Genomic DNA, 43,390 nt, shown 5'->3' on the forward strand with positions numbered 1-43,390 from the left:
ATCGCACGGCGGTTTCGCCACGCCAGATTGTGAACGTGGCGGGTTGGTCGAGGACCTTGCTGAAATCGACAGCGGGATCGGTACTCGATAGCTCAACGGTCAGATTGAAGGGACTGCTGATGCCCTCGGTTAGTTGAAAACCAACGACATCGAACGCAATACTACCGGCTGCTTCAAAAGTAAAGCGCACATCACTCTGACGGGGCATGCGTTTGACCTCCTTGTTGCTGAATGCTGACTCGACTGAGAATTCTTGAAATAACGGACTGCTTATTAATCGATGTGGTCGATACGAAAATCGTAAGCTGCGCGAGATACTGAACCTAAGCGCCCCCGTAGGAGTTGCGCGACATCAATGCCTTTGCAGACCGACAGCGCAATCTCATCGTCCCCTCGGAAATATCTGAAACAGTTGGGGTGTATTGGCGAGCTGGAAGAATTTCGTAATTTTTGTTGGCAACTCTGTGCATAACCACCATCCCGCCCTCCGCCCGCGAACCCGCCAACACCCCGCCACACGGCGCTTGCAGCGCGTCACCCGAACCGCCTCACCGTCGCATTTCGCATCCACGACCCCGCACAAGCGATAATGCCGGGCGCGGGCCGCTGGCCCTTCCTCTTCTGGAGTCGAATCTGATGTTCCGTATGTCCCCGCTTTTCCGTGCGCTGTGCGCGTCGGCGCTGCTTGTCACCGCGTTGCCCACGTTCGCTCAGGCGCTGCCTACACCAGCCGCTTCGGCCACGCCGGCCGCTGGAGCGACCTCGGGCGCGCCGCAGACCTTGCCCGCCGGCGCGATGGCCGTGGTCAACGGCGTGCAGATTCCGCAATCGGCGCTCGATAGTGCCGTGCAGGCGGTGATCAGCCGCAACCAGGACGCCACCGACTCGCCCAAGCTGCGCAAGGCGCTCAAGGAGCAGTTGATCGTGCGCGAAGTGATGCGCCAGCAGGCCGTCAGCGCGCACTACGATCAGCGTCCGGAAATCGTCCAGGCATCCGGCACGGACAAGACCGATCTCGTGATTCGCGCGTGGATGCAGGACAACGTGCACGTACCGGCGCCGACGGAACGCGAAATCCGCGCGCGCTACGACACCACGAATGTGGAACTCGGCAAGTTCGAATTCAAACCGCAGGTGATCGTGGTCGCCGACCAGAAGCTTGCGCAGGATGTGATTTCGAAGGCCAAAGCGGGCCAGCCGTTCGACGCGCTGGCGCGCGATTACAGCATGGTGCCGTCGAAGGCGAACGGCGGCGAAATGCCGTGGGTCAGCTTCAGAACGCCGGTCAAGGAAGGCAACACGCATGGCGTGCCGGTGGAATTCGCGCGTGCGCTCGCTCAACTCAAGGTGGGCGCGGTCGCGCCGCAGCCGGTGCGTTCGGGCCAGGCCTGGGTCGTCGTGAAGCTCGAGGACAAGCGCGCGATGAAGGTGCAGCCGTACAGCGAAGTGAAGGAAGAGATCCGCCGCGAACTGACGGCCGAAGCGATGGACGCGGGCGCGGCCAAGCTCGTCAAATCGCTGGTGCAAAGCGCGACGATCGTCCAGTAACGCGCGACACGAAGTAAAAAGGGCGCTTGAGTGACCTCAAGCGCCCTTGTGCGTTTACCGACCGCGTTTCGTTTTACCGCTCGCCGCGCAGCTTGAACACGCTGACCAGTTGCGCGAGCGTGGCGGCCTGATCCGAAAGCGCCGCGGCGGCACGCTCGGCGTCGCCGACCAGCACGGCGCTCTGCTGCGTGGCCTCGCCGATCTGCGAGACCGCGATGTTGACCTGCTCGATGCCGCCCGATTGCTCGCGCGACGCCACGCTGATTTCGGCGATGATCGCGCGCACTTCCTCCACGCGCGTGACGATGTCGCGCATCGTCGTGCTCGCTTCGCCCGCGATGCGGTAACCCGTGTCGACCGTCGCCGACGATTCCGAAATCAGCGCCGCGATCTCGCGCGCCGCCGCCGCGCTGCGCTGAGCGAGCGCGCGCACTTCGCTCGCGACCACCGCGAAGCCCTTGCCGTGCTCGCCCGCACGCGCGGCTTCCACGGCCGCATTGAGCGCGAGGATGTTGGTCTGGAACGCGATGCCGTCGATCACGCTGGTGATATCGGTGATCTTCTGCGAGGCGCGGCTGATGTCCTGCATCGTCGCGACCACGCGTTCGACCGCGCGTCCGCCGTCGAGCGCCGCGTCCGCTGCGCCCGTCACCACGTTATTGGCGCGCTGGGCGTGATCGGCGTTCTGCTGCACCGTCGAGGTGATCTCTTCCATGCTCGCCGCCGTCTCTTCGAGGCTGCTGGCCTGGCTGGCGATACGCTCGGCGATCTCGCCGCTGCTTTCGGCGATGCGCGCGGTGTCGTCGCTCATCTGCGCACTCGCGCCGCGCACTTGCGAAACGATCTGCGCGAGACCCACGCCGATGCCGTCGATGGCCTGGGTCAGACGGCCGATTTCGTCGGCGCCTTGCGCGCTCGCCGGGCCTGCTGCGTGCGTCGCTTGCGCCGCGCCGATGCGCACCGTCAGGTCGCCCGCCGCGAGTTGCCCGGCGGCGTGCGCGGCGGCGTCGAGCGGCTGGCTCACCATGCGCCGCGCCGCGTAGATCGACAGCGCCGCGAACAGCACGACCAGCGCGAAGCCGATCGCCGCGAAGTCGTTACGCGTGGTGTTCACTTCGGCCATGATCTCGTCGCGCGGCACCACGCCGCCCACCAGCCACTGCCATTGCGGCACGCTCACGAACGAGACGAGCTTGGCGTGCGCGTCGCGCTCTCCGAGCGTGGCGTCGGCGCTGCTGTAATCGAAGGTGCCTTCGTGCGCGTCGAGCATGCGCGAGTAGGGCGCGTTGGCATCGTCGAAATGCTGGCCCACGGCGGCCGGATGCACGAGGAAATTGCCGCGCGCCGCGCCGTTCGAGGCGTCCATCACGAAGTAATAGCCGGTGTCGCCCAGCTTCAGTTTGCCGATCTCGCTCTTGATCGCGCCGATCTGCTTGTCCACGTCCACGCCCACGAAGAGCGCGCCGATCACCTTGCCGCTGGCATCGGTAATGGGCTTGTATTCGGTGATGTACTGCTTGCCGAACAACTGCGCGAGACCCGAGTAGCTGCGGCCGTCGAGAATCGGCGCGTAGGCCGGACCTTTGCGGTCGAGCAGCGTGCCGATCGCGCGCGAGCCGTCCTGCTTCTTGAGCGAGGTGGTCACGCGCACGAAGTCGTCGCCGGTGCGGGCGAACACGGTCGCGATGGCGCCGCTGCGCGCGAGGAATTGATCGGGAATCGAAAAATCGAGGTTCAGCACACGATCGCCCACTTTGAAAGTCGGCGTGGCCTTGCCGCCGATATCGACGGTCTGCGTCGGATCGAGCGCGAAGTCGCCGGGCAGGAAGCTGGCGAACAGCGTCATCGAGCGATCGACTTCGGCGTCGAGCGCACTATCGATCAGCGCGATGGTGGACGCGACCGAGCGATCCTTTTCGGCGATACGCGCGCGCACCTGTTCGCCGACCTGAGTGGCGGCGCTATGGGTGATGGCTAGCGTAAATGCGATAAAGATCGCCGCGACGATCACGCACGAAAGCAGCGCGAGACGCACACCCACACTGGTGCGTCGCTGGACGAATGAAATCATTGAAGCGGTTCCTGAAGAAATGATGCCGGGAACTGGCGCTTTCGAAGCGCTGGCATACGGATTACGGCCAGCTTTAGCGATCCTTGAGGGGTGCAGAAAAAAAAGCGCCAACGTTTGCGTATGAATACGCGCGAGCGCCGATATGGGGTGCGATCTGGGTGCGTTGATGCGTAAGGGATTGCGCTGGATCGATGCGTGAAAAGCGCTATAGCGTGTCGAATATTTCGCACGCTGAAATATTATTTTGTGGTGCGTGAAAATATAGGAAATGGCGCTGCATATGAAATGCCGCGCCATATAAAGGCGACGTTATGAACGATCGGGACGATCGCGCCAGGTGCGCAGCAGCAGCGCATTGGTCACGACGCTCACGCTCGAAAATGCCATCGCCGCGCCCGCGATCATCGGATTCAGCAGACCAAAGGCCGCGAGCGGAATACCGATCAGGTTGTAGATGAAGGCCCAGAACAGGTTCTGCTGGATCTTGCGCCACGTGCGCCGCGAGATGTCGATGGCGGCGGCCACGAGCGCCGGATCGCCGCGCATCAGCGTGATGCCGGCGGCGTGCATGGCAACGTCGGTGCCGGTGGCCATGGCGATGCCGATATCGGCGGCGGCGAGCGCGGGCGCGTCGTTGATGCCGTCGCCGGCCATCGCCACGATCGCGCCGGTGCGGATCTTCAGATCGCGCACGGTGCGCGCCTTGTCGTCGGGCAGCACCTGCGCGTGTACTTCGTCGATGCCGAGTTGCGCGGCCACGGCCTGCGCGCTGCCTGAGTTATCGCCGGTCACGAGCACGCTGCGGATGCCCATCGCCTTCAATCGCGCGATGGCGTCGCGCGCCGTGGGCTTCACGGTGTCGCCGAAGGCGAGCAGGGCGAGCACAGCGTTCGCGTGCGTGTCCATCAGCCACGAAACGGTGTTGCCTTGCGCTTCGAGCGCCTTCGCGCGATCGGCGAGTTCGGGCGCGACCGCGAGCTTCAGTTCCGCAAGCCAGCGCGCGCTGCCGATGGCGAGACGGCGGCCATCGACCTCGGCTTCCACGCCACGGCCGGGCACGGCGCGCGCCTCGGTTGCGGCGGGCAGTGCGGCGCCGTGCGCCTGCGCCTCGAACGCATTCACCACGGCTTTCGCGAGCGGATGATCGCTGTGCTGCTGGACGGCGGCGGCGAGTGCGAGCGCATCGGCGCGCGCGATGTCTTGCGCGGCTTCGAACGCGGCGAGCGACGGCTGGCCGAGCGTGAGCGTGCCGGTCTTGTCGAAGGCCACGACGCCTACGTCGTGCGCGGTTTCGAGTGCTTCGGCATCCTTGATGAGTACGCCGTGACGCGCGGCCACGCCGGTGCCCGCCATGATCGCGGCGGGCGTGGCGAGGCCGAGCGCGCACGGGCAGGCGATCACCAGCACGGCCACCGCGTTGAGAATCGCGGTTTCCGCCGACGCGCCCGCGAGCAGCCAGCCGCCCAGCGTGAGCGTCGCGATCACGAGGATCGTGGGTACGAACACGGCACTCACGCGATCGACGAGACGCTGGATCGGCGCTTTCTCCGCCTGCGCGTTTTCGACGAGGCGGATGATGCGCGCAAGCGTCGTTTCCGCGCCGATGGCGGTCGTGCGCACGGCCAGCAGCCCTTCGCCGTTGATCGAACCGGCGGTGACGGAGTCGTCGGGCGACTTCGGCACCGGCAGGCTTTCGCCGGTGATCAGCGATTCGTCGATATGGCTGCGGCCTTCGAGCACGATGCCGTCGGTCGGCAGACGCTCGCCGGGACGCACGACCACGATCGCGCCGACGCGCACCTGGGCAAGCGGCACATCGCGCTCGACGCCGTGTTCGCGAATGCGCGCGCGCTCGGGGCGCAAGGCGTTGAGGGCGCGGATGGCGTCGGTGGTCTGGCGCTTCGCGCGCGCTTCGAGCCACTTGCCGAAGCGCACCAGCGTGATGACGACCGCCGAAGCCTCGAAGTACAGATGCGCGCTCTCGCCGGGATGCGCGAGCATCGCGTAGACGCTCACGCCCCAGGCCGCCGAGGTGCCGAGCGCGACCAGCAGATCCATATTGCCCGCGAACGCGCGCACGGCCTTCCAGGCGGCGCGGTAGAAGCGCGCGCCAAAGCCGAACTGCACGATGGACGCGAGCACGAACTGCGCGGCGGCGGGCAGCATCCAGTGCAGGCCGAGCCAGTGACCGAACATCGGCACGACGAGCGGCGCGCTGAGCACGGCGGCGATCAGCACGGCGCGCAGTTCGCGGCGCGCGGTGGCTTCGGCGATTTCGGCGCGCGACGGGGCGGCGGCGTCCGGTTGATCGTCCGTGGCCGCGGGAGGCGCGTCCTTGACGATGGGCGTGGCTTCGTAGCCCGCTTTCTGGACGGCGGCGACGAGGCGCTCGCGGGTCTCGGCGTCGAGCGGCGCGTTCAGGCGCACCGACGCTTCTTCGGTCGCGAGGTTCACGCTGGCGCTCGCGACGCCCGGCACGCGCGAGAGCACCTTTTCGACGCGATTCGAGCAGGCCGAGCAGGTCATGCCGCCGATCGCGAAGTGCGCGGTGTCGGCGGGGTCGCTGGATGGCGATGCGGGTTCCGGCACTGCGACCGGGGTGGCTTCGTAGCCAGCCTTCTGAACGGCAGCGACGAGTTGAGACGTGAGCGCGGCGGCGCTGGCGGCATCGGCTGCGGCTTCGACGGTGGCTTTTTCCGTGGCGAGATTGACGCTCACGCGCGCGACGCCCGGCACCTTGGCCAGCGCCTTTTCAACGCGCATCGCGCACGACGCGCAGGTCATGCCGCCGATGTCGAGTTCCGCCACGCTGCGGGCCGCCTGGCCCACGCTTTCGGCGATAAGGGGTTCGTTCATGATGTGCAAACGCGATCTGATTCGATAGGAAGCAGTATCTACGTTCCCATCATGGGAAGGTCAAGGGGCTATTTGGGCTATTTGGGCTCTTTCGAGTCGAGCCAGCGATTCCCCCCCGCCCCCCGTAACGAACAATTGCCTCCGTCAGGCTTTTCTTAGTCTTTTGTGGGCGATACGATAGCGACCGGCGGCATTGGCCCCGCTGCGCGCATTGGACCAACAGCCCTTGGGGGGGCTGGCGCGTTTTGCCGGAGGCCGGTCGACGTCACCCATGGACCGCCCGCTTCGTACAGAACCAACAAATGACAACAAAACGTTGCACTATGCCCTTTTTACGCGCCTGCGCCGCTCTGGCGGGCGTGGCCCTCATCGCCGGATGCGCGTCCGCGCCCGAGGGTGCAGCACCCAAAAACAGCAACGGCTGGGTCAAGGACGAAGTGTCCGACTCCTACGTGTTCGCCTATCCGCTCGTGCTGATGGACGTCTCGCGCGAAGCCGCCACCGGCAACGCGCCCGGCCAGGCCGCGTCGAACACGCTGCGTAACGCGCAGTCGCTGCCGCCCGTCGGCGCGTCCAGCCCGCCCGAACCCAATCTCGATACGCTCGTTTCGACCGGCTGGCTCGATCTCGGCAACGAACCGGTGCTGATCTCGCTGCCCGATACGCATGGCCGCTACATGGATGCGCGCGCGCTCGACATGTGGACCAACGTGCTCTGGTCGACGGCAACGCCCGCCAACGAGCGCGTGAACGGTCTGAAGGCGCAAACGATTGCGTTCGTCCCGGCCGGCTGGAAGGGCACGCTGCCCGCGCGCGTGAAGCGCATCGACGTGAGCACGCGTTATGCGTGGTTCATCGCCCGTATCCAGACGCGCGGGGGCGCCGATCTGAACGCGGTGCGCCGTCTGCAGCGCGGTCTGCGCGTGGCGCCGCTGGCCGCGTGGGACGCGCACGGCAAGCGCGCGGCGCAGGCCGAGGCTCAATCCGGCGCGGGTCTGAGCGGCGATCCGGTCGAAACCGGCGCGCCCGCCGCGCGGGTTGCGGCGCTCGACGCCAATGGCTACTTCAACCGCCTCGCGCTGGCGCTGGAAGACAACGCGCCGGTGCCCGACGACCAGCACGCGCTGAAGATCCTCGGCGATATCGGCGTGCATCCGGGCGATGGCGCGCAACTGCCGTCGGGCAGCAAGGATATGGCGATGGTGAACGCGGGTCTCGCCGATGGCCGCACGCGCGTCGCCACGCCGCCGTCGAACCTGCTGGCGGGCAACGGCTGGCTCTGGATCGGCGACGATGCGGGCAACTACGGCCCTGACTATTCGCTGCGCGCCTACGCGGCGTGGGCGTCGCCGGGTCTGCCGACCAGCCGCGACGAAGTGCGCGCGCGCGTCGCGCAGGACAGCGACGGTCACGCGCTCAACGGCGCGAATCGCTATGTGATTCACTTCAGCGCCAAGCAGTTGCCGCCGGTGCGCGGCTTCTGGTCGATCACGGCCTACACGACCGATGGCGCGCTCGATGGCGATGCGCCCGTGCGTATCGCGTTTGGCGATCGCAACGGCGCGCGCCGCAATCGCGATGGTTCCATCGACGTGCATGTGAGCGCCGAGCGTGCGCGTGGCGGCAGCAACTGGGTGCCGGCGCCGAAGGGCGATTTCCGCCTCGTGCTGCGCATGTACGCGCCGAAGCCGCAGGCCACCGACGGCAGCTGGCAACCGGCCGCGGTCGAGCGTCAGTAAGTTGAATCGAAGTCGTAAAGTCTGAACGCAGCGGCGCATCCCGCCGCTGCGTTTCTTCCGCGCGCGGCGTTCTGCGGCGCGCTCCCATCTGACATTTCCTGTCGATTTCCCCGGCGTTTTACAGCCGCGTATCGCGCCATCGGGCCTATACTTCGGGGCAGTCGGGCCCATCTGTCTGTCGAATTCAGCAGGGCACAGCCCAAGCCGTTCCACCATCCGCGGCGAACCTGTCGCCGCGTCACTGGCCAGCAAGCATGGCAAGCCTCAACAAAGCAACGCTGACTACTTCATTGCAATCGGTGCGCGCCGCCGCGCGTGCGCCGCGTACCCGCAAGATCTTCACGGGTCTCGTCATCTTTCTCGTGGTGTTCGGCCTGCTCGGTTTCTTCGCCGCGCCGCCGCTCATTCGCCATATCGCCGAGCAGCAGTTGAGCCAGCAGCTCGACCGTCCCGTCACGATTGCGCGCATCGCGCTGAATCCCTACACCTTGCGGCTCGAAGCGGATCGCGTGCATATCGGCGAGCGCGGCGCTCAGGGCGAGTTCTTCGATGTCGAGCGGCTGGTGGTGAAGCCGTCGTGGTCGTCGCTCTTTCGCATGGCGCCGATCGTCGATGAAGTGCGGCTCGATTCGCCGCGCGTGACCATCGTGCGGCTCGACGCGCAGCGTTTCAATTTTTCGGATCTGATCGATAAATTCTCGAAGCCGTCCGCCCAGCCCAGCAGCAAGCCCGCGCAATTTTCGGTGTCGAATATCCGCATCGAAAACGGTCAGATCACGTTCGACGATCGCCTGCTCAACGAGAAGCACGTGATCGACCGCTGGACGCTGGGGATTCCGTTTATCGCCACGCTGGCGTCGAAAACCGACATCTTCGTCGAGCCGCTGCTGCGTGCGCGTATCGACGGCGCGAGCACGCTCGCGATCGACGGCAAGACCAAGCCGTTCGCGGCTTCGCGAGAGTCGGAAGTCGAGTTGCGTCTGACCGGTCTCGACGTGCCAAAGCTGCTGACCTATGCGCCGACGAAGCTGCCCATCGCGCTCAAGAGCGGCAAGCTGTCGACCAATCTGAAGCTCGATTTCGTGATGTCGGGCGAGAAGCCGACGCTGCGCGTTTCGGGCACGACGGACCTCGACGATATCGATGCAACCGACAACGCCAACGCGCCGCTCTTCGGTGCGCGCGGGCTGCATGTCGCGGCGGCGTCGCTCGAACCGTTTGGCAACGTCTATCGCTTCGACACGATTCGCCTGGATGCGCCAACCGTCTGGCTCGCGCGCGACAAGGCCGGCGTGCTGAGCGTCGAAAAACTCGTGGGCGCGCCGGCGGCGAAAGCAGAAACGCCCGCCGATGCCAAAGGCAAACCGGTGGTGAGCGCTTCGGCGGCTGCCGTGGCATCGGCGGCATCGGCGGTGAAGGCCGAAGTCGCGGAAAAGGCGCCGCCGCTCGATCTCTCGATCCGCCAGTTGGCGGTGACCGACGGCACGCTCCACGTGCACGACGAAGCCGCATCGAAGCCCGTCGATCAGACCTTGAGCAACGTAGCCGCGACGCTTGCAAACTTCTCGACCACGGCGAAAGCGCCGGCGCCTTACACGCTCGCCTTGAGCACGCAGGACGGCGGCGCGGCGCAGGTCTCGGGCAACTTCGGCATGGCCGCGAAGCACGCCGACGCGAAGATCGCCTTGCGTGCCTTGCCGCTGCCGCCGATGCAGCCGTATCTCGACAACGCGATGGCCGCGCAGATCGTCGACGGCAAGCTCACGCTCGATTCGACCGTGACGGCCGACTGGGCGAAGTCGCCGGCCGCCGTGCAGGTGGGCGCGAGCACGATCGGGCTCGACGCGATCAAGATCGCCGCGCGCGGCGCGAAAACGCCGGCCGTCGCGCTCGCGAAGGGCACGGTGCAGCTTACGCAGGTCGATCTGGCGGCGCGCACGGCGCAGATTGCATCGGTGGAAGCGAACGGCCTCGCGGTGAACGCCGAGCGTCTGAAAAACGGCGATATCGACTTGATGAAGCTGGCGGGCGGCCATGAAGCCGCGCCGCAGCGCTCGGCGATTCACGCGGCGCAGAAGTCGGTCAAGGAAGGCCCGGCGTGGCACTACAAGATCGATAGCGTCAGCGTGAACGGCGGTTCGGTCAACTTCACGGATAGCTCCACGCAGCGCCCGGTGAAACTGGCGATCGCGCCGCTCGACCTCAAGGTCCAGCAGATCAGCGACGATATGCGCCACGCGCTGCCCATCGAACTGAAGGCGACGGTCAACCGCAAAGGCACGCTGGCGCTCGACGGCGATGTGAACCCGACGCCGCTCAAGGCGCAACTGAAGATCGACGCGAACCGGCTCGACGCCGCGGCTTTCGAGCCGTATTTCGGCAATCAGTTGAATGCCGTGATCGCCAGCGCGCTGCTCAATATGAAGGGGCAACTGGCGGTTGAGCAGGGCAAGGCGCTCAAGGCGAACTATCGCGGCGACGTGGCGCTGGTGGATGTGCGCATGCTCGACAAGGCCACGTCCGACCCGTTCGCGGGCTGGCGCTCGCTCGCGCTGAGCAACCTCAAGGCCACCTACGACGACGCGCGCGGCACCGATGTCGACGCGAGCCGCGTGACCTTCGCGGGCTTCTACGGCCGCGTGTTGCTGGACGCGCAAGGCAAGCTCAACCTCAAGGACGTGGTGGCGCACCAGAGCGGCGAAGCGCAATCGCTCACGCGCGACACCAGCGCCGGGCAGCGCGGCGGCCGCGAGCCGGTGCCGCTCACGCCGCAGGCCGCGAGCGCGCCGGAAATGGCGTCGGCGCCGGTGCCGGCTTCGGGCGCGACCACTGTGACCGCGGCGCAGCCGCCGTCGAAACCGGTGCGCCTGCACTTCGGCCAACTGGTGTTGCAGGCCGGCCGCGTGAACTACACCGACAACTTCATCAAGCCGAATTACACCGCCGACCTCGTGCAGATCCAGGGCACGGTGGGCGCATTCGGCACGGAATCGACCACGCCCGCGCCGGTCGATGTGTCGGCGAAACTGTCGGCCAACGGACCGATCTCGATCAAGGGCACGGTGAATCCGCTGATCGCCAAGCCTTCGCTCGATCTCACCGCGAGCGCGCACGATATCGAGCTGACCAACCTCACGCCGTATTCGACCAAGTACGCGGGTTACCCGATCACCAAGGGCAAGCTCAACGTCGATCTGCACTATCAGCTCGCCGATGACCAGCTCACCGCGAACAACCACATCTTCATCGACCAGTTGACCTTCGGCGATCACGTCGATAACGACACCGCGACCAAACTGCCGGTGCGTCTCGCGATTTCGCTGCTGAAAAACCGGCGTGGCGAGATCGACGTGAATATTCCGGTTTCGGGTTCGCTCTCGAACCCGGAGTTCAGCCTCGGCGGCTTGATCTGGAAAGCGGTTTTGAATCTGGTCGCGAAGGCGGTGACGGCGCCGTTCTCGCTGCTCGCCAATGCGTTCGGCGGCGGCGGGCAGGAACTGGGTTACGTGGAGTTCGAACCGGGCCAGGCCAAACTCACCGACGCCGACGACAAGAAGCTCGACACCATCGCCAAGGCGCTCGACGACAAGCCGTCGATCAAGATCGATCTGATCGGCCGCGTCGATCCGGCTGTGGATACGCCCGCGCTGCGCGAGCAGTACGTCGATCATCTGGTGCGCATGCAGAAGGTCAAGGACACCGTGGGCAACGGCGAAAGCGTGGATACGTCCGAGGTGAAGGTCGATCAGAAGGAATACGAAAAGTATCTGACCAAGGCGTACAAGGACGGCGACTTCAAGAAGCCGCACAACATGATTGGCTTCACGAAGTCGATGCCAGTGGACGACATGAAGCAGGCGCTCGCCGAACACGCGCCTGTGGACGACGCCACGCTGCGCGATCTCGCGCAACAGCGCGCGCAGGCGGTGCAGCAGTATTTCGAAGGCAAGGTCGATCCGAGTCGCGTGTTCGTGGTGGCGCCCAAACTCGACGCGAAAGGCATCGACGACAAGGGCGCGACGACGCGCGTGGATTTCGGCCTGAAGTGAGGGCGTGACGGCGAGGCGCGTCGGTGTACGCGCCTCGCAGGAAATCGCGCTTGAGCGTTATGCGGCGAGCGCAGCGGGCACGCGCCGTTTGACCCACTGCGTTGCCTGATCGTAGGCATGCGCAATCTGCAGCACGGACAGATCGGCTTGCGGCTTCCCGATCACCTGCAGACCCATCGGCAAGCCTTGCGCATTGAAGCCGGCCGGCACGCTGACCACCGGCAAACCCGCCAGACTCGCGCCGATCACCACTTCCATCCAGCGGTGATACGTGTCCATTTCGCGGCCCGCGATCGACTTCGGCCAGGGCTGGCTGGCATCGAACGGGAACAGTTGGGCGCTCGGCAGCGCGAGATAGTCGTAGCGCTCGAACAGCGCGAGCAGCGCGTTGTACCACTGGCTGCGCGCGACCGACGCATTCCACACGTCTTCGCCCGAGAGGCTGAAGCCGCCTTCCACTTCCCACTGCGCTTCGGGCTTGAGCAAATCGCGCTTCACGGGATCGCGATACAGCGCGCCCAGCGAGCCCGCCACCGAAAAGTGACGCAGCGTGCGCCAGCAATCCCAGAGTTTTTCCATCGGATAGTCGGGCTGCGCGGCGTCGACCTGGCAGCCGATTGCGCCGAAATCCTTCAGCGCCGTTTCGCAGAGCGAGAGCACGCCGTCTTCCATCGGCAGATAGCCGTCGTAGTTGCCGAGCCAGCCGATCCGCGCGCCGCCGAAGTCGCGCGCGAGCGGTTGCGCGAACTGCGCGCCGTCCTCGGCGATGGAGAGCGGCGCGCGCGCGTCGTAGCCGGCTTGCGTCGACAGCAGCATGGCCATGTCGGGGACGCTGCGGCCCATCGGGCCTGCATAGCCGAGCTGGTTGTAGAACAGATCGGCGGCGGGCACCGAAGGCACACGCCCTTGCGACGGACGGAAGCCGAACACGTTGTTCCAGCCAGCCGGATTGCGCAGCGAGCCCATCATGTCGCTGCCGTCGGCCACGGGCAGCATGCGCAGCGCGAGCGCCACGGCCGTGCCGCCGCTGCTGCCGCCCGCGCTGCGCGTGGCGTCATAGGCGTTGAGCGTGGTCCCGAACACCGTGTTGTAGGTATGCGAGCCCAGACCGAATTCCGGCGAATTGGTCTTGCCGATAAAGATCGCGCCCTGCGCGCGCATGCGTGCGGCCATCAGGGCGTCGGCTTTCGGCACTTCGTCGCGGAAGAGCGGCGAACCTTGCGTCGAGGCGATGCCCGCGGTGGCCGTGAGGTCCTTCGGCGCCTGCGGCATGCCGTGCAGCCAGCCCTTGTATTCGCCGCGCGCGAGTTGCGCGTCGTGTTCATCGGCTTCCTTGAGCAGCGCCGCGCGCTCGCGCAGCGACACGATCGCATTGGCCGGCGTGTTGACGCGCGCGATGTGATCGAGGAAAGCGCTCATCACTTCGCGGCACGAGACCTTGCGCAGGCGAATCCATTGCGAAAGTTCGAGCGCGTCGGCGGCGACGATGTCCTGGGGTGTGGCGGGCGATGCCTGATTCATGTGCGACTCTCGTGAACGGTGGTTAAACGATGGATTGCGGATGGAACAGGGGCAGCTTTTATTGTCGCGCGTCAAACTCGCAAGCGAAAGGAAACGGCTGGTTGCCGCGTGAATCAGCGGTTGCCGCTTTGGGCGAGATTTAGCCGATGTGGATCGGTTTCGCCCCATTGATAACGCGATGCATCGGGTTAACCCCCGCGACTTGGGCTTCGTCGTTTCAGATTTTTCCTATGCAAAAAGGGGAGTGTGTCGTTCAGGCTGTAGTTTTCAAGCCGAAAGGCAATCCGAATTCACGCCCCCGAAAACATGGAACAAAAAATGAAGCGCATCGTGGTTATCGACGATCATCCGATCGTCCTCAAGATGCTCGCCAACGTCCTGCATACCGAATATGAACTGGTGGGCGAATGCGGTGATGGGGAAGAGGGCCTGCGTCTCGTCCACGCCTTGCAGCCGGATCTCGTTATTCTCGATCTCGAATTGCCGAAGCTCGATGGCCTGTCGGTCATTCGCGGCATCCGCGCGAAGCCGTTCGATACGCGCATTCTGGTGTTGTCGGCCAAGCCCGAGCAGGTCATGGCCAATCACACGCGCATCGCGGGCGCGAACGGTTATGTGAGCAAAAGCCGCGGCGTGGAAGAACTGTGTGGCGTGGTGAAGGCGGTGCTGCTCGGCTACGACTGTTTTCCGGCAGGCAGTTGCGGCGGCGGGCGCGACGTGGCGCTCAACGGGTTGTCGCCGCGCGAGGTCGAGGTGCTGCAATATCTCGCGCGCGGCATGAGCAACAAGGGCGTGGCGGCACGCCTCGGTCTTTCCGACAAGACCGTGAGCACCTACAAGACGCGCGTGCTCGATAAGCTCGGTGTGTCGTCGCTGGCGGCGTTGATCGAATTCGCTACGCTGAACAAACTGATCGATTGATTCATGTGTAGATGTGCTGCGGCCGCGTGCCTTTCATGGGTACGCGGCCGTTTTATTTGCAGGTCGCTTCGCGTGGCATCGATGCGTAAGATGTGCAGAAAAGCACGCAAGGACCATAAAACCAACGCGCAAAAAAAAAGCCCCAACCAGTTGTGGTCGGGGCAATGAGAATACACCGTGCGCTCCGGGGAACGAAACGCCCGATTACCTTACCGTCACGGCGCAAACGAAGCAACGCGACTGCATTACCCTGCATTACCCTCTGCACGATGATTCATCCGGCAAGCCGCACGCGGATTCCAGCGTGGGGAATGCAAACACGCCCTGAACGGTTGTGCATCAAGGCTGAAATCGATTCGGATACCGAATCAGGCAAAAGAGGTTTCAATCGCGCCGATGCGCGCGTCGAGTAAGTAAAGGAAATACGATGCCGATCGGGTGTTTGCATACGCATTGCATTGCGCATGCCGACAATGCGCCGAGGCCGGTCTTTCCTTGCGGAAGAGACCGGCCTCGGCGGGTCACGCCTGATCGATCAATCGATCAGTAGCGCGGCGGGGGCGGCGGACGATGGTCGTCGTCGCGGTAGTGCGGGGGACCCGCATCGTGCGGATGATGGTGCATCCACTCGTCGTGTTCCCAATAGCGGTGGCCGTCCCAGTAACGGTTGTCGTGCCAGCCGATCGACAGTTGCACGCCCACCGGCATCATGTGCGCTTCGCCGTAATGCGGCGCCGAGTCGGCGCGCAGACCGTAAGGCGCAGACTGGGCGAAGGCGCTCGAGGCACCCATCAGCGCACCGCCTGCCAGCAGCGCGGCTGCGAGAGCGCGTGCGGGGGTCTTCCAGCTCTTCGTGTTCATGTTCTTTCCTCCTCTTCGAGATCGCCGTTCGCCTGGTGCAGTGCATGGTGCGCTGCGTTGCGTTCGGCCATGGATCAAAGCTTATCGGGCGGAAGTCGGTGAATACGTGAGCACTTGTAAGCTTTCATTTCGAGCCAGCCGACGCCTGAAATCGCCGATTTAACCTTTAGGCCTTGATGCGAAAAGGATTACCGGGTCTTTCTGAACCTTGCCATCGCGTTTCAAAGGGTCAGGTTGTCAAGAGGCGTTACATTCCATGCCCGGCTGGCTTTGGCTCATACGAATGGTTGTGATCGCAACATGTCAATCACGATTCATTTTCCATTCATATTCCTTTCATTTGCTCGATTTTCCAGATTCCGGTGTTTTGCCGAGGTCGATTGCAGCCTGAGAACCCACTTGCGCACGCAACTCGTATTTCTGGATTTTGCCCGTCGCGGTACGCGGCAACTCGCCAAACTTCACCACGCGCGGCACCTTGTAATGCGCGAGCAGACCCCGGCAATGCGCGATGATCTCTTCGGCGGTCGCGCTTTCGCCGGGGCGTAGTTCGACGAAGGCGCACGGCACTTCGCCCCATTTCGCGTCGGGCATCGCCACGACGGCGGCGAGCGCCACCGCCGGATGTCGATACAGCGTGTCCTCGACTTCGATGCTCGAAATATTCTCGCCGCCCGAAATGATGATGTCCTTGCTGCGATCCGTGATGCGCACGTAGCCGTCGGGCGTCATCACGCCGAGATCGCCGGTATGGAACCAGCCGCCGCGGAACGCGTCATCGGTGGCGCGTTCGTTCTTCAGATAGCCCTTCATGCAGATGTTGCCGCGGAACATGATTTCGCCGAGCGTTTCGCCGTCGTTGGGCACGGGTTCCATCGTCGACGGATTGCGCACGCTGATGCCGCTCTGCAGGTGATAGCGCACGCCCTGACGCGCGGCCAGGCGCGCCTGTTCGTCGTCGGGCAGCGTTTTCCAGCTTTCCTGCACGGCGCACACCGATGCCGGGCCATAGACCTCGGTGAGCCCGTACACGTGGGTGAGTTCGATGCCGATGGTTTTCATCTTCGCGATCACGGCCGGCGCGGGCGGAGCGCCCGCCACCATCGTGCGTACCGTATGCGTGATGCCTGCGCGATAGTCGGCGGGCGCATCGGCGAGTGCGCCTTGCACGATCGGCGCGCCGCAGTAATGCGTGACGGCTTCGCTGCGAATCAGATCGAACACGAGCTTCGCGTCGAATTTGCGCAGGCAGACGTTCACGCCCGCGCGCGCCGCCACGGTCCACGCGAAGCACCAGCCGTTGCAGTGAAAGAGCGGGAGCGTCCACAGATAGACCGCGTGCTTCGGCAAATCCCATTCGAGGATGTTGCTGAGCGCGTTCAGATACGCGCCGCGATGGTGATAGACCACGCCCTTCGGATCGCCGGTCGTGCCCGAAGTGTAGTTCAGCGCGATGGCGTCCCATTCGTTGGCGGGCGGCTGCCAGGCGTACTCGGGGTCGCCTTGTTCGAGGAAGGCTTCGTAGTCGGTGGCGCGCGGGAAATGCCCGGCATCGGCGGGCGCGATATCGGCGACGCTGATGATCTTCAGTTGCGGAAACTCCAGCGCTGCGCGTTGCGCGAGCGCCGCGAATTCCGTATCGACGATCAGCACTTTCGCTTCGCCATGGCGCAGCATGAAGAGCATGGTGGCCACATCGAGACGCGTATTGAGCGTGTTGAGCACCGCGCCGAGCATGGGCACGCCGAAGTGCGCCTCGACCATCGCCGGAATATTGGGAAGCAGCACCGCGACGGTGTCGCCGCGCCCGATGCCGGCGCGTTCGAGCGCGCTCGCAAGACGCCGCGTGCGCGCGTAGGTTTCGCGCCAGTTGCGGCGCACGTCGCCGTGCACCATCGCCAGGCGATCGCCATAGACTTCGGCGGCGCGCGCGATGAAATCGACGGGCGTGAGCGGCACGTAATTGGCTTCGCGCGGCGCGAGCCCCTGTTCGAACGGGTGCGTCATGGTGCTCTGTCTCCTGTCTGGCCTTCTGGCGGACGATTTGTCGGTATGATTCCCGCTACCGTAGCAGGGCCGCGCGCCCGAGTCTGTCGTTCGCGCGACAGAGCCAGATATGGCGCGTAAAAGCGGATTTTTCACTTCGAGATCAGCGCCGCGATGCACACCGACGAGCCACCCATTATGCCCCCGGAAAACGACGCCGCCGCGCGTCTGGCGGCGCTGTTCGAGCGCTGCGCGTGGTTCCGTGCGCTCGCGCCTGGGCATCGCGCCTGGGTGCTCGAAAGCGCGCATGCGCAGCACTACGCGGCGGGTGCGATCGTGGCAGCGCGCGAAGCGCCATCGGCGTACTGGCTGGGCGTGAGCAGCGGACTCGTCAAACTGGCGATCTTCAATGCTTCGGGGCGCGGCTGCACGTTTTCGGGCGTGCCGCACGGCGGCTGGTTCGGCGAAGGCAGCGTGATCAAGCGCGAGCCGCGCAAATACGACGTGATCGCGCTGCAGCCGTCGCTGGTGATGGCCGTGCCCGCCGATACGTTTCATCGGCTTATGGACAACAGCCTGCCGTTCAACCGCTTCGTGATCCATCAGCTGAACAATCGCATGGGCGAGTTTATCGGGCTGATCCAGAACAGCCGTCTGCTCGATGTCGATGCCCGCGTGGCGCAGGCGCTCGCGCAGATGTTCAATCCCGACCTCTATCCCGAGACCGGCCACGCGCTGGAGATTTCGCAGGAAGAGATCGGCATGCTGGCGGGCGCATCGCGTCAGCGCGTCAATCAGGCCTTGCAGACGCTCGAACGCGAAGGGCTGGTCACGCTGTCGTACAACCGCGTGGATGTCGCCGATCTCGACGCGCTGCGGGCTTTCGGGCGCGATCAGATTTAAGCTGCATCGCCGCGTTCTGGCAGAAGTCCTCACCAATCTTCCTGAGACTGGAACAGTCCTCCCCTCGCGGCCCGGTTTTTGGGTGCGCAGGCGCTGCGTAGACTTGTCGCATCGACTCGCCGGACGCACGGCAGATCGCCCGCGCAGCGAGTCCGTTCAGACCACAGGAGAGTACGGTGAAGAACGCAATGCTACGCACGGCGCTGGTTTCGATGATGGCAGTGATTCCGGCGATGTCGTTCGCCCAATCAGTCCAGTCCGTCCAGAATGGCCCGCTGACACGCGCCCAGGTGATCCAGGAACTGGTCGATCTGGAATCGGTTGGCTACAGCCCGGCGTCGGGCAACGACGTGAACTATCCCGACGATGTGCAGGCTGCGATGCTTCGCCTGCAGGCGAAGCGCGCCGCCGAAGCGCGGGTCGCGCAACAACAGCAGCAGCCGCAGCAGGACCTGAATCAGTCGGGTTATGGCGCGCAGCCGGCGCAGACGAGCGAAGCGGGTGGCCCGGGCGGCCCGGGCGCGGCAGCCGCGGTGCGTCGTGCCGAGCCGGTGGTTTATCAGCATCACTAAACAGTGTTGCGGGTTCGGATGAAGAAGCGCGGCCCTTCAGCCGCGCTTTTTTATGCGTCGGGCGGCACGCCCAGCATTTGCAGCGTGCCTTGCATGACGCCCGAAAACACCGGCCCGGCCACCGTGCCGCCATAGAACGATCCGCCCGCCGGATCGTCGATCATGACTGCGACGATCACGCGCGGCGCGCTCATTGGCGCCATGCCGACAAACAGCGCGCGATAGCGGTTCTTCGCATAGCCCGCGCCGATCTGCTTGCGCGCGGTGCCGGTTTTGCCGCCCACGCGATAGCCTTCGACATTTGCCGCGCGGCCCGTGCCGCCTTCGCGCGTGGCCATTTCCAGCATGTTGCGCAGCGACGCCGCCGAGGCGGCCGTCGTGACCGCGCGCGGTTGCGTGGCGGCCGATGCGTTGCCGTTCTCGTGCAGCAATTTCGCGGGATACATCGTGCCGTCGCCGGCATAGGCCGTATAAACCTGCGCAATCTGTAGCAGCGACGCCGACAGCCCGTAGCCATACGCCATCGTCGCCTGCTCGACCGGACGCCAGCGCGCCCACGGCCGCACGCGCCCGGCTGCGGCGCCGGGGAAGGTCACTTCGGGCCGCAAGCCCAGACCATATTCCTGATACTTGTTCCAGATAGTCTGCGCGGGCAGATTCAGCGCCATCTTCGCGAGCGCGATATTGCTCGACTTCTGGATCGCTTCGGACACGGTCATGCGGCCGTGATTCGAGGTGTCGTGAATCACGGCGGGGCCGATGCGGAAGGTGCCCGGCGTGGTGTCGATGATCGTGTTCGCGTTGACCTTGCGCAGATCCATCGACAGCGCGGCCACCACGGGTTTGATCGTCGAGCCCGGCTCGAAGGTGTCGATCACGGCGCGATTGCGCAACTGGCGGCCCGTGAGGCGCGCGCGATTATTCGGATCGAACGACGGCCAGTTCGCCAGCGCGAGGATGTCGCCGTTCTGCGCGTCGAGCACCACGACGCTGCCGGCCTCAGCATGATTTTTCGCGACGGCGGCCTTGAGTTGCGAATACGCGAGTTGCTGCACGCGGCGGTCGATGGTGAGCTGCACCGTGTCGCCGTTGCGCGGCTGGATGCGCTCGCTCGGCTCGGAGATCACGCGGCCCAGACGGTCGCGGATCACTTCGCGCTGGCCAGGCGTGCCGTGCAGGCGTTTGTCGGCGGCGAGTTCGACGCCTTCCTGGCCTTTGTCCTCGACGTCGGTAAAGCCCACCACGTGCGCGGCCGATTCGCCTTCGGGGTAGAAGCGTTTGGAGTCGGCGATCAGCGTGATGCCGCCGGTGGCCATTTCATCGATATGGGCGGCGGTTTCGGCGTCCACCTGACGCTTGAGCAGCACGAACGAGCGCTCGGGCGGCAGACGGCGGCGCAGTTCGGCGACCGGCATGTCGAGCAGTCTGGCGAGCGGCGCGTGCGCGGCTTCGTCGAGGATTCTGGGATTGGCCCAGATTTCGAAGGTTTCGAGGCTCACGGCGAGCAGCGCGCCATTGCGATCGACGATACGCCCGCGCATGGCGTCCAGTTCGAGCGTGCGCTGATAGCGCTTTTGCCCTTGCTTGACGTAGAAACCGTGATTGACGACCTGCACCCAGAGCGCACGCCCGGCGAGCGCGGCGAACGCGGCAAAGACGATGAACACGACGAGTTTCGAGCGCCAGGCGGGCAACTGCGGCGCCAGCATCGGATGGCGGGTCGCAGTGGCGTGCGGGTCGCGCGGCGGTTTCCTGGAGCGGATCATCGAGTGGTGCTGGGCGGATAGTCAGAATGTTATTGTAAACATAGAGTAATTAAATTGAAATTTAAGGTGGCGCTCGGTGGTGCTTGGTGGCGCACGAGAAAGCTGATTGCGCGCAAAGAAAGGGGGATTGCCTCGCATCCCGATTGCTGTGTGACCTGCCTTACTTTAGAGTAAGGAGCACCAGCGGAGGAAGACTATGGCTTCGGCAACCGTGACATCCAAGGGGCAGATCACCATACCTGCCGACGTTCGAACCCATCTTGGTCTCTCAACAGGCGACCGGGTCGAATTCGTGCTCAACGAAGCAACGGGGCACTATGAAGTCGTGCCAGCAACCTGCTCGGTGACGGCGCTTAAAGGCATTGTCCGCAAGTCGCGCAAGCCGGTATCGATCGAAGACATGAACGAGGCCATCGCCCTGCAAGGCAGCATGTCCCGATGATCGGCCTCGATACCAACGTTCTCGTGCGCTACTTCGCGCAAGACGATCCAGTACAGGCGAGGAAGGCGACCGCGCTTATCGAGTCGCTGACTTCCGAGCAACCCGGTTATGTCACGCAGGTGGCCCTGGTCGAGACGGTCTGGGTGCTCGCGCGAGCCTACGAGCTTGGCCGTGATGAGATCGTGCACGTGATCGAGACCGTGTTGCGCGCGCGTGAGTTGATCGTCGAAGCGGCTGAGACCGTCTGGAAGGCGGTACGTCTGTACGCGGGGTCGTCAGCCGATTTTGCCGATTGTCTGATCGAAAGACGTTGTCACGACGCTCAATGTGAATACACGGCGACCTTCGATTCGAAAGCCGCGAAGACGGCCAATATGAAGCTCATCAAGTAGGCCGGTTGCCACGCCCCATCGGCGGATCGGCGGATCGTGGCAACGCCTGAGATCTGCGCTTACCCCGCCACCGGCAGCCTGAAACTCGCGATCGACTCGCGCAGTCCCGTGACCTGATCCTTGAGCGAATGCGCGGCGGCCGCCGCCTCTTCCACCAGCGCCGCGTTCTGCTGCGTCACCTGATCCATCTCGCCCACGGCGCGATTCACCTGCTCGATGCCCGCGCTCTGCTCGCGCGAGGCGTTGCTGATCTCCTCCAGAATCTCGTGCACGCGCCGCACCGACGTCACGATTTCGCTCATCGTCGATCCCGCATTGGTCACGAGTTGCTGGCCTTGCGTCACCGTGCCCGTCGATTTTTCGATCAGCGCCTTGATCTCCTTCGCGGCCGCCGCCGAACGCTGTGCAAGGCTGCGCACTTCGGCCGCCACGACGGCGAAGCCGCGGCCCTGTTCGCCCGCGCGCGCCGCTTCCACGGCGGCATTGAGCGCGAGGATATTCGTCTGGAACGCAATGCCGTCAATCACGCCGATGATGTCGCCGATCTGCTGCGAACTGGTCGTGATCTCGCCCATCGTGCGCACCACGTCATCCACGACGACGCTGCCGCGCGTGGCGACATCGGCGGCCTGGCTGGCCAGCGTCGCGGCGTGCTGCGCGCTGTCGGCGTTCTGGCGCACGTTGGCCGTCATCTGATCCATGCTCGAGGCGGTCTGCACGAGCGCGGCCGCCTGTTCCTCGGTGCGTTGCGAGAGATCGGTGTTGCCAGCGGCGATTTCGTTGGCGCCCACGTTGATGTTTTCCGCGCCGCTGCGTACGCGCGCGACCGTCTGCACCAGCGCGCCCTGCATGGTCGCGAGCGCGCTCATCAGGCTCTGCGCATTCGCACCGTGGGCTTCGACGCGCGAAGTGAGATCGCCCTCGGCGATGCGCCCGGCCGTGTCCACCGCGATTTCCAGTTCGCCGCCGATGCTGCCGCGCACGCTTTTCACCACGAAGGCCATCACGACCGTCGCCGCGCCGCCGAGCACGAAGGTCACGATCAGCCAGCGCACGAGGCTGCTGTAGAACGCCGCGCTCACATCGTCCATATACATGCCGGTGACGATCACCCAGTCCCACGGCGCGAAGCGGTTGCCGAAGCTCAGTTTCGGCACCGGCTCGCTGTGGCCCGGCTTGGCCCAGAGGTAATCGACGAAACCGCCGCCTGGCTGATTGGCCGCTTCGGACAGCGCGGTGAAGACGTGTTTGCCGGCCGGATCGGTGAAACCGGATAGTTCCTTGCCGTTCAGTTCAGGCTTGATCGGATGCATCAGCATCACGGCCTGCGAATTGTTGATGCTCAGATAACCGTCCTTGCCGTAGCGGATCGAGCCGATCACGGCGAGCGCCTGCTTTTGCGCATCGGCTTCGGGCAGGACGTTGTGCTGCGACAGTCCGTAGTAATAGTTGGCGATGCTGGTCGCTTCGTCGACGAGCGTGGTGAGTTGCGCGCGCCGCTCGCGAATCATGCCGTCGCGGCTTTGCCATGCGCCGAAGGCAACGATCAGGAGCAGGCCGATCCAGAGGATCGCGATCATCGAGCGGAGTTTCTTGGTGAGGGTCATCGTCTGCTGGGTCGGTCAGGGTTGGCTAAAAGCCGGCGGGCAGGGATGCTTCGCCTTCCTGTGTTTACGGCGTTGGCAAACGTGCGCATGACTTAGGGCGAACCCTGTTTCCTCATAGGAAACAACGATTTGGGACGCTGCGGGCGCAGCGGCCCAGAGGCGCGTGACAGCACGTCGGGGCGAATGCCGCGAAAGTGCGCAAAAAACGGCGAAAAATGCCCCTAAAAGCCACAAATTTCACTGCAACTCCATGATTTGCCACTTCTGGTCGGGATCGACGGCAGATAAAAATCATTTCCGCTATAGTCGCGGCTTCGGTCCACGGCCAGCGCTGTTTTTACGCTCGCTTTATCGAGTCAGCGTGTTGGTTGCTGCATGCTTTGCCGCGATGTTTGTCGCGAAGTTTGTTGCGCTGATTGCCGCTTTAAACGCAGGCTTTAAATCTCAAAGCATCCGACGATGAATCGGTCGGAAAGCCGTAATCGATGTGCGCGAACGATCGTCGCGCGCAGGCGAGCGGCGGGCGACCTGTGGACCAGAAACCGGCTTAACCAACGATGCGATGCGCGCGACGCAGCAACTTTGCCGCGGCGCGACGATGTCCACTGGAGTAAAAAAAATGAACGCACGCGAACCCGCACTGGTTCCCAACGTTGTTTCCACCTCGCGCAGCGCACGTCTGCGCCAGATGCTGGTCAGCAACGAACTCGAATTCCTGATGGAAGCGCATAACGGCCTGTCCGCACGCATCGCGCGCGAAGCCGGCTTCAAGGCGATCTGGGGCTCGGGTCTGTCGATTTCCGCGCAGTTCGGCGTGCGCGACAACAACGAAGCCAGCTGGACGCAGGTGGTCGATAACCTCGAATTCATGGCCGACGCCAGCGATCTGCCGATCCTGCTCGACGGCGACACCGGCTACGGCAACTTCAACAACGTGCGCCGCCTCGTGCGCAAGCTCGAACAGCGCGGCATCGCCGGCGTCTGTATCGAAGACAAGGTGTTCCCGAAGACCAACAGCTTCATCGGCGGCGAAGCGCAACCGCTCGCCGATATCGACGAATTCTGCGGCAAGATCAAGGCCGGCAAGGACTCGCAGACCGACGAGAACTTCTCGATCGTGGCGCGCGTCGAGGCGCTGATCGCAGGCTGGGGCATGGACGAAGCGCTCAAGCGCGCCGAGGCTTATCGCCAGGCTGGCGCGGACGCGATCCTGATCCACAGCAAGCTCTCGAAAGCTGACGAGATCCTCACGTTCGCCCGCGAATGGGCTGGCCGCGGTCCGCTCGTGATCGTGCCGACCAAGTACTACAGCACGCCGACCGACGTGTTCCGCAAGGCGGGCATCAGCACGATCATCTGGGCGAACCACCAGATCCGCGCGGCGGTTTCGGCGATGCAGGCCGTGACGAAGACGATCTACGAAACGCAGACGCTCGTCGACGTGGAAGATCGTATTGCTACGGTCAACGAAATTTTCCGTCTGCAGGACGCCGACGAATACTCGGAAGCCGAAAACCGTTATCTGTCGGCCACGCGCTCGTCGGGTTCGGCGATCGTGCTGGCGGCGAGCCGCGGATCGGGCCTCGACGCCGTCACCGAAGACAAGCCGAAGGTCATGCTGCCGGTCGCGGGCAAGCCGCTGCTGCGCTGGCTCGTCGACGCGTTCAAGAAGGAAGCGATCAACGACATCACCGTCGTGGGCGGCTACAAGGCCGAGGCGATCGACACCGCCGGCATCAAGCTCGCGCGCAACGAACGCTTCGCGCAGACCAATGAACTCGCTTCGCTCGCCTGCGCCGTCAACGTGCTCGAGAACGACACGGTGATCTCGTACGGCGATCTGCTGTTCCGCAGCTACATCCTGCGCGACCTCGTCGATAGCGATGCCGATTTCAGCGTCGTGATCGACTCGTCGCCGGCATCGGAAAACGCCAGCGTGCGCGATTTCGCGTGGTGCTCGGCGGACGACGATCGCGGTCTGTTCGGCAACAAGGCGTATCTGCAGCGTGTGTCGTCGGATCAGGCATCGCAGGGCACGGCGCCGAACGGCCGCTGGATCGGCCTGACGAGCGTGCGTGGCGCAGGCCGCGACAAGCTCAAGGCGAAGCTCGCGCAACTGCAGACGCGCGCCGATTTCGACACGCTCGACATGCCCGCGCTGCTCAACGCACTGATCGAAGACGGCGAGAAGATCGAAGTGCAATACGTGCGCGGCCACTGGCGCGGCGTGAACGACCTCGAAGACTTCCGTCGCGCGGGTGATTTCGCCCACGCGCAGACCCCGATCGGCGGCGGCACCGCAGGTGCGAAGCTGGAGGCGAAGGCATGATCGAAGCGGCACAGTTCGTCGAAGCGGCGCGTGCGCAAGGCTTCGAATGGTATGCGGGCGTGCCGTGCTCGTACCTCACGCCGTTCATCAACTACGTGCTGCAGGACGATTCGCTGCATTACGTGTCGGCGGCCAATGAGGGCGACGCGGTCGCGCTGATCGCGGGCGTGGCGCTCGCGGGCAAGCGCGGCATCGCGATGATGCAGAACTCGGGTCTCGGCAATGCCGTGAGCCCGCTGACCTCGCTCACGTGGACCTTCCGTCTGCCGCAACTGCTGATCGTGACGTGGCGCGGCCAGCCCGGCGTCGCCGACGAGCCGCAGCACGCGCTGATGGGCCCGGTCACGCCGCAGATGCTCGACACGATGGAGATTCCCTGGGAGCTGTTCCCCACGGAAGCCGATCAGATCGCGCCCGCGCTCGAACGCGCTGTCCGGCACATGGACGAAACGGGCCGCCCGTATGCGCTCGTGATGCAAAAGGGCAGCGTCGCGTCGTACGAACTCAAGGGCGGCGGCGCGATGCCTGAAAAGCACGCGCTGCCGGTCGCGCAGTCGAACTTCACGGGCCGCGCCTACGACGAACTGCCGACGCGCCAGCAGGCGCTCGAACGCGTGATCGCGGCGACGCCCGCGGAATCGACGGTCGTGGTGGCATCGACGGGCTTTTGCGGCCGCGAGCTGTACGCCATCGACGATCGTTCGAACCAGTTGTACATGGTCGGCTCGATGGGTTGCGTGACGCCGTTCGCGCTCGGTCTGGCGCTCGCGCGCCCCGACCTCAACGTGGTCGCGCTCGACGGCGACGGCGCGGCGCTCATGCGTATGGGCGCGTTCGCGACGCTCGGCGCCTATGGTCCGTCGAATCTCACGCACGTGCTGCTCGATAACGGCGCGCACGATTCGACCGGCGGCCAGGCCACCGTCTCGCAGCAGGTTTCGTTCGCGAACGTGGCTGCGGCGTGCGGTTACGCCGATGCCGTCGAAGGCGACGAACTCGCCACGCTCGACGCCGTGCTGAACGCTGCGCAGGATCGCGCGAAAGGCGCAAGCGGGGTCGCAGGCACGCGCTTCGTCTGCCTGACGATCAAGCGCGGCACGCCCGACGGCCTGCCGCGTCCGACCATCACGCCGCCGGACGTCAAGACGCGTTTGATGAAGCACATCGGCGCGGCCAGTTAAGCGGCCGACCCAGCGAACTTCGAAGGAACCTCAGCCCATGCTGTTGCTCAATCCCGGCCCGGTCACGCTCACCGAACGCGTGCGCCGCAGCCTGTTGCAGGAAGACCTTTGCCACCGCGAAAGCGAGTTCTTCGACGTGCAGGAAGAGGCGCGCACGCGTCTCGTCGGCGTCTACGATCTCGATCCCGCGCAGTGGCAGGCGGTGCTCATGACCGGCTCCGGCACGGCGGCGGTCGAAAGTATGATCGCCTCGCTGGTGCCCGCGAACGGCAAGCTGCTGATCGTCGAAAACGGCGTGTACGGCGAGCGCATCACCGCGATCGCCACGCAGTACGGCATCGCGCATGAAGTCGTGAAGCACGAGTGGATGGACGCGCCCGACCTCGCGCGCATCACCGCCGCGCTCGACGCCGACAAGGCGATCACGCACGTCGCGATCATCCATCACGAAACCACCACGGGCCGTCTGAACGATCTGCGCGAACTGGGCGCGGCGTGCCGTGCGCGTGGCGTGCAGATGCTCGTCGATGGCGTGAGCAGCTTCGGCTCGGAAGCGATCGATTTCGCCGATACGAGCATTGCCGCCGTGGCCGCGACCGCGAACAAGTGCCTGCATGGCGTGCCCGGCGCGGCCTTCGTGGTGGTGCGCCGCGCGGCGCTCGCGACGGCCGCAAGCCGCACGTATTACCTCGACCTCAAGCGTCTTGCGACCTTGCAGGATCAGCGCAATACGCCGTTCACGCCTTCGGTGCACGCGTACTACGCGCTGGTCGAAGCGTTGCGCGAACTCGCCGACGAAGGCGGCTGGCAGGCGCGTCACGCGCGCTATGCGGCCTTGTCCGAGCAGGTGCGTGCCGGTCTGGCCGCGCGCGGCATGGATTGCGTGCTGCCGAAGGAAGCGTCGTCGGTGGTGCTGCGGGCGTTCCGTCTGCCGGCCGGCATCGACTATCCGAAGCTGCATGACGCGCTCAAGGCGCGCGGTTTCGTGATCTACGCGGGCCAGGGCGGTCTGTCGAAGGAGCTGTTCCGCATCTCGACGATGGGCGACATTCACGCCGCCGATGTCGAGCGCCTGCTGGCATCGTTCGACGAAATCGCGAAGTAAGTGAAGTAAGCGAAGTAAGCATGCGTGGCTCGTCCGAGCCATGAAAAAAGGGCCTTGCGGCGAGGAATCGCTGCAAGGCCCTTTTGTTTTATCGGCGTTGAACCTAGCTGGTTACGCGCTCGCGCGCGGGCGCTTTCGTCGCCTGTTTAGACGGCTTGGCGGTTTTGGCCGACTTGCGGCGCGCACGCGCTTTCTTCAGCCAGATCAGCACGCCCGTCACGCTGAGCACGGCGATCATCACGCCCGTGAAGCTGATGGCGATCCGTCCGGGCAAACCGGCGATGCGGCCCGAGTGCAGCGGAAACTGCGCCTGAATGAAGATGTCGCCAGCGCTGCCTTCGCCGGGAATCTGCTTCGCGAGCACCGCGCCGGTGCGTGCGCTCATGATCAGCCACGGATTGCCGAGGCCCGCATCGCCGTGATCGTCGCCGGCTGCGTAATAGCCCACGCCGATATAACCGAGCGACGGCATCGCGAACATGCCGCCCGGCGGCGCCGTGATGCCTTCGCGACGGCCTACTTCGGCGGCGTTGGCGATGATGCGGTCGCGCGCCTGCAGCATCTCGGCGGGCGAGAGTTGCGGCCCGGGCGCGACCGTGCGGAACGGGTCCGGCGCGAGTTTCGAGAACACCGAGACCACCGGGCGCACGATCTCGCTGCCCAGATTCATCGATATCGATGTGAGCGCGATCACCGTCAGCAGGCCCCAGAGCCAGACGCCGCCCGAGCGGTGCAGGTCGAAGGTGAGCGCGTAGCCGCCGCGCTTGATGCGAAACACCAGCGATTTGCGCCAGCTTTTGAAATTCGGAAACGCCAGCACGATGGCGAAGAAGCCGTCCAGCAGCCAGATCATCCCCACCACGCCCATGGTCCAGACGCTGAAGTTGATGCCCAGTTTCGTCGGCAGGAACAGCGTGTAGTGAAGCTGGTAGATGAAGGGAATCAGGTTCAGGCGCGCGAGCGAGGGCGCGCCCCACATGCGGCGGCCTTGCACGGCGCCCGTCACCGGATCGATCGCGACCTGGTTGTAGTCGAGCGCGTAGGGCTGCTGCGTGTGCGGATCGAGATGCGGTTCCGCGCGCACGATGAAGGTGTGGCCAGGCTCGATGCCGAGCGGCATATAGGACACCACGGCATGCGGATTGGCGGCTTCGAAGCGTTTGACCAGTTCGAGCGGCGGCAGCGGCGTGCCGGGCGTGGCCGCATTGAAGAACGACGGATTGAGCGCGGCGTCGAGCTCGTGGTCCCACGCGATCACCGCGCCCGTCAGGCCGGCGAGGAACAGGAAGGCGGCCGTGCCCAGACCGAGCCAGCGATGCAGGCGTACCAGCAGCGGTCTCATGAGGCGTGCCGTCGGACGGAAGCGGGCGCAGAGGTCAAAACGGTCACGATGGCGTCAGCGGTCGGGTTAAAGGGCAATGAGGGTCGATGCAGCTAAATTGTTGATCGCAAATGCGAATCGTTTGCATTTTACGGAGTGAGCCGGGCCGATGCAAGCGTCATCGTAAGGCTTTAGAAAGCAATAAGCGGGCGCGGATCAAGGATGTCGTTTGCACGACAGCGCAAGGCGAGCGCGCCGCGAAGGCTGTTCGCGGCGCGTGCGAGGAAGAGGCGGGTCAGGCGGAATGCGGCGCGCGGAGCACGCGCCATGACACTCAGACCGGGTCTTTGTTGGGCGGACCGTCCGGGCGTTGCGGTTCTTCGCCGTGATGCCCCGGCGGCGGAGGCGTGAGCGGATCGCGTTCCGGGTCGCGCGTCGGATCGGCGAGCGGATCGGGAAGCGGGTTCGTATGCGAGCAGATCATCGCGGATACCTCGTGCGCGGGCGGCAAGCGCCGCGCAGGACGTGTGGGTGGTCTTCATAGCGTAGGCGATGAAAACCGCGTCTGTGCGGTTTCGGAGCCCGCGGCTTTATCCGCAAGACCGGTTCCTGCAATGCGTGGCGGGCGCTTCAGAGGCCGTCGAGATCGGCGGGCGTGTCGATGTCGCGCAGAATGCCGGGGTCGTCCACGCCGATGCGCGTGAGCGTCTGCGAAGTCAGCAGCGCGCGCGCGCCCGCATCGCCGTCCAGCGCCAGCAGCGCTTCGCGATGACCGTAGCCGAAGCCCACCGGGTGGCCGCGCTGCCCGTCGTAAAACGGCGCGACGAGCGGCTTGCCCGCGTCCAGTTCGCGCGCGACGGCTTCGATCGTGCTCACCGCGATGCGCGGCATGTCCGCGAGCGCGACGATCCAGCTTTCGCCTTCGGTATCGGATTCGATTGCGGCTGCGAGGCTTGCGCCCATGCCGCGCACCGACGCCGCCGCGAACACCACGTCGCAGCCCGCTTCGTTGAGCGTGTGCGCGAGCGTTTCGGCGCCTGGCCGCACGACGGCGATCACGCGCGGCACGACCATCAGCAGCCGGTGCGCGGCCTCGTGCGCGACGGCGAGGCCGTTCGGAAGCGGCGCGAGGAGTTTGTTGCGCAGACCTTCGGGATCGAAGCGCGAACCGGTGCCGGCGGCGAGCAGTACGCCGGTGGCAAGCGATGCATAGGCCATGGGGAGTACCGCACGAGAGGGGGAACGCCGATTGTGCGGCGCAACCGCGCGTGAGGCAAGCCCCGATGCGCCGGCGGTTTTCCTCCCACCAAAGCCGCGCCAGGCCACTCAAAGCCGCTAAACCATCGTGTGCGGCGGCGACATCACTTTGTCGAGCGTGATCGGCAGATCGCGCACGCGCACGCCGGTGGCGTGATAGACGGCGTTCGCAATCGCCGCAGGCACGCCCGTAATGCCGATTTCGCCGATACCGCGCACGCCCAGCGGATTGAAATGCAGATCCGGCGCGCCGACGAACTGCACGTCCAGATCGCCGATATCGGCGTTCACGGGCACGTGGTAGTCGGCGAAATTGCCGTTCACGAAGCGGCCCGTGGCGGTGTCGAGCAGGCCTTCCTCGTGCAGCACCGTGCTGATGCCCCAGACCATGCCGCCCATCAGCTGGCTGCGCGCGGTCTTGGCGTTGAGGACCTGCCCCACGTCATACACGCCGACGATGCGCGCCACCCGCAGCGTGCCGAGATCGGCGTCCACGTGGACTTCGGCGAACACCGCGCCGAACGAATGAAACGCGTATTGCTGCTTTTCCGCGCCCGGTTTCGTGCTGGCCTGCGCTTCGATCGGCTGGCCGCCCGCGCGCGCGATGATGGCGGCGGCGGGGTCGCGCCGCGAGGGATCGGCGCGCAGGGTCACCCAGGCGTCGATCACCGTGACATCGGCGGGCGCGGCGCCGTGGACCGGCGAAGCGGGATCGGCCACGGCCAGTGCGATCAGTTTGTCGCGCGCGCCGCGCGCTGCGGCCTGCACGGCCGGCGAAACGCTGGCCGCCGATTGCGAGCCGCCCGAGCCCGGCGCGCGCGGCAGGCTCGAATCGCCGAGCGCGAAGTGAATGCGTTCGGGCGCGAAACCCAGCGCATCCGCCGCCACCTGCGTCATCACCGTATAGGTGCCGGTGCCGATATCCTGCGTGCCCGAAGCGACCATCGCCGTGCCGTCGGGCAGGATGCGCGCGATGGCGGCCGCCTCGCTGCGATTGGCCGGATACGTCGCGCCCGCCATACCCAGGCCGATCAGCGTCTGGCCCTGGCGCATCGCGCGCGGCGTGGCGATGCGGCGCGACCAGCCGAAGCGTTGCGCGCCCGTCGCGTAGCACTCGCGCAGCGCTTTCGACGACCACGGCTTGCCATCCTGCGGCTCGACTTCGGCGTAATTTTTCAGGCGCAAGGCGATCGGGTCCATGCCGAGCCGCCACGCCAGTTCGTCCATCGCCGATTCGAGCGCGAACGAGCCCGTCGTTTCGCCGGGCGCGCGCGTGAATGTGGGCGTGCCGACGTTGAGCGGCACGACGCGGTGACTCGTGCTCAGGTTCGGCGTGGCGTACATCATGCGCGTGACGAGGCCGGACATCTCGGTCCAGTCTTCGAACGTCGAGGTGTGCGAGAGCGTGTCGTGGCGGATGGCGGTGAGCGTGCCGTCGCGGCGCGCGGCCAGCGAAAAATGCTGCTCCGTGCGCGGACGCGAGCCGACCGGGCCGAACAATTGCGGCCGCGCGAGCGCGAGCCGCACGGGGCGGCCGGTCTGCTTCGCGGCCATCGCGCACAGCGTCACATGCGACCACGACGAACCCTTGCAGCCAAAGCCGCCGCCGATGAACGGCGAAATCACCCGCACGTTGTCCGCCGGGATGCCGAACACGGCGGCCACGGCGGTTCGCGCGCCCGAGACGCCTTGCGTCGAATCGTAGAGCGTGAGTGCCGGGCCGTCCCAGCGCGCCATCGTGGCGTGCGGTTCCATCGGATTGTGGAATTGCACGGGCGTGGTGTAGATCGCGTCGATACTCACGGCGCCTTCGCGCAGGCCGGCTTCGACATCGCCGCGTTGCGAATCGATCGGCCGCCCGGGCTGACCGGGCGGCGTGTGGGCCTGCGCTTTCGCGCGCGCGAAATCGGCGATGGGCGGCGTGGCCGCGTAGGTGACGCCGATGTGCTGCGCGGCGTCGCTGGCGTGTTCGAGCGTGTCGGCGACGACGACTGCTATCGGCTCGTTGCTGTAGCGCACGGCGTTGTCCTGCAAGAGCGTGAGGTGGCGTCCGGCGGGCGGCGCGAGCGGCGTGTGACCGCCGTTGGGCAGGCGCATCGCGTTTTGCCACGTCATCACCAGCAGCACGCCTGGCAGCGCTTGCGCGCGGCGCGTGTCGATCGACGCGATCGTGCCGCTCGCCACCGTGCTCGTGACGATCACCGCATGCGCGAGACGCGCTTCCGGGAAATCCGCGGCGTAGCTCGCGCTGCCTGTCACCTTGAGCATGCCGTCGATGCGGTCGATGGGCTGTCCGATCAGTGGGCTCATGCGAGGTCTCCCGAAGCGTGTGGTGCCTGGCCCGCGGCCTGCATGACGGCGCGCACGATGGCGCGTTGCGCGAGTTCGATCTTGAACGCGTTGCCTTTCAGCGGCTGCGCCTGGGCGAGTTCGGCGGCGGCTGCGGCGCGTAGCGTCGCCGTATCGATTGGCTGACCGGTGAGCCGCTGTTCCGCCACGCTCGCACGCCAGGGCTTGTGCGCGACGCCGCCCAGCGCGATGCGCACGGCGCGCACGCGCTGGCCATCGAGTTGCAGCGCCGCCGCAACCGAAACGAGCGCAAATGCGTAACTGGCCCGATCGCGCAGCTTCAGGTAATGCGCGTGATCGGCGAAAGCGGGCGGCGGCAGATCGACCGAGGTGATGAGTTCGCCGCGCGCGAGCGTGGTGTCCAGATCGGGCCGCTCGCCCGGCAGCCGATGAAACTGGGCGATGGAAATCGCGCGTGCGCCGTTCGGTCCGCGCACCTGCACGATCGCATCGAGTGCGGCGAGCGCGACGCTCATATCGGAAGGATTCACGGCCACGCATTGCGCGCTCGCGCCGAGGATCGCGTGCATGCGATTGACGCCATCGCGCGCCGCGCAGCCGCTGCCGGGCGTGCGCTTGTTGCATTGCGCGAAGGCGGTGTCGTAGAAGTAGCCGCAGCGCGTGCGCTGCATCAGGTTGCCGCCGACCGTCGCCATATTGCGCAATTGCGGCGATGCGCCCGCGAGCAGCGCCTGCGCAAGCAGCGGATAGCGCGTGCGCACCAGCGCGTGATTGGCCGCGTCGCTGTTGCGCGCGAGTGCGCCGATACGCAGGCCGCCGTCGGGCAGCGTTTCGATGCGCTCGAGCGCCGCGATATGCGTGATGTCGATGAGGGTGAGCGGATGCGCGATGCCGCCTTTCATCAGGTCGAGCAGATTCGTGCCGCCGCCGATGAAAGCCGCACCGGGCTGCTGCGCGGCGGCGAGGGCGGCGTCGATATCGGTGGCGCGCTGGTAGGCGAGTGCGTCCATGGATGCGCCTCCGCGATCACGCGCTGGCGGCGTGCGCGTCGCGCACGGCGGCCACGATGTTCGCATAGGCGCCGCAGCGGCAGATATTGCCGCTCATGCGCTCGCGTATTTCGTCATCGCTTAGTTGTGCTGGGCGTGTTCGCACGTCGGCGCTCACGGCGCTGGCGGTGCCGGCCGCGAACTCCGAAAGGCACGCGGTCGCCGAACACAACTGGCCTGGCGTGCAGTATCCGCACTGCAGGGCATCGCGCTCGATGAAGGCGCGCTGGATCGTGGCCGGCACGCCGGTCGTCGCGAGACCTTCGACCGTGGTGATGCGCTGGCCTTCGTGCATCACGGCGAGCGTGAGGCAGGCGTTGATGCGCCGCCCGTCGGCCAGCACCGTGCACGCGCCGCATTGGCCGCGATCGCAGCCTTTCTTGGTGCCGGTGAGGCCCGCGTAATCGCGCAGCGCGTCGAGCAGCGTCACGCGCGCTTCGAGATGCAGCACATATTCGCGACCGTTGATGTCAAGCCGCACCGGTTGCGCGGGCACGGCGGGCGGCGTGGGGGTATCGGCGGCATTTGCGGGTTCGGGCGCGTTCTGCGCACGCAGATGCGGCGCCGCGCCCAGGGCGGCAGCCGCAGCGGCCGATTGAAGAAAGCGACGGCGGGCGGGTTCGGCGGGTTCGCTGGATGCGTCGGCGTCGTGAGGCCGATCGTGGGAAGTCGGGGACATGGCGTTCGCAGGCTCCATCTGGGGAGGATGGCGATGGGATCGCACGCGTTCGGCGCAAGTACGCCGCGATGCCGCGTGAGCCATCGTCGCGCAGCGTGCGGACCTCGATGTGCAACAGTCTTTCAGGAGCAATTCCGATGCCGCAAAAACCGGCCCTATCGCGCAGTCGCAGCAGCGGACAGACCTGCAAGTTGCGCGCGCCGCGCGAGAAAGTAAAGCGCAAACGCCGGGCTGCGAGCGAAACTTTCGTGATAGCGCCGCTTCTGGCGCGGGCCTGTCGAATGCCTGACGTCAGGCCGTCGCGAAGCTGGCGAGGCAGCCAGTTTGTGGCGATGGCACGATGCGGCAGGCGTGCGGAATAGAGGTCCGCCTCAGGTACGCGTTGCGCGGGCGACGCGCACCCTACAATGCTTGCGATCCATGCAACCGGGAGGAGACCCTATGCTGACGGTGCACCACCTCGACAACTCGCGTTCCCAGCGCGTCCTCTGGATGCTCGAAGAACTGGGCGTCGAATACGAGATCGTGGAATACAGGCGCAACAAGGACACGCTGCTTGCGCCGCCCGCGCTGCGCGCCGTGCATCCGCTCGGCAAATCGCCGGTCGTGACGGATGGCGATCTCACGCTCGCGGAGTCGGGCGCGATCCTCGAATATCTGGTCGAGCGTTACGGCAACGGCCGCTTCGTGCCGCCGCGCGACACGCCCGAATTTCTGCGTTATCGCTACTGGATGCATTACGCCGAGGGCTCGGCCATGCCGCCGCTGCTGCTCAAGCTGGTCGCGAGCCGCATCGCCAATGCGAAGGTGCCGTTCTTCATCCGGCCGATCACGCGCAAGATCGCGGGTTCGCTGGAGAGCGAATTCGTCGATCCGCAACTCGACCTGCATTTCCGTTATATGGCGAAAGAACTGGAAGCCACGGGCTGGTTCGCGGGCGATGCGTTCACGGCCGCGGACGTGCAGATGAGTTTTCCGCTGGAAGCCGGCGCGAAGCGCGCGGGCGCGGAATCACTGCCGTCGATTCGCGCGTTTCTCGATCGCATTCATGCGCGGCCGGCGTATCAGCGCGCGCTCAAGCGCGGCGGTGAGTTCACGCTGTTCGGATAAGATCAGGATGTCGAAGTAATTGTGCGAAGCGCAAAAAGGCCGGGAATCTCCCGGCCTTTTTTTACCACGGTGTCGCGCTGGCGCGATCAGTCGATGCCATGAAACACGGCGTCGTCCGGGCCCAGATATGCGGGCGGGCGCCACACGGCGTCGCGCATCGAATGCTGCACGAGGTTTTCCACGCCCAGCAGCACCGCGAAAATCGCCATACGCACGGGGATGCCGTTGTCGGTCTGGCGGAAGATCGCCAGACGCGGATCATGGTTCAGGTCCGTCGACAGATCGTTTGCGCCCGGGCGGCTGTCGCGCGGCAGCGGGTGCATCACGAGCGTTTCGGGGCTGCAGCATTCGTCGAGCAGCGCCTGGTTGATCTGGAAGTCCGGCGTGTAGCCTTCGAACGATTCGTCGGTGAAGCGCTCTTTCTGGATGCGCGTCGCGTACACCACGTCGGCGCCGCGCAGGCCCTGGCGCAGGTCCGTGGTCTGCTCGACCACGTGGCCGTTGGTCGTGATCAGATCGACGATATACGTGGGCATTTCGAGCATCGGCGGCGAAATGAGCGAGAACTTGATGCCGCGATAGAGCGCCAGCAGCTTCACGAGCGAGTGCACCGTGCGGCCGTACTTGAGGTCGCCCACCAGCGCGATATGCGCGCCGTCGACGATCTTGCCCAGACGCGAGAACTCGCGCTGGATCGTGTAGAGGTCGAGCAGCGCCTGGCTCGGGTGTTCGCCCGGGCCGTCGCCGCCATTGATGACGGGGATGTTCACGGCGCGCGCGAACTCGGCCACCGAGCCTTGTTCAGGATGCCGAATCACCATCGCATCCACGTAACCGGCCATCACGCGGCTCGTGTCGTAGATCGATTCGCCCTTGGCCATCGACGAGAACGTGAAACCGGTCGTGTCGCACACCGAACCGCCCAGACGGCAGAACGCGGCGCCAAAGCTCACGCGGGTACGCGTGCTGGCTTCGAAGAACAGGTTGCCGAGCACCGCGCCTTCGAGCACGCGCGAGATTTTCCGGCGTCGCGCGATGGGCTGCATGATGTCGGCCACGCGGAACAGCGCTTCGACGGAGTCGCGCGAGAACTGGTTGGTCGACAGCAGTTGCGGACGGCCTTCGAACTGGATCTGGCTGGCCAGCGAGTGCGAATCTACGCTTTGCGTATAGCCTTCGCGCGGCTCGACGTTACCGACGATCTCCGAGACAAACCGCTCGACGATCTCGGGCATGGCCCGCGATTCCTGCGATTCTTCCGGCAGCAGCCACGTGTCGAGCGCCCGGCGCGATACGCCGATACGGCTCGCGAACGCGTCGCGGGTCATGTTGAGACGACGCATGGCGTCGCGGAGGAAGGCTTGTTGCGGAACGCTCATGCTGGCACCCGTGATAGCTGGTTGATGTACGCGGTGCGTATATTAGTTCGGTGGCGCGAGAAGTCAAGCGGTTTTGCGTCGATCGGCACTTTCGGGCGCCGTTTCACCCGGCCGGGAGAGGCGCTTTAAATTGGGATGGGGCTTTATGCGACGCCGCGATAATCGCCGTTTTGATTTCGAGCGGGCCGGCGCGCGCTGGCCGTAGCAGCCTGATGTACGCACTGTTTTGCACTCTGTTCTCGTGCGTTTCGCTTATCTGCGCGAAATGCCGTCGTCGGGACCGGTCATGAAAATGCCTTGGACCAGCTCGGTCGACGAACTTTCCAGCGGCGAGACCCGCTTCGTCACGCATCGCGCCGCGCGTCGCACGGCCATCTGCACGGCCTGTGTCGTGGGGCTAGCCGCGCTCGCGGGCGGTGTGGCGATCGGCCGCTATAGCAGCGTGGTGGATGTGCCGGTCGGCCCGGGCGTCCAGGGCGCGGCCACGCATCATTATGTGGTGGGCGAGATTGGCCGCATGAGCGCGTCGATCTCGCTGCTCGATCCGCGTATCGAGCGCCTGGCCGCGCAGATCGCCGATTTGCGCCAGTTCGACCAGCGTTTGCGCGCGCAGACGCCGCGCGGCGGTGTGCCGGCGGCGGCCGCACCCGTTGCTCCGGCTACGCGCTCCGGCGACGACGATGAAGACGACGGTCACGATCGCGACCACGACCACGAAAGCGCGGCAGGCGGCGAGGGCGGTCCTGCGCTTGCGCCGCGTCGCTGCGTGGAGGCTTCGGCTTCGCGCGCCAATGCGCACGCGGTCAGCGGCGCAGTCGATTGCATGGCCGCCACGCTCACCGTGCTGGAGCAGGCGGTTGCCGAACACGAGGCCGCGTTGCAGGCCTTTCCGGGACGTCGGCCGACCGAAGCGGGGCGGCTCGGCTCGCCGTTCGGCAACCGCATCGACCCGTTCACCAAGCGTTTGAGTTTTCATCCGGGACTCGACATCGTCGCGCCCACTGGCACGCCGATTTTCGCCGCCGCGGGCGGGCGCGTGATTTTCGCGGGCCCGAAAGCGGGCTATGGCAATTGCGTCGATATCGATCACGGCAACGGCTTTACGACGCGCTACGGGCACGCTTCGAAGATCGACGTGCAGGTCGGGCAGATCGTGCTCGCGGGCGACCATATCGCCGATGTCGGCTCGACCGGGCGTTCGACCGGGCCGCATCTGCACTTCGAGGTGATTGTGAACGGTACGCAGGTCAATCCAGTCGGCTATCTCGCGCTGTTTAGCGCCTACGGTCATGGCTGACGCGCGCCGCACCGCACGCGTGCGCACGGACACGCAACGCGCCTTCGAACTGCAACCGGTGCGCTCGCGCGCCTGGCGCTGGGGCATGGCGATGCTCTGGACGGTGCTGGCCTCGGGCGCCGGCGCGGGCACGGTGGCGTGGATTCATCACGTCAACGATGCCGAACGCTGCCCGGTTCTCGCGCCCGACGCCTTGCAGATCCGTCTGACCAACGCCGAACTCGCGCTCGAGCAGGAGCGCGCGGCGCGCGATGCCTTGCAGAAGTCCGCATCGGCGGCGCAGGCGCAGGCTTCGGCGCTGCAAACCGAAGTGCTGTTTCTGCGCGGCCATGGCGCGCGCGAGCCGGCGCGCTAGGCAGGACAGACACGTTCTTCTCAACATCGACCTGAAATTCCATACAACGCAAACCTGACGGTGGTTCCCATGTTCAACAAAAAGAAGCCCCAGCCGGGCATCCAGCAAACCAAACTCGCCACGCTGATCGCCGAGGACGTCCGCATTTCCGGCAACGTCGAATTCGCCGATGGCCTGCGCCTCGACGGCCAGATCACCGGCAATATCAGCAGCAAACCGGGCACGCAGACGCTGTTCGTGCTGAGCGAGCGCAGCGTCGTGCAGGGCAACGTGCACGGCTACGATCTGGTGGTGAACGGGCGCATCGTCGGTGATGTGATCGCCGATCATTTCGTCGAACTGCAGGCGAACGCGCACGTGATCGGCAACATCTACTATCAGCAACTGCGGATGGACTGCGGCGCGACCGTCGACGGCAAGCTGACAAAGCGCGATCCCGCCGATGCGCCCAGTCTGCTGCTCGACACCGCCATCATCGATGTCGAATCGATTGGCTGATGCCGGGTATTGGCGCCCTGAGCGGCGCGTTATCTCGCTATTCCGGTTACACTGCCGGGTATGTCACGTCAGCCGAACCTCATTGCCACGCTTTTCTTCGCCGCCTCGCGCGCGATGGATACGCACGCGTGCGCTTCGTCGGTCGGCGTGAAAGCCAAAGCCAAAAAACAGCCGCTCATCTGACCGGAGCTTGCTGTTCCGTCGGATGTTGCGATGGAACGGCCGCCCGGCACCCGCTTCTCTTCTCCCTGGCACGCTGACTCCCGCGCACGGCTCGACGGATTTTTCGTACGGTCGCGTTCAAGGGAAAGTCATGTCTTCGTTTTCGGGTATCTGGATTCCGCTCGTCACGCCGTTCAATCAGGGCGCCGTCGATCATGAGGCGCTCGATGCGCTGGTGCGTTACTACGTGCGCGCAGGCGTGGCCGGTTTCGTCGCGCTGGGCACGACCGGCGAGCCCGCAGCGCTGGACGAACGCGAGCAGGATGCCGTGCTTGCCACCGTGCTGGCCAGTGCGGGGGCGTTGCCGGTGGTGGCCGGCGTCAGCGGCAATCACACGCAATCGGTCTGCGAGCGCGTGGCCGCGCTCAACGACACGCCCGTTGCAGGCGTGCTCGCGGCTGCGCCGTATTACATCCGGCCGTCGCAGGCCGGTGTGATCGGCCACTTCGCGGCCATCGCCGATACCAGCCGCAAGCCCGTGATCCTCTACGACATTCCCGCGCGCACCGGCGTGACGCTGGCGCTCTCGACGCTGCTCGAACTCGCCGGTCACGCGCGCATCGTCGCGGTGAAGGATTGCGGCGGTTCGCTCGACAAGACCCTGGCGCTGATTCTCGATGGCCGCCTCCAAGTGCTGTGCGGCGAAGATCTGGATATGTTCGGCGCGTTGTGCGCGGGCGCGAGCGGTGCGATTGCGGCATCGGCGCATGTGCTGCCGGAGCGCTTCGTGGCGATGGAGCGGGCCTTGCGCGAGGATCGTCTGGCCGAGGCGCGCGCGATCTGGCACACGCTCGTGCCGCTCGTGCGCGCGGCGTTCGCGGAACCGAATCCTGGCCCGGTCAAGGCGGCGCTCGCGCGACAAGGTTTGATGCGCAACGAACTGCGCGCGCCGATGACGTGCGTGAGCGATACGCTGGAAGAGACGTTGGGGAAACTGCTGGCGTGAAGCGCGTGATCGCGCGGCGCGCCCCGCAATGGGGGACGCGCTGCGCGAGACGATCAGCGGGCCGCGCGGGCGCTTGCGCTGCTGCGTGCGCGGCGGCGCGTGCGCGGACGTTCGCCGTCCACGGGTTCGCCGTTCAGCAGAATGCGGCGGCCAGGCACGTGTTCCGCCACCAGACGCGCAATTTCGAACGCCGAACTTTCCGCGGGCACGACCTGGCGGCGCGCGCCGTCGTCGAGCGGCGTCGTCCATTCGACCAGCCGATAGGCGCGGCCCCACGGATGCTGCAGCGGCGTGGAAACGCGACACGATGCGACGCGTGTAGTCGAGCCTTCGCGCAGCAGGGACTGCAGGTGCATCAGCACGTCGTTGTCTTCAGGCATGGCTTCGCTCCTCCTCGACTAACCGCATAAAAAAACGCCGCCGATGTTCCGGCGGCTCAACAGGGGTGAGCGTATGGTTGCAGCGAAGAATTAAACGAGCCTTAAGAGCGCATCGGTGCGCAAGGCCTTTCTGGGCGGCGCTGCGCGCGCACAGACGCCCGCGCGGATCAAAAATCCGCACGGAGCGCTGCAACCCGGTAGAGCGAAATGAAAAGCCGGCGGGGGGCGAAATCTGCGCGAAATCCGCGCGCGATCAGTGCGTGCCTGTGCCGTTTTGCCGCAGCGCCGCGCGCACCTTGCGGGCGGCGAACAGCGGGAGATAGTCGTGAATGCGCGCGTCGGCGCGGTAGAGATCGAGTGTGTCGGCGTAGATGCGGGCGACCGTTTCCTCAGGAGCATGAAACTCTTCGGCGATGCTGTGAACGATTTGCGCGGCGTCGACTTGCGGCATGACGTTTTCTCCGGTCAGCGGTTGGGCGGGGCAGACGAGTCTGGAATTCAAGGACATGGTCGCGCGGGATGCCAATTGAATCGCTCTATTGGGATTGGCCTCGCGCAAATGGGGTTTGTGCGTGGCTTGTTTGAATCGTCGTGTGAAAAGAAGAAGGCCCCGGCGAAGCGCGATGTCTTCGCCGGGGCCGTGCATCAAGCCGGTGCTGCCCTGTCTATATAGTGAGCAAAGTCTTTACGCCACGCTTTCGAGCGACGGGTAATCCGTGTAGCCGGTTTCGCCGCGTGCGTAGTAAGTCGACGGATTCGGCGCGTTGAGCGGCGCGTTCAGTTCGAAGCGGCGCGGCAGATCGGGATTGGCGATAAACAGCTGGCCCCAGGCGACGGCATCGGCTTCGCCGTCGGCGAGTACTTTCTGCGCCGATTCCAGCGTGAATTTTTCGTTCGCGATGTACGGGCCGCCGAATTCGGCCTTCAATTGCGGGCCAAGGCGATTTTCGCCGAGCGATTCGCGTGCGAACAGAAAAGCGATCTTGCGCTTGCCGAGTTCGCGCGCGACATAGCCGAAGGTCGCGGCCGGGTCCGAATCGCCCATCGTGTGGGCGTCGCCGCGCGGCGCAATGTGAACGCCGACGCGATCCGCGCCCCAGACATCGATACAGGCATCGGTCACTTCGAGCAGCAGGCGCGCGCGGTTTTCGATCGGGCCGCCGTAGGCGTCGGTGCGCTGGTTGGTGCTGTCCTGCAGGAACTGGTCGAGCAGATAGCCATTTGCGCCGTGCACTTCGACGCCGTCGAAACCGGCGGCCTTCGCGTTGATCGCGCCCTGGCGGTAGGCGGCGACAATCCCGGCGATTTCATCGAGTTCGAGTGCGCGCGGCGTGACAAACGGGCGTTGCGGGCGCACGTGGCTCACGAAGCCTTGCGCGGCGATCGCGCTCGGTGCGACGGGCACTTCGCCGTCGAGGAAGATCGGGTCCGAGATGCGGCCCACGTGCCACAGCTGCAGAAAGATGCGGCCGCCTGCGGCGTGCACGGCTTCGGTCACGAGCTTCCAGCCGTCGACCTGTTCCTGCGACCAGATACCCGGCGTTTCGGCGTAGCCGACGCCTTGCGGCGTCACTGACGTCGCTTCGCTGACGATGAGGCCGGCGCTTGCGCGCTCGGCGTAGTACTTCGCCATCAGCGCATTGGGAACGCGGACTTCGCCCGCGCGCTGACGCGTGAGTGGCGCCATGATGACGCGGTTAGGGAGCGTGAGATCGCCGATCTGAAGGGTGTCGAAAAGCGTTGCCATGTAATCACCTGTGGCGGGCGCGGCCCGCGGCCTGAAGCAAAAAGGGAGAGAAACCGAAGTTTCCGGCGATGCGCGCCGTCACAACTGCTGGTTCATGTGGGCGAGAAACGCCTCGATGACCGGTTCGTTGCGCTTGAAGAACACCCACTGCCCAACCCGCTTCGACGTGACTAGGCCGGCTTTCTGCAGCGCGGCCAGATGCGCGGAGACTGTCGACTGCGAGAGCCGGCAGTGCGCATCGATGCGGCCAGCGCAGACGCCGTGGTCGAGCGGTAGCTCCTGATCGGCGAAATGCGCCTGCGGCTCGCGCAGGCAGGCAAGGATCTCGCGGCGCACGGGATTGGCGAGCGCTTTGTAGATCGCATCGAAGTCGAGGGGTGAAGGTTCTGGGTGTTTCATCGGGTGTGCATCGTTGCTGAGCGAATCTTATATCGCTATTTTACGATATGGGCGATCGCACTGATTGCAATAGGGGTGATGCAGATAGGAAATGGCTGTTTGCTGTGGATGACAACGCCGCAGGTGCTTATGGCCGAGCGTTATTTGCAGCCACCCCCTTGCGGGGCGACGTCCATAGCGCTAAGATTCGCCCCCTTCGCTGCACGCCGAACCGCAGCGAAGCCGCCGACGAAACACGGCGGTTCGGTCCGGCAGCATCTTTTAAGCAGTAGCATAAAAAAAGATGTTGACGAAACGAAGAAGAGCCTTCATAATCTCGTTTCTCTGCTGCTGACGCAGCGACGCGGAACCCGCCGGAAAGTTTGGATGTCTGGCTGGTGTTCGCGAATCGATCTTTAAAAATTTACAGCCGATAAGTGTGGGCGCTTGATGATAATGCGGCCCGATGAGTTCTCCGGAATTCATCGGGAGTGGCAAAAGTATCAAGAGTCTCACACAAAAGTAAGTCAGGTTTTTGAAGTAATTCAAATTCCTGTCAGCTTTGAGTGAGCGACCGGTTCGAGAGAACCGAAAACAGTAACAGGTTTAAACT

At 65.1% G+C, this 43,390-nt stretch carries 34 protein-coding genes and 2 pseudogenes; 17 read left to right on the top strand and 19 right to left on the bottom strand.

From position 1 onward, the window contains the following. Window positions 1–208, bottom strand: a pseudogene (locus G3N59_RS35040) (type VI secretion system tip protein VgrG); the annotation flags it as partial. A gap of 428 nt (window positions 209–636) precedes the next feature. Here G3N59_RS35040 and G3N59_RS35045 point away from each other — a divergent pair. Further along, entirely contained in the window at window positions 637–1,548 is a 912-nt protein-coding gene (locus tag G3N59_RS35045) for a peptidyl-prolyl cis-trans isomerase (RefSeq protein ID WP_205987512.1), read from the top strand. A 73-nt stretch (window positions 1,549–1,621) separates the two neighbouring features. Here the strand turns inward: G3N59_RS35045 and G3N59_RS35050 are convergent, their stop codons facing one another. Beyond that, complete coding sequence (locus tag G3N59_RS35050; RefSeq protein ID WP_205987526.1) at window positions 1,622–3,619, bottom strand: methyl-accepting chemotaxis protein; 1,998 nt, start codon at window positions 3,617–3,619, stop codon at window positions 1,622–1,624. A 309-nt stretch (window positions 3,620–3,928) separates the two neighbouring features. Beyond that, window positions 3,929–6,475: a heavy metal translocating P-type ATPase gene (locus tag G3N59_RS35055; protein ID WP_205987531.1), complete on the bottom strand. Its 2,547-nt coding sequence runs from the start codon at window positions 6,473–6,475 to the stop codon at window positions 3,929–3,931. 302 nt (window positions 6,476–6,777) lie between these two features. Between G3N59_RS35055 and G3N59_RS35060 the strand changes: the two genes are divergently transcribed. Both G3N59_RS35060 and G3N59_RS35065 read left to right on the top strand, forming a co-directional pair. After that, window positions 6,778–8,214, top strand: coding sequence for a DUF1254 domain-containing protein (locus G3N59_RS35060; protein WP_205987533.1), 1,437 nt, complete (start codon window positions 6,778–6,780; stop codon window positions 8,212–8,214). A gap of 254 nt (window positions 8,215–8,468) precedes the next feature. Next, window positions 8,469–12,263, top strand: coding sequence for a DUF748 domain-containing protein (locus G3N59_RS35065; protein WP_205987534.1), 3,795 nt, complete (start codon window positions 8,469–8,471; stop codon window positions 12,261–12,263). A 57-nt stretch (window positions 12,264–12,320) separates the two neighbouring features. Here G3N59_RS35065 and G3N59_RS35070 read toward each other — a convergent pair whose 3' ends face one another. After that, window positions 12,321–13,784 carry an amidase gene (locus tag G3N59_RS35070; RefSeq protein ID WP_205987536.1) on the bottom strand — a complete coding sequence of 488 codons (1,464 nt, stop codon included), beginning with the start codon at window positions 13,782–13,784 and terminating at the stop codon, window positions 12,321–12,323. Window positions 13,785–14,102: 318 nt separating this feature from the next. On the opposite strand from G3N59_RS35070, the gene G3N59_RS35075 reads away from it, so the two are divergent. After that, window positions 14,103–14,705 (top strand): response regulator transcription factor, encoded by a 603-nt coding sequence (locus G3N59_RS35075; protein ID WP_205987538.1) that lies wholly within the window; start codon window positions 14,103–14,105, stop codon window positions 14,703–14,705. A 543-nt stretch (window positions 14,706–15,248) separates the two neighbouring features. Here the strand turns inward: G3N59_RS35075 and G3N59_RS35080 are convergent. Continuing rightward, window positions 15,249–15,566 carry a hypothetical protein gene (locus G3N59_RS35080; RefSeq protein WP_205987541.1) on the bottom strand — a complete coding sequence of 106 codons (318 nt, stop codon included), beginning with the start codon at window positions 15,564–15,566 and terminating at the stop codon, window positions 15,249–15,251. A 336-nt stretch (window positions 15,567–15,902) separates the two neighbouring features. Next, complete coding sequence (locus G3N59_RS35085; RefSeq protein WP_205987544.1) at window positions 15,903–17,573, bottom strand: acyl-CoA synthetase; 1,671 nt, start codon at window positions 17,571–17,573, stop codon at window positions 15,903–15,905. A 177-nt stretch (window positions 17,574–17,750) separates the two neighbouring features. Between G3N59_RS35085 and G3N59_RS35090 the strand changes: the two genes are divergently transcribed. Both G3N59_RS35090 and G3N59_RS35095 read left to right on the top strand, forming a co-directional pair. Next, a complete protein-coding gene (locus G3N59_RS35090) occupies window positions 17,751–18,455 on the top strand; it encodes a Crp/Fnr family transcriptional regulator (RefSeq protein ID WP_241024800.1) in 705 nt (234 codons plus the stop codon). 188 nt (window positions 18,456–18,643) lie between these two features. Then, on the top strand, window positions 18,644–19,027 hold the full coding sequence (locus G3N59_RS35095; RefSeq protein WP_205987592.1) for a DUF4148 domain-containing protein: 384 nt from the start codon (window positions 18,644–18,646) through the stop codon (window positions 19,025–19,027). Window positions 19,028–19,077: 50 nt separating this feature from the next. Here G3N59_RS35095 and G3N59_RS35100 read toward each other — a convergent pair whose 3' ends face one another. Beyond that, the gene (locus G3N59_RS35100; protein WP_205987548.1) at window positions 19,078–20,793 is read right to left on the bottom strand and encodes a penicillin-binding protein 2; all 1,716 of its coding nucleotides are present in this window, start codon (window positions 20,791–20,793) and stop codon (window positions 19,078–19,080) included. 196 nt (window positions 20,794–20,989) lie between these two features. On the opposite strand from G3N59_RS35100, the gene G3N59_RS35105 reads away from it, so the two are divergent. Continuing rightward, a complete protein-coding gene (locus tag G3N59_RS35105) occupies window positions 20,990–21,235 on the top strand; it encodes an AbrB/MazE/SpoVT family DNA-binding domain-containing protein (RefSeq protein WP_205987555.1) in 246 nt (81 codons plus the stop codon). Beyond that, window positions 21,232–21,627 (top strand): type II toxin-antitoxin system VapC family toxin, encoded by a 396-nt coding sequence (locus G3N59_RS35110; RefSeq protein WP_205987557.1) that lies wholly within the window; start codon window positions 21,232–21,234, stop codon window positions 21,625–21,627. The genes G3N59_RS35105 and G3N59_RS35110 overlap by 4 nt, the downstream gene beginning before the upstream one ends. A 59-nt stretch (window positions 21,628–21,686) precedes the next feature. Here the strand turns inward: G3N59_RS35110 and G3N59_RS35115 are convergent, their stop codons facing one another. Continuing rightward, entirely contained in the window at window positions 21,687–23,234 is a 1,548-nt protein-coding gene (locus G3N59_RS35115) for a methyl-accepting chemotaxis protein (RefSeq protein ID WP_205987565.1), read from the bottom strand. 163 nt (window positions 23,235–23,397) lie between these two features. On the opposite strand from G3N59_RS35115, the gene G3N59_RS35120 reads away from it, so the two are divergent. The 4 genes from G3N59_RS35120 (at window position 23,398) to G3N59_RS35135 (ending at window position 27,849) form a co-directional block, all read left to right on the top strand. After that, window positions 23,398–23,697 (top strand): hypothetical protein, encoded by a 300-nt coding sequence (locus G3N59_RS35120; RefSeq protein WP_205987566.1) that lies wholly within the window; start codon window positions 23,398–23,400, stop codon window positions 23,695–23,697. 156 nt (window positions 23,698–23,853) lie between these two features. Continuing rightward, window positions 23,854–25,563, top strand: coding sequence for a phosphoenolpyruvate mutase (gene aepX, locus G3N59_RS35125; protein ID WP_205987569.1), 1,710 nt, complete (start codon window positions 23,854–23,856; stop codon window positions 25,561–25,563). Continuing rightward, window positions 25,560–26,744 (top strand): phosphonopyruvate decarboxylase, encoded by a 1,185-nt coding sequence (gene aepY / locus G3N59_RS35130; RefSeq protein WP_205987570.1) that lies wholly within the window; start codon window positions 25,560–25,562, stop codon window positions 26,742–26,744. Before aepX ends, aepY begins: the two co-directional genes overlap by 4 nt. 37 nt (window positions 26,745–26,781) lie before the next feature. Continuing rightward, window positions 26,782–27,849, top strand: coding sequence for a 2-aminoethylphosphonate aminotransferase (locus G3N59_RS35135; protein WP_205987572.1), 1,068 nt, complete (start codon window positions 26,782–26,784; stop codon window positions 27,847–27,849). Window positions 27,850–27,952: 103 nt separating this feature from the next. Here G3N59_RS35135 and G3N59_RS35140 read toward each other — a convergent pair whose 3' ends face one another. The 6 genes from G3N59_RS35140 to G3N59_RS35165 all read right to left on the bottom strand — a co-directional run bounded on the left by G3N59_RS35140 (window position 27,953) and on the right by G3N59_RS35165 (window position 34,465). Continuing rightward, window positions 27,953–29,191, bottom strand: a complete 1,239-nt coding sequence (locus tag G3N59_RS35140; protein ID WP_205987574.1) for a PepSY-associated TM helix domain-containing protein — start codon at window positions 29,189–29,191, stop codon at window positions 27,953–27,955. A gap of 313 nt (window positions 29,192–29,504) precedes the next feature. After that, window positions 29,505–29,654 (bottom strand): hypothetical protein, encoded by a 150-nt coding sequence (locus G3N59_RS35145; protein WP_165976784.1) that lies wholly within the window; start codon window positions 29,652–29,654, stop codon window positions 29,505–29,507. A gap of 146 nt (window positions 29,655–29,800) precedes the next feature. Further along, window positions 29,801–30,388, bottom strand: a complete 588-nt coding sequence (locus tag G3N59_RS35150; RefSeq protein ID WP_205987576.1) for a nucleotidyltransferase family protein — start codon at window positions 30,386–30,388, stop codon at window positions 29,801–29,803. 117 nt (window positions 30,389–30,505) lie between these two features. After that, a complete protein-coding gene (locus G3N59_RS35155) occupies window positions 30,506–32,737 on the bottom strand; it encodes a xanthine dehydrogenase family protein molybdopterin-binding subunit (protein WP_205987578.1) in 2,232 nt (743 codons plus the stop codon). Next, window positions 32,734–33,747, bottom strand: coding sequence for a xanthine dehydrogenase family protein subunit M (locus G3N59_RS35160; protein ID WP_205987579.1), 1,014 nt, complete (start codon window positions 33,745–33,747; stop codon window positions 32,734–32,736). Before G3N59_RS35160 ends, G3N59_RS35155 begins: the two co-directional genes overlap by 4 nt. 16 nt (window positions 33,748–33,763) lie before the next feature. Beyond that, complete coding sequence (locus G3N59_RS35165; RefSeq protein WP_205987580.1) at window positions 33,764–34,465, bottom strand: 2Fe-2S iron-sulfur cluster-binding protein; 702 nt, start codon at window positions 34,463–34,465, stop codon at window positions 33,764–33,766. 441 nt (window positions 34,466–34,906) lie between these two features. Here G3N59_RS35165 and G3N59_RS35170 point away from each other — a divergent pair, with 441 nt between their 5' ends. Next, window positions 34,907–35,575, top strand: a complete 669-nt coding sequence (locus tag G3N59_RS35170; RefSeq protein WP_205987581.1) for a glutathione S-transferase — start codon at window positions 34,907–34,909, stop codon at window positions 35,573–35,575. An 86-nt stretch (window positions 35,576–35,661) separates the two neighbouring features. Here G3N59_RS35170 and G3N59_RS35175 read toward each other — a convergent pair whose 3' ends face one another. Then, window positions 35,662–36,954, bottom strand: a complete 1,293-nt coding sequence (locus G3N59_RS35175; RefSeq protein ID WP_205987582.1) for an aspartate carbamoyltransferase — start codon at window positions 36,952–36,954, stop codon at window positions 35,662–35,664. Window positions 36,955–37,240: 286 nt separating this feature from the next. Here G3N59_RS35175 and G3N59_RS35180 point away from each other — a divergent pair, with 286 nt between their 5' ends. From G3N59_RS35180 to dapA, 4 genes are all read left to right on the top strand, one after another. Next, window positions 37,241–38,251, top strand: coding sequence for a M23 family metallopeptidase (locus G3N59_RS35180; RefSeq protein ID WP_241024802.1), 1,011 nt, complete (start codon window positions 37,241–37,243; stop codon window positions 38,249–38,251). Continuing rightward, window positions 38,244–38,606, top strand: coding sequence for a hypothetical protein (locus G3N59_RS35185; protein ID WP_205987585.1), 363 nt, complete (start codon window positions 38,244–38,246; stop codon window positions 38,604–38,606). The genes G3N59_RS35180 and G3N59_RS35185 overlap by 8 nt, the downstream gene beginning before the upstream one ends. 69 nt (window positions 38,607–38,675) lie before the next feature. Further along, complete coding sequence (locus G3N59_RS35190) at window positions 38,676–39,104, top strand: polymer-forming cytoskeletal protein (protein ID WP_205987586.1); 429 nt, start codon at window positions 38,676–38,678, stop codon at window positions 39,102–39,104. 313 nt (window positions 39,105–39,417) lie between these two features. Continuing rightward, window positions 39,418–40,272 carry a 4-hydroxy-tetrahydrodipicolinate synthase gene (gene dapA, locus G3N59_RS35195; RefSeq protein ID WP_205987588.1) on the top strand — a complete coding sequence of 285 codons (855 nt, stop codon included), beginning with the start codon at window positions 39,418–39,420 and terminating at the stop codon, window positions 40,270–40,272. A gap of 146 nt (window positions 40,273–40,418) precedes the next feature. On the opposite strand, the pseudogene G3N59_RS35200 reads toward dapA, so the two are convergent. The 4 genes and pseudogenes from G3N59_RS35200 to G3N59_RS35215 form a co-directional block, all read right to left on the bottom strand. Beyond that, window positions 40,419–40,652: pseudogene (locus G3N59_RS35200) on the bottom strand (DUF2866 domain-containing protein); the annotation flags it as partial. A gap of 253 nt (window positions 40,653–40,905) precedes the next feature. Next, window positions 40,906–41,298, bottom strand: coding sequence for a DUF3562 domain-containing protein (locus G3N59_RS37495; protein ID WP_346777982.1), 393 nt, complete (start codon window positions 41,296–41,298; stop codon window positions 40,906–40,908). A gap of 39 nt (window positions 41,299–41,337) precedes the next feature. Then, window positions 41,338–42,399 (bottom strand): alkene reductase, encoded by a 1,062-nt coding sequence (locus G3N59_RS35210; protein ID WP_205987590.1) that lies wholly within the window; start codon window positions 42,397–42,399, stop codon window positions 41,338–41,340. A 78-nt stretch (window positions 42,400–42,477) separates the two neighbouring features. Continuing rightward, entirely contained in the window at window positions 42,478–42,798 is a 321-nt protein-coding gene (locus G3N59_RS35215) for a metalloregulator ArsR/SmtB family transcription factor (RefSeq protein WP_205987591.1), read from the bottom strand. Window positions 42,799–43,390: the final 592 nt, after the last annotated feature.

Source organism: Paraburkholderia sp. Ac-20340 (genome assembly GCF_017104965.1).
GTDB lineage: Bacteria > Pseudomonadota > Gammaproteobacteria > Burkholderiales > Burkholderiaceae > Paraburkholderia.

What these genes read in the sequence shown, in the direction of transcription:
- G3N59_RS35090 (WP_241024800.1), top strand. Translation starts at nt 17,751, where the DNA reads ATGCCCCCGGAAAACGACGCCGCCGCGCGTCTGGCGGCGCTGTTCGAG.
- G3N59_RS35060 (WP_205987533.1), top strand. Translation starts at nt 6,778, where the DNA reads ATGACAACAAAACGTTGCACTATGCCCTTTTTACGCGCCTGCGCCGCT.
- G3N59_RS35045 (WP_205987512.1), top strand. Translation starts at nt 637, where the DNA reads ATGTTCCGTATGTCCCCGCTTTTCCGTGCGCTGTGCGCGTCGGCGCTG.
- G3N59_RS35145 (WP_165976784.1), bottom strand. Translation starts at nt 29,654, where the DNA reads ATGATCTGCTCGCATACGAACCCGCTTCCCGATCCGCTCGCCGATCCG.
- G3N59_RS35165 (WP_205987580.1), bottom strand. Translation starts at nt 34,465, where the DNA reads ATGTCCCCGACTTCCCACGATCGGCCTCACGACGCCGACGCATCCAGC.
- G3N59_RS35070 (WP_205987536.1), bottom strand. Translation starts at nt 13,784, where the DNA reads ATGAATCAGGCATCGCCCGCCACACCCCAGGACATCGTCGCCGCCGAC.
- G3N59_RS35100 (WP_205987548.1), bottom strand. Translation starts at nt 20,793, where the DNA reads ATGATCCGCTCCAGGAAACCGCCGCGCGACCCGCACGCCACTGCGACC.
- G3N59_RS35190 (WP_205987586.1), top strand. Translation starts at nt 38,676, where the DNA reads ATGTTCAACAAAAAGAAGCCCCAGCCGGGCATCCAGCAAACCAAACTC.
- G3N59_RS35050 (WP_205987526.1), bottom strand. Translation starts at nt 3,619, where the DNA reads ATGATTTCATTCGTCCAGCGACGCACCAGTGTGGGTGTGCGTCTCGCG.
- G3N59_RS35170 (WP_205987581.1), top strand. Translation starts at nt 34,907, where the DNA reads ATGCTGACGGTGCACCACCTCGACAACTCGCGTTCCCAGCGCGTCCTC.
- G3N59_RS35180 (WP_241024802.1), top strand. Translation starts at nt 37,241, where the DNA reads ATGAAAATGCCTTGGACCAGCTCGGTCGACGAACTTTCCAGCGGCGAG.
- G3N59_RS35160 (WP_205987579.1), bottom strand. Translation starts at nt 33,747, where the DNA reads ATGGACGCACTCGCCTACCAGCGCGCCACCGATATCGACGCCGCCCTC.
- aepY (WP_205987570.1), top strand. Translation starts at nt 25,560, where the DNA reads ATGATCGAAGCGGCACAGTTCGTCGAAGCGGCGCGTGCGCAAGGCTTC.
- G3N59_RS35080 (WP_205987541.1), bottom strand. Translation starts at nt 15,566, where the DNA reads ATGAACACGAAGAGCTGGAAGACCCCCGCACGCGCTCTCGCAGCCGCG.
- G3N59_RS37495 (WP_346777982.1), bottom strand. Translation starts at nt 41,298, where the DNA reads ATGCACGGCCCCGGCGAAGACATCGCGCTTCGCCGGGGCCTTCTTCTT.
- G3N59_RS35065 (WP_205987534.1), top strand. Translation starts at nt 8,469, where the DNA reads ATGGCAAGCCTCAACAAAGCAACGCTGACTACTTCATTGCAATCGGTG.
- G3N59_RS35095 (WP_205987592.1), top strand. Translation starts at nt 18,644, where the DNA reads ATGCTACGCACGGCGCTGGTTTCGATGATGGCAGTGATTCCGGCGATG.
- G3N59_RS35105 (WP_205987555.1), top strand. Translation starts at nt 20,990, where the DNA reads ATGGCTTCGGCAACCGTGACATCCAAGGGGCAGATCACCATACCTGCC.
- G3N59_RS35135 (WP_205987572.1), top strand. Translation starts at nt 26,782, where the DNA reads ATGCTGTTGCTCAATCCCGGCCCGGTCACGCTCACCGAACGCGTGCGC.
- G3N59_RS35085 (WP_205987544.1), bottom strand. Translation starts at nt 17,573, where the DNA reads ATGACGCACCCGTTCGAACAGGGGCTCGCGCCGCGCGAAGCCAATTAC.
- G3N59_RS35175 (WP_205987582.1), bottom strand. Translation starts at nt 36,954, where the DNA reads ATGAGCGTTCCGCAACAAGCCTTCCTCCGCGACGCCATGCGTCGTCTC.
- G3N59_RS35110 (WP_205987557.1), top strand. Translation starts at nt 21,232, where the DNA reads ATGATCGGCCTCGATACCAACGTTCTCGTGCGCTACTTCGCGCAAGAC.
- G3N59_RS35055 (WP_205987531.1), bottom strand. Translation starts at nt 6,475, where the DNA reads ATGAACGAACCCCTTATCGCCGAAAGCGTGGGCCAGGCGGCCCGCAGC.
- G3N59_RS35215 (WP_205987591.1), bottom strand. Translation starts at nt 42,798, where the DNA reads ATGAAACACCCAGAACCTTCACCCCTCGACTTCGATGCGATCTACAAA.
- G3N59_RS35075 (WP_205987538.1), top strand. Translation starts at nt 14,103, where the DNA reads ATGAAGCGCATCGTGGTTATCGACGATCATCCGATCGTCCTCAAGATG.
- G3N59_RS35185 (WP_205987585.1), top strand. Translation starts at nt 38,244, where the DNA reads ATGGCTGACGCGCGCCGCACCGCACGCGTGCGCACGGACACGCAACGC.
- aepX (WP_205987569.1), top strand. Translation starts at nt 23,854, where the DNA reads ATGAACGCACGCGAACCCGCACTGGTTCCCAACGTTGTTTCCACCTCG.
- G3N59_RS35150 (WP_205987576.1), bottom strand. Translation starts at nt 30,388, where the DNA reads ATGGCCTATGCATCGCTTGCCACCGGCGTACTGCTCGCCGCCGGCACC.
- dapA (WP_205987588.1), top strand. Translation starts at nt 39,418, where the DNA reads ATGTCTTCGTTTTCGGGTATCTGGATTCCGCTCGTCACGCCGTTCAAT.
- G3N59_RS35140 (WP_205987574.1), bottom strand. Translation starts at nt 29,191, where the DNA reads ATGAGACCGCTGCTGGTACGCCTGCATCGCTGGCTCGGTCTGGGCACG.
- G3N59_RS35155 (WP_205987578.1), bottom strand. Translation starts at nt 32,737, where the DNA reads ATGAGCCCACTGATCGGACAGCCCATCGACCGCATCGACGGCATGCTC.
- G3N59_RS35210 (WP_205987590.1), bottom strand. Translation starts at nt 42,399, where the DNA reads ATGGCAACGCTTTTCGACACCCTTCAGATCGGCGATCTCACGCTCCCT.
- G3N59_RS35115 (WP_205987565.1), bottom strand. Translation starts at nt 23,234, where the DNA reads ATGACCCTCACCAAGAAACTCCGCTCGATGATCGCGATCCTCTGGATC.